The sequence below is a fragment of the Flavobacterium fluvii genome, assembly GCF_900129545.1.
Lineage (GTDB): Bacteria > Bacteroidota > Bacteroidia > Flavobacteriales > Flavobacteriaceae > Flavobacterium > Flavobacterium fluvii.
Window position 1 is genome coordinate 519,042 of sequence record NZ_FQWB01000001.1, and the last position, 57,671, is coordinate 576,712.

Annotated in this window: 57 protein-coding genes and 1 tRNA gene (2 of these 58 cut by a window edge); 28 read left to right on the forward strand and 30 right to left on the reverse strand. The window is 38.0% G+C overall.

Annotated elements, in window-relative coordinates; translation table 11 throughout:
• Positions 1-160 carry the 5' portion of a Gfo/Idh/MocA family oxidoreductase gene (locus BUC16_RS02195; RefSeq protein ID WP_073367589.1) on the reverse strand. It extends 884 nt beyond the left edge of the window, so only the first 160 of its 1,044 coding nucleotides appear in the window; its start codon is at positions 158-160; its stop codon lies off the left edge, out of view.
• 242 nt (positions 161-402) lie between these two features.
• Positions 403-1,467: an NADH:flavin oxidoreductase/NADH oxidase gene (locus BUC16_RS02200; RefSeq protein ID WP_073367590.1), complete on the reverse strand. Its 1,065-nt coding sequence runs from the start codon at positions 1,465-1,467 to the stop codon at positions 403-405.
• Positions 1,468-1,703: 236 nt separating this feature from the next.
• Here BUC16_RS02200 and rseP point away from each other — a divergent pair, with 236 nt between their 5' ends.
• Both rseP and BUC16_RS02210 read left to right on the forward strand, forming a co-directional pair.
• Positions 1,704-3,047 carry an RIP metalloprotease RseP gene (gene rseP, locus BUC16_RS02205; protein ID WP_073367592.1) on the forward strand — a complete coding sequence of 448 codons (1,344 nt, stop codon included), beginning with the start codon at positions 1,704-1,706 and terminating at the stop codon, positions 3,045-3,047.
• Positions 3,048-3,187: 140 nt separating this feature from the next.
• A tRNA-Asn gene (locus BUC16_RS02210) sits at positions 3,188-3,261 on the forward strand.
• A gap of 202 nt (positions 3,262-3,463) precedes the next feature.
• On the opposite strand, the gene BUC16_RS02215 is transcribed toward BUC16_RS02210, so the two are convergent.
• Together BUC16_RS02215 and BUC16_RS02225 are read right to left on the reverse strand one after the other, a co-directional pair.
• Positions 3,464-4,762: a HesA/MoeB/ThiF family protein gene (locus tag BUC16_RS02215; protein ID WP_211517971.1), complete on the reverse strand. Its 1,299-nt coding sequence runs from the start codon at positions 4,760-4,762 to the stop codon at positions 3,464-3,466.
• 349 nt (positions 4,763-5,111) lie between these two features.
• Positions 5,112-5,588, reverse strand: a complete 477-nt coding sequence (locus tag BUC16_RS02225; RefSeq protein WP_073367595.1) for a multiubiquitin domain-containing protein — start codon at positions 5,586-5,588, stop codon at positions 5,112-5,114.
• A 522-nt stretch (positions 5,589-6,110) separates the two neighbouring features.
• Here BUC16_RS02225 and BUC16_RS02230 point away from each other — a divergent pair.
• The 3 genes from BUC16_RS02230 to BUC16_RS02240 all read left to right on the forward strand — a co-directional run bounded on the left by BUC16_RS02230 (position 6,111) and on the right by BUC16_RS02240 (position 7,794).
• Positions 6,111-6,452, forward strand: a complete 342-nt coding sequence (locus BUC16_RS02230) for a helix-turn-helix domain-containing protein (RefSeq protein ID WP_073367597.1) — start codon at positions 6,111-6,113, stop codon at positions 6,450-6,452.
• A gap of 1 nt (position 6,453) precedes the next feature.
• Positions 6,454-6,972 (forward strand): ImmA/IrrE family metallo-endopeptidase, encoded by a 519-nt coding sequence (locus tag BUC16_RS02235; RefSeq protein WP_084546072.1) that lies wholly within the window; start codon positions 6,454-6,456, stop codon positions 6,970-6,972.
• A 255-nt stretch (positions 6,973-7,227) separates the two neighbouring features.
• The gene (locus BUC16_RS02240; protein ID WP_073367598.1) at positions 7,228-7,794 is read left to right on the forward strand and encodes a DUF4256 domain-containing protein; all 567 of its coding nucleotides are present in this window, start codon (positions 7,228-7,230) and stop codon (positions 7,792-7,794) included.
• Between the two features lie 149 nt (positions 7,795-7,943).
• Here BUC16_RS02240 and BUC16_RS02245 read toward each other — a convergent pair whose 3' ends face one another.
• The 4 genes from BUC16_RS02245 to BUC16_RS02260 form a co-directional block, all read right to left on the reverse strand.
• The gene (locus BUC16_RS02245) at positions 7,944-9,311 is read right to left on the reverse strand and encodes an efflux transporter outer membrane subunit (protein WP_073367600.1); all 1,368 of its coding nucleotides are present in this window, start codon (positions 9,309-9,311) and stop codon (positions 7,944-7,946) included.
• A complete protein-coding gene (locus BUC16_RS02250) occupies positions 9,301-12,477 on the reverse strand; it encodes an efflux RND transporter permease subunit (protein WP_073367601.1) in 3,177 nt (1,058 codons plus the stop codon). The genes BUC16_RS02245 and BUC16_RS02250 overlap by 11 nt, the downstream gene beginning before the upstream one ends.
• 18 nt (positions 12,478-12,495) lie before the next feature.
• On the reverse strand, positions 12,496-13,644 hold the full coding sequence (locus tag BUC16_RS02255; protein WP_073367603.1) for an efflux RND transporter periplasmic adaptor subunit: 1,149 nt from the start codon (positions 13,642-13,644) through the stop codon (positions 12,496-12,498).
• A gap of 322 nt (positions 13,645-13,966) precedes the next feature.
• Positions 13,967-14,704, reverse strand: coding sequence for a ZIP family metal transporter (locus BUC16_RS02260; protein WP_073367605.1), 738 nt, complete (start codon positions 14,702-14,704; stop codon positions 13,967-13,969).
• A 361-nt stretch (positions 14,705-15,065) separates the two neighbouring features.
• Between BUC16_RS02260 and BUC16_RS02265 the strand changes: the two genes are divergently transcribed.
• Together BUC16_RS02265 and BUC16_RS02270 are read left to right on the forward strand one after the other, a co-directional pair.
• Complete coding sequence (locus tag BUC16_RS02265; RefSeq protein ID WP_073367606.1) at positions 15,066-16,034, forward strand: polyphosphate kinase 2 family protein; 969 nt, start codon at positions 15,066-15,068, stop codon at positions 16,032-16,034.
• Positions 16,035-16,059: 25 nt separating this feature from the next.
• Positions 16,060-17,754: a SulP family inorganic anion transporter gene (locus BUC16_RS02270; protein ID WP_073367608.1), complete on the forward strand. Its 1,695-nt coding sequence runs from the start codon at positions 16,060-16,062 to the stop codon at positions 17,752-17,754.
• Here the strand turns inward: BUC16_RS02270 and BUC16_RS02275 are convergent.
• Positions 17,751-18,473 (reverse strand): ion channel, encoded by a 723-nt coding sequence (locus BUC16_RS02275; RefSeq protein ID WP_073367609.1) that lies wholly within the window; start codon positions 18,471-18,473, stop codon positions 17,751-17,753. The genes BUC16_RS02270 and BUC16_RS02275 overlap by 4 nt on opposite strands.
• A gap of 199 nt (positions 18,474-18,672) precedes the next feature.
• Between BUC16_RS02275 and trhO the strand changes: the two genes are divergently transcribed.
• From trhO to BUC16_RS02320, 9 genes are all read left to right on the forward strand, one after another.
• The gene (gene trhO, locus BUC16_RS02280) at positions 18,673-20,091 is read left to right on the forward strand and encodes an oxygen-dependent tRNA uridine(34) hydroxylase TrhO (protein ID WP_073367611.1); all 1,419 of its coding nucleotides are present in this window, start codon (positions 18,673-18,675) and stop codon (positions 20,089-20,091) included.
• Between the two features lie 6 nt (positions 20,092-20,097).
• Complete coding sequence (locus BUC16_RS02285) at positions 20,098-21,339, forward strand: peptidase U32 family protein (protein ID WP_073367612.1); 1,242 nt, start codon at positions 20,098-20,100, stop codon at positions 21,337-21,339.
• The gene (locus tag BUC16_RS02290; RefSeq protein ID WP_073367614.1) at positions 21,339-21,569 is read left to right on the forward strand and encodes a ferredoxin; all 231 of its coding nucleotides are present in this window, start codon (positions 21,339-21,341) and stop codon (positions 21,567-21,569) included. Before BUC16_RS02285 ends, BUC16_RS02290 begins: the two co-directional genes overlap by 1 nt.
• A 187-nt stretch (positions 21,570-21,756) precedes the next feature.
• Positions 21,757-23,085, forward strand: a complete 1,329-nt coding sequence (locus tag BUC16_RS02295; protein ID WP_073367616.1) for a PSP1 domain-containing protein — start codon at positions 21,757-21,759, stop codon at positions 23,083-23,085.
• Positions 23,069-23,548 carry a gliding motility lipoprotein GldH gene (locus BUC16_RS02300; RefSeq protein WP_073367617.1) on the forward strand — a complete coding sequence of 160 codons (480 nt, stop codon included), beginning with the start codon at positions 23,069-23,071 and terminating at the stop codon, positions 23,546-23,548. The genes BUC16_RS02295 and BUC16_RS02300 overlap by 17 nt, the downstream gene beginning before the upstream one ends.
• Before the next feature lie 8 nt (positions 23,549-23,556).
• Positions 23,557-25,869 (forward strand): penicillin-binding protein 1A, encoded by a 2,313-nt coding sequence (locus BUC16_RS02305; RefSeq protein WP_073367619.1) that lies wholly within the window; start codon positions 23,557-23,559, stop codon positions 25,867-25,869.
• Between the two features lie 128 nt (positions 25,870-25,997).
• Positions 25,998-26,699, forward strand: a complete 702-nt coding sequence (locus BUC16_RS02310) for a CoA transferase subunit A (RefSeq protein ID WP_073367620.1) — start codon at positions 25,998-26,000, stop codon at positions 26,697-26,699.
• A 64-nt stretch (positions 26,700-26,763) separates the two neighbouring features.
• A complete protein-coding gene (locus BUC16_RS02315; protein ID WP_073367622.1) occupies positions 26,764-27,111 on the forward strand; it encodes a four helix bundle protein in 348 nt (115 codons plus the stop codon).
• A gap of 138 nt (positions 27,112-27,249) precedes the next feature.
• Positions 27,250-27,906, forward strand: coding sequence for a CoA transferase subunit B (locus BUC16_RS02320; RefSeq protein ID WP_073367623.1), 657 nt, complete (start codon positions 27,250-27,252; stop codon positions 27,904-27,906).
• Positions 27,907-27,982: 76 nt separating this feature from the next.
• On the opposite strand, the gene BUC16_RS02325 is transcribed toward BUC16_RS02320, so the two are convergent.
• The gene (locus tag BUC16_RS02325) at positions 27,983-28,351 is read right to left on the reverse strand and encodes a winged helix-turn-helix transcriptional regulator (RefSeq protein WP_073367625.1); all 369 of its coding nucleotides are present in this window, start codon (positions 28,349-28,351) and stop codon (positions 27,983-27,985) included.
• A 144-nt stretch (positions 28,352-28,495) separates the two neighbouring features.
• On the opposite strand from BUC16_RS02325, the gene BUC16_RS02330 reads away from it, so the two are divergent.
• Both BUC16_RS02330 and BUC16_RS02335 read left to right on the forward strand, forming a co-directional pair.
• Positions 28,496-28,975 (forward strand): nuclear transport factor 2 family protein, encoded by a 480-nt coding sequence (locus BUC16_RS02330; RefSeq protein WP_073367626.1) that lies wholly within the window; start codon positions 28,496-28,498, stop codon positions 28,973-28,975.
• A 71-nt stretch (positions 28,976-29,046) separates the two neighbouring features.
• On the forward strand, positions 29,047-29,967 hold the full coding sequence (locus BUC16_RS02335) for a ClpXP adapter SpxH family protein (protein WP_073367628.1): 921 nt from the start codon (positions 29,047-29,049) through the stop codon (positions 29,965-29,967).
• A gap of 226 nt (positions 29,968-30,193) precedes the next feature.
• Here BUC16_RS02335 and BUC16_RS02340 read toward each other — a convergent pair whose 3' ends face one another.
• The 12 genes from BUC16_RS02340 to hemA all read right to left on the reverse strand — a co-directional run bounded on the left by BUC16_RS02340 (position 30,194) and on the right by hemA (position 42,232).
• Positions 30,194-31,795 carry a fumarate hydratase gene (locus BUC16_RS02340; RefSeq protein WP_073367629.1) on the reverse strand — a complete coding sequence of 534 codons (1,602 nt, stop codon included), beginning with the start codon at positions 31,793-31,795 and terminating at the stop codon, positions 30,194-30,196.
• A 461-nt stretch (positions 31,796-32,256) separates the two neighbouring features.
• Entirely contained in the window at positions 32,257-33,696 is a 1,440-nt protein-coding gene (locus BUC16_RS02345) for a spore maturation protein (protein WP_073367631.1), read from the reverse strand.
• 168 nt (positions 33,697-33,864) lie between these two features.
• The gene (locus BUC16_RS02350) at positions 33,865-34,578 is read right to left on the reverse strand and encodes a 3'-5' exonuclease (RefSeq protein ID WP_073367632.1); all 714 of its coding nucleotides are present in this window, start codon (positions 34,576-34,578) and stop codon (positions 33,865-33,867) included.
• A gap of 125 nt (positions 34,579-34,703) precedes the next feature.
• Entirely contained in the window at positions 34,704-35,174 is a 471-nt protein-coding gene (locus tag BUC16_RS02355) for a methylated-DNA--[protein]-cysteine S-methyltransferase (RefSeq protein ID WP_073367634.1), read from the reverse strand.
• A gap of 191 nt (positions 35,175-35,365) precedes the next feature.
• Entirely contained in the window at positions 35,366-35,833 is a 468-nt protein-coding gene (locus tag BUC16_RS02360) for a c-type cytochrome (protein ID WP_244534322.1), read from the reverse strand.
• Positions 35,834-35,835: 2 nt separating this feature from the next.
• Positions 35,836-36,831, reverse strand: a complete 996-nt coding sequence (gene hemB, locus BUC16_RS02365) for a porphobilinogen synthase (RefSeq protein ID WP_073368661.1) — start codon at positions 36,829-36,831, stop codon at positions 35,836-35,838.
• An 82-nt stretch (positions 36,832-36,913) separates the two neighbouring features.
• A complete protein-coding gene (gene hemF, locus BUC16_RS02370; RefSeq protein ID WP_073367636.1) occupies positions 36,914-37,816 on the reverse strand; it encodes an oxygen-dependent coproporphyrinogen oxidase in 903 nt (300 codons plus the stop codon).
• The gene (locus BUC16_RS02375; protein ID WP_073367637.1) at positions 37,816-38,196 is read right to left on the reverse strand and encodes a hypothetical protein; all 381 of its coding nucleotides are present in this window, start codon (positions 38,194-38,196) and stop codon (positions 37,816-37,818) included. The genes hemF and BUC16_RS02375 overlap by 1 nt, the downstream gene beginning before the upstream one ends.
• A gap of 8 nt (positions 38,197-38,204) precedes the next feature.
• Positions 38,205-39,233, reverse strand: a complete 1,029-nt coding sequence (gene hemE / locus BUC16_RS02380) for a uroporphyrinogen decarboxylase (RefSeq protein ID WP_073367639.1) — start codon at positions 39,231-39,233, stop codon at positions 38,205-38,207.
• 42 nt (positions 39,234-39,275) lie between these two features.
• On the reverse strand, positions 39,276-39,941 hold the full coding sequence (locus BUC16_RS02385; protein WP_073367640.1) for a uroporphyrinogen-III synthase: 666 nt from the start codon (positions 39,939-39,941) through the stop codon (positions 39,276-39,278).
• Complete coding sequence (gene hemC / locus BUC16_RS02390) at positions 39,941-40,870, reverse strand: hydroxymethylbilane synthase (RefSeq protein ID WP_073367642.1); 930 nt, start codon at positions 40,868-40,870, stop codon at positions 39,941-39,943. The genes BUC16_RS02385 and hemC overlap by 1 nt, the downstream gene beginning before the upstream one ends.
• Before the next feature lie 57 nt (positions 40,871-40,927).
• Positions 40,928-42,232, reverse strand: a complete 1,305-nt coding sequence (hemA, locus tag BUC16_RS02395) for a glutamyl-tRNA reductase (protein WP_073367644.1) — start codon at positions 42,230-42,232, stop codon at positions 40,928-40,930.
• Between the two features lie 228 nt (positions 42,233-42,460).
• Here hemA and BUC16_RS02400 point away from each other — a divergent pair, with 228 nt between their 5' ends.
• The 7 genes from BUC16_RS02400 to BUC16_RS02430 all read left to right on the forward strand — a co-directional run bounded on the left by BUC16_RS02400 (position 42,461) and on the right by BUC16_RS02430 (position 48,542).
• Complete coding sequence (locus tag BUC16_RS02400) at positions 42,461-43,333, forward strand: AraC family transcriptional regulator (RefSeq protein WP_073367645.1); 873 nt, start codon at positions 42,461-42,463, stop codon at positions 43,331-43,333.
• A gap of 37 nt (positions 43,334-43,370) precedes the next feature.
• Positions 43,371-44,390 (forward strand): ferrochelatase, encoded by a 1,020-nt coding sequence (hemH, locus tag BUC16_RS02405; RefSeq protein WP_073367647.1) that lies wholly within the window; start codon positions 43,371-43,373, stop codon positions 44,388-44,390.
• Positions 44,391-44,414: 24 nt separating this feature from the next.
• Positions 44,415-44,969, forward strand: a complete 555-nt coding sequence (locus BUC16_RS02410) for a CopD family protein (protein ID WP_073367648.1) — start codon at positions 44,415-44,417, stop codon at positions 44,967-44,969.
• Between the two features lie 3 nt (positions 44,970-44,972).
• Complete coding sequence (locus BUC16_RS02415; RefSeq protein ID WP_244534323.1) at positions 44,973-46,445, forward strand: sensor histidine kinase; 1,473 nt, start codon at positions 44,973-44,975, stop codon at positions 46,443-46,445.
• A 12-nt stretch (positions 46,446-46,457) separates the two neighbouring features.
• Positions 46,458-47,240 carry an enoyl-CoA hydratase/isomerase family protein gene (locus tag BUC16_RS02420; protein ID WP_073367650.1) on the forward strand — a complete coding sequence of 261 codons (783 nt, stop codon included), beginning with the start codon at positions 46,458-46,460 and terminating at the stop codon, positions 47,238-47,240.
• A 92-nt stretch (positions 47,241-47,332) separates the two neighbouring features.
• Complete coding sequence (locus BUC16_RS02425) at positions 47,333-47,731, forward strand: hypothetical protein (protein WP_073367651.1); 399 nt, start codon at positions 47,333-47,335, stop codon at positions 47,729-47,731.
• Positions 47,732-47,795: 64 nt separating this feature from the next.
• Positions 47,796-48,542 (forward strand): hypothetical protein, encoded by a 747-nt coding sequence (locus BUC16_RS02430; RefSeq protein WP_073367653.1) that lies wholly within the window; start codon positions 47,796-47,798, stop codon positions 48,540-48,542.
• A gap of 93 nt (positions 48,543-48,635) precedes the next feature.
• On the opposite strand, the gene BUC16_RS02435 is transcribed toward BUC16_RS02430, so the two are convergent.
• The 4 genes from BUC16_RS02435 to BUC16_RS02450 all read right to left on the reverse strand — a co-directional run bounded on the left by BUC16_RS02435 (position 48,636) and on the right by BUC16_RS02450 (position 52,041).
• Complete coding sequence (locus BUC16_RS02435; protein WP_073367654.1) at positions 48,636-49,289, reverse strand: HD domain-containing protein; 654 nt, start codon at positions 49,287-49,289, stop codon at positions 48,636-48,638.
• Between the two features lie 91 nt (positions 49,290-49,380).
• Positions 49,381-50,367 carry an acyl-ACP desaturase gene (locus BUC16_RS02440; RefSeq protein ID WP_073367656.1) on the reverse strand — a complete coding sequence of 329 codons (987 nt, stop codon included), beginning with the start codon at positions 50,365-50,367 and terminating at the stop codon, positions 49,381-49,383.
• Between the two features lie 66 nt (positions 50,368-50,433).
• The gene (locus tag BUC16_RS02445) at positions 50,434-51,168 is read right to left on the reverse strand and encodes a lysophospholipid acyltransferase family protein (RefSeq protein ID WP_073367657.1); all 735 of its coding nucleotides are present in this window, start codon (positions 51,166-51,168) and stop codon (positions 50,434-50,436) included.
• 138 nt (positions 51,169-51,306) lie between these two features.
• Positions 51,307-52,041 (reverse strand): lysophospholipid acyltransferase family protein, encoded by a 735-nt coding sequence (locus BUC16_RS02450; RefSeq protein ID WP_073367659.1) that lies wholly within the window; start codon positions 52,039-52,041, stop codon positions 51,307-51,309.
• 127 nt (positions 52,042-52,168) lie between these two features.
• Between BUC16_RS02450 and rnpA the strand changes: the two genes are divergently transcribed.
• From rnpA to BUC16_RS02465, 3 genes are all read left to right on the forward strand, one after another.
• Entirely contained in the window at positions 52,169-52,561 is a 393-nt protein-coding gene (rnpA, locus tag BUC16_RS02455; RefSeq protein WP_073367660.1) for a ribonuclease P protein component, read from the forward strand.
• A gap of 80 nt (positions 52,562-52,641) precedes the next feature.
• Complete coding sequence (locus tag BUC16_RS02460) at positions 52,642-54,279, forward strand: S41 family peptidase (protein ID WP_073367662.1); 1,638 nt, start codon at positions 52,642-52,644, stop codon at positions 54,277-54,279.
• Positions 54,279-55,070, forward strand: a complete 792-nt coding sequence (locus BUC16_RS02465) for an OmpA family protein (RefSeq protein ID WP_073367664.1) — start codon at positions 54,279-54,281, stop codon at positions 55,068-55,070. Before BUC16_RS02460 ends, BUC16_RS02465 begins: the two co-directional genes overlap by 1 nt.
• Here the strand turns inward: BUC16_RS02465 and BUC16_RS02470 are convergent, their stop codons facing one another.
• From BUC16_RS02470 to BUC16_RS02485, 4 genes are all read right to left on the reverse strand, one after another.
• Positions 55,071-55,517, reverse strand: coding sequence for a GNAT family N-acetyltransferase (locus BUC16_RS02470; protein ID WP_073367666.1), 447 nt, complete (start codon positions 55,515-55,517; stop codon positions 55,071-55,073).
• A 3-nt stretch (positions 55,518-55,520) separates the two neighbouring features.
• On the reverse strand, positions 55,521-56,498 hold the full coding sequence (locus BUC16_RS02475) for a DUF4837 family protein (protein ID WP_073367667.1): 978 nt from the start codon (positions 56,496-56,498) through the stop codon (positions 55,521-55,523).
• 57 nt (positions 56,499-56,555) lie between these two features.
• Complete coding sequence (locus tag BUC16_RS02480) at positions 56,556-57,137, reverse strand: 3-keto-disaccharide hydrolase (RefSeq protein ID WP_141226060.1); 582 nt, start codon at positions 57,135-57,137, stop codon at positions 56,556-56,558.
• An 88-nt stretch (positions 57,138-57,225) separates the two neighbouring features.
• Positions 57,226-57,671: the final stretch of a LysM peptidoglycan-binding domain-containing protein gene (locus BUC16_RS02485; RefSeq protein WP_073367670.1), read on the reverse strand. The gene runs 1,603 nt beyond the window's last position; the window shows 446 of its 2,049 coding nt (coding positions 1,604-2,049); its start codon lies beyond the right edge, outside the window; it ends in the stop codon at positions 57,226-57,228.

The following is a 57,671-nucleotide window of genomic DNA, read 5'->3' on the forward strand; positions in this document are numbered from 1 at the left end:
TGGGAAAGCTTTTGAGTTCGGGATAATCTTCTTGTATTAATTTCTTGCTTCTTTCCCAAGAACCCAAGAGTTCAAAACCGGGGTGAAGTTCCAAAAACGGGGCGTGAAAAATTTTTCCCGACATTCCGTAAGACAACAGTGCTGTTTTTATTTTTTGCATAATTAATTTTAGATTTTAGAGTGTAGATTTTAGATTTTGGTTCTTCTGGAAATATTGTGAACATTTAGCTTATTTTTTAAACCATTAAGACATTAAGGTTCATTAAGTGCAATAAGTCTTAATTTTCTTAATGATCTTAATGGTTTATTTGTGAACTGCCTATGTGAATTCAGATTTTCAAGACTTTTAAAATTGACGATTTTGTATTTATTACACGAAATCTGAAATCTGAACTCTAAAATTTATTTAGCTCTTTCGTATTGCTTTGGCCAAGGCACGTCCACTCCGAGTTCTTTGGCAAAATCCAAGGGCAAGTTTGGGTTTCTCAAAGATTCCCTGGCGAACAAAACCAAGTCTGCCTTTCCGGTGGCGACGATTTCTTCCGCTTGGGATGATTCTGTGATTATGCCCACGGCGCCTGTCAAAATTCCCGTTTCTTTTTTGATTCTTTCGGCAAAAGGAACTTGATAACCAGGTCCAACTGGAATCTGTTGGTACGATACCAATCCGCCAGAAGAAACGTCAATTAAATCAACTCCTCTTTCTTTCAATAGTTGACAAAGCTGTACCGATTCCTCGATATTCCAACCGCCATCCGCCCAATCCAAGGAAGAAATCCTGACGAACAACGGCAAATTTTCCGGCCATTCCGATTGTACCGCTTCGAGAATTTCCAACACAAAACGAATCCTGTTTTTGAAACTTCCGCCGTATTCATCTGTTCTTGCATTAGACAAAGGCGACAGAAACTGGTGCAACAAATAACCGTGTGCCGCGTGAATTTCGACCACTTGAAAACCAGCTTGAACCGCTCTTTTGGTCGCCGATTTAAAATCGGAAATTACTTTTTGGATTCCTATTTTATCCAAGGCAATGGGTGGATTTTCGTTCGAATGGTTGCTTATCGCACTTGGGGCAACCGGATCCCAACCTCCATTGGATTCGTCCAATCTTTTATTGCCGTTCCAAGGTTCGGACATACTTGCTTTTCGTCCGGCGTGTGCCAATTGAATTCCGGGAATCGCATTTTGGGAAAGAATAAACTGGTTGATGGCTTGCAATTTTTCGATTTGTTCGTCTTTCCAAAGACCCAAATCTGCGGGAGAAATTCGTCCTTCGGGAGAAACCGAAGTCGCTTCCTGAATGATTAAAGCCGCTCCGCCACTGGCTCGACTTCCTAAATGCACGAGATGCCAATTGTTGGCAAAACCATCAATTGCGGAGTATTGGCACATTGGCGAAATGGTGATTCTATTTTTGAAAGTGAGACTTTTTATTTGGAGGGGCGAAAATAATTCTGATGCCATAAAATTGGGTTTTATTGGAAAAATGGAAACATAAACTCAAGAATTCGAGTTTCAGAGAGTAAAGTTACGGGAGAAGCGACAAAGATTTAAAGAGGATAGCACATTTATTAACAAATTTTTATCGTCTGGGCCAAAAGGAAACCTTTGCAACTATAATAGAAAACCTTACTTTTGTCCGTTATACAATTAAATTAATAAGAGGATGCGATTGCTTCGTTCCTCGCAATGACAAATAAATGGAAATAGTTATCAAGCTTTCTCAATTTTTATTGAGCTTATCATTACTGATTATACTACACGAATTAGGACATTTTATTCCTGCCAAAATATTTAAAACCCGAGTAGAAAAATTCTATTTATTTTTTGACGTTAAATATTCCTTGCTTAAAAAGAAAATTGGCGAAACCGAATACGGAATTGGTTGGTTGCCGCTAGGTGGTTACGTGAAAATTTCGGGGATGATTGACGAAAGCATGGACAAGGAACAAATGGCTTTGCCTCCACAACCTTGGGAATTTCGTTCAAAACCGGCTTGGCAACGCTTGATTATCATGTTGGGCGGGGTTACCGTAAACTTCATCTTGGCGTTCATTATTTACATCGGGATGGCTTATGCTTATGGCGATGTCTACCTCAACAATTCCGAATTGAAGGATGGAATTGCGGTTACCAGTCCTGTGGGAGAAGAATTGGGATTCAGAACCGGAGATAAAATTATTGCAGTTGATGGTGAAAAAATAGCCCATTTTGACGATATTCCAATGAAACTCTTGTTCTCCAAATCGGCATTGATTGTTCGTGACGGAAAAGAACAAACCCTCAATTTCCCTGTGGATTTGATCGATAAAGTCTTGAAAGGAGAGAAAAAGCGTCCTTTTATTGAATTGAGAGAGCCTTTTATGGTGGGAAAACTGTCGGATTCATCGGCAAACAAAGCGCTTCAGCCCAAAGACGTTATCCAATCCATCAACGGTGTTCCAACAAAATATGCCGACCAAGTTATTGCATTTGCAAAAACAAATAAAAACCGTACTGTTGACGCCATTGTTTTAAGAGATGAAAAAGAAGTTCCTGTAAAAATCAGTATTGACAAAAATGGTAAATTAGGAATATACGCTGCTTCAGTAGGAATTAAAAGCTTGGAGAAACTGGGTCTTTATAAATTCAGCACGCAAAAATACGGTTTCTTGGAATCCATTCCGGTGGGAATCGAAAAAGGAAAAGACCAATTATTGGGTTATGGCAAACAGCTGAAAGCGATTTTCAATCCGGACACGGGTGCTTATAAAGGCGTGGGTGGCTTCAAAGCCATTTTTGACATTTTTCCCAATACTTGGAGTTGGGAAGTATTCTGGAACATTACGGCATTGCTGTCGATTATGCTTGGCGTGATGAATTTATTGCCGATTCCGGCTCTTGATGGCGGCCATGTCATCTTTTTATTATACGAAATGGTTAGCGGCAAAAAACCAAGCGACAAGTTCCTTGAAAACGCCCAAATGGTTGGTTTCTTTCTACTTATAACTTTGTTGTTGTTTGCCAACGGGAACGATATTTACAAAGCTATTGTTGGGAAATAATTTTTTTTAATTTTTTTTCAAATTTTGTTTGCGAAAATCAATTTTAGCCCTATATTTGCAACCGCTTAAACGAAGATACGCAATCAACAATAAGCACAACAATACGTTCCTAGTACAGTACGCATTTAAAATATACAGTTTCCTCCTTAGCTCAGTTGGTTAGAGCATCTGACTGTTAATCAGAGGGTCCTTGGTTCGAGCCCAAGAGGGGGAGCTTCATAAAGCCTTTACAGCAATGTAGAGGCTTTTTTGTTTTTACTAAATTCCTCAATTTCTTTACAGTTATTCTATTAAAAAAACGCATTCTAAAATTTAACAGGTTTAATATGTTTTTGCCATACATTAATGAAATTCATTAAATAAGGGCTTATATCACATATTTATGATACAAGCCCTAAAACAAAGTCTAACCTTTATTATATTTTAGTGTAGTTTGGTTTTCCAGTATTTTCAATTCGAAAATGGTCACATTTTTCAGATGTGAATTGCTTTCGGATATGGTCTGTAATTTTACCACTATTCCCATCATATGAAAGATAAACACCATCACTATTTCCCGACCAACCAGTTACCAAATCTACAAAAACACCAACTGCTGTTGAAGCCAAAACGCCATTTGGCCAAACTACCTGTGGCCTGCCTCCAACATTTCCATATTTAGCTGCTTCTTTTGCAAGTTTGTCTTCTGTTAAAAAACCATAACAACTCATACAAGCTGAACCAGGCATAGACAAAATTACCTGTCCGCTCATAGAATATCCACCAGAATCATAGACATCCATCCCAATATCTATCAAAGGTATTAGGAAACGTCTACATTCAGCTTCTAATTGCTGCCTCTCTGTATATGAATCTACACCTCCCAAAATAATATCGCATATTTGTAATTCTTCAGGAGCTTGTTGCCATTTTTTGGCAATAAGTGTCAAATTCGATTTAGGAAATATTCGTTTAATGACTCGTTTTGCAATATTAACTTTAAGAATGGCCTTTTTGATATCGGTATAGACACCACCAATTAATCGATTTAGATTTGTATCCTCCATTTTGTCATAATCAAAAATGGTTAAGTTTTTAACTCCTAAATGGGCTAATTGTTGCCCAATATGAGAGCCACCACCTCCGTAGCCGATTATCCCCACTTTTATATTCTCAAATAAAGATTGTGAATTAGTACCCAAAAAAGATTGTCTGTCAAACATTAAATCTTTAATCGTCTTTTTAATTGGATATTGTAATAAAAAAGGATAGCCAATCACACTTATTGAATCAGTTTTTATGCTTGAATAGAATGCATCCCTACTCAAAATGAGAAATCCATTAGTATGTTTCGGGGCAATATTATTCAAACTTTTTACAATTCCAGGCAAACTTTTTGCATCCGTAAAACTTGGAGAAGGCCTTCCTGAATGGTTATGAAGATGAACGTGAAAACAACCACAGTCTTTTTCAAACACACCTTGCATAGCAGCCCTTATAGCATTCGAGTTAATTTTTGCACCAACCTCCTTATCATTAATATAATCATTGTCGCCTACTGGTAAATAATCTATCGCTATTACCAAATTAACGTTTGGAGATAATTTAACGGTTTTTGCAAATAAAAACCCTACTCGCTCATAAGCAAAAGGATGGGGGCGTTTTAAATCTAAAAGCATTCTTTTATGCAGCTCTTCAGGAATTCGAAATTTTATATTTAGTTTTTTATTTTTCATCTCAAAGCGCTTAAATGTATTAGTAACAATTCTGCTAATCGGTATCCAGGAGTTACCCCCCATGAAATTGCATACCAATTTTCCCCTAGGATTCTAACATTAATTCTGTTCCAATTTCGTGGATTTGGAAGACCTGCGATATGGGCAGAAAAAAATAGGCTCGATGCATACCCATCCCTTTGAGATGGACATAATAGCGCATTAACAACATTTGGTTGGCAGTGATCAGGAAGCTGCAAGTTGTCAATTCTTATATAGGTATACCCCCCATCCTGAGCAACACTCAGGTCTGGGGCTATACTTTTTAATTCTAAAATCTGATCTTCTGGAAAGTTCATAGATTATTAAACTAAGCTGAAGAACCGTCTCTCACATGACTAAAAAACTTTTCGCAACCCTTAATCAGTACTGAAGAATCATCAGCTAATGAAACTAGTTTGCCATTAATTAATTCTTCAAGCTCGTGAGCTGCTGGAACTCCACCAAGTTTTTTGATTTCCACAACAGTGTGCTTCCCTCTTGAAATAGGGTATGACTTAGTATTAATGTGGATTTCAACTAATCGCAATCCTTCGTGTTTATGAGAAAAGAACTGCTCAATGCCAGGGCGAGCTAAATCTACCTTTGTTTCGTCGTCAATAATCTCATCCTCCCACGGTCTTTCTATATCAAGAAAGAGCTTATCTTCTTTAGGGATCTTGCCTAACTTTCTCACTTCAGAGCCCGATATGTACTGCTCATTCCATTCAAATTTTTCACTATTAATAATTAATTCTAATGATGGTCTTCCTTTTTGGGCTTCGTTAGCCCCGTTTTTATGTTCCATTTTTATGGGTTTTAAAATTTTTAAAATAAGTATTCTGTATCGCTTATCATTTCAGCGATAATAATTGAAAATCAATTAATTAATAAAGTTTGTAAATTGCTTATTTTAAAATTTTAAATTACACATATCAGGAAGAATAAGCCTGTTAAAAGACTCATTCTATTAAAATTAGCTTAAAAAACTTGTGTAATAATTTTGAAGGAGTTATATTTGAACTCTCAAAACAAATAAACTAGAAGTTTAGCAGACTACTGTTGACCTTCAAAATTATTCTACAAGTCAGGCTAATCCCTGGCTTTTTTTATTTCCTAAATGCGCTAACACATTATTCCATAATACAAATGTAATGAAAATTTCTACACATGCAAATTATAATCACTTTTTTTAATAATATGTTTGTATTACAAACAATGTTTGTCACACAAACATTGTTGTGTTATTTGTTATTTATTATTATATTTATAACGTGAAAATGTTTTTTGATTTAAAAAAAACATATATTCGCACAAAATATAGAGAGTTATGAAGAGTTTTAATTCGATTTTGTACCAGATTCTAGGTGCAAAAATTAAATCACGCAGAGAAGAACTCAATATGAACCAAAATGAGTTAGGACAAAAAGTTGATATTGGAAGAGCTTCTATTTCAAATATCGAAAAGGGTAGACAAAAACCACCTCTATCTGTTATTTACAAAATATGCCATCAATTGGATGTAGATGTACATTCAATTTTACCAACATATATCGAAATTGAAAATGAGTTAAAAAACGAAAATGATAGCTCCTTCAAAAAACTTTTCGATCATTATGATTTGGATGAACAAACTCAAAAAGAAATAGACGATTTATTTAAAGACTTATAATATGTTATATAGACACATTGAAGAAAAAGCTGATGAAGTTTTAAAAAACGAAAACTTTTATACAGCAGGATTTGATATTTTTAAATTTATTAAAAAATTAAATATTGAAGTTGTTCCTAAAAAATTTAGTGATGATATTTCAGGGTTTTTAGCGATAAACAACGGAAAAGTTGTTATATCTTTCAATGAAAATGAAGGTAAAGAGCGTAAAAGATTTACTGTAGCGCATGAGTTGGGACATTTCTTTCTTCATTCTAAAAACCAGCCATTATTTATAGATAAAACACCTAAGATAATGTACAGAAATAACGCATCATCTACAGGCGAAGTATTAATAGAAAGAGAAGCAAATGCATTTGCAGCGGCATTACTAATGCCTCAAAAGTTGATTATAGAAGAAATTGATAAATTACAAGAAAATGATGCTTCAAAAATAATATCTAAACTTGCGGATAAATTCAAGGTAAGTGAACAAGCAATGTCTTTTAGATTATCTAATCTTGGATATTACATAGGATAATATAACAAATCAATATAAAAGGCATACATTTAGGTAGCATAACGTAAAGTATTGAAAATATTAGTATAAACCTCGTTGGTCCGAGCCCAAGAGGAGGAGCTTCATAAAGCCTTTACAGCAATGTAGAGGCTTTTTTGTTTTTATTATATTCCCCAACTTTCTTCTCGGCAATTTTTACATATATTTGTTTGTTTGACAATCTCTCTATCAAACAAAATACATTCCCATTAAAAACAGTACACAACACTTACAGCAATGGAAAATAAAAAACACTTGACAGCAGAACAATCTTTAGCATTGCTTAGCGTATTAAAAGAACGTTTTGAGAAAAACGTAAACCGCCATAAAGGTCTTGAATGGGCTAAAATACAATCAAAGCTGGAAACTACCAATCCAGAGAAATTATGGTCGCTAAACGAGATGGAAAGAACGGGTGGCGAACCCGATGTTGTTGGTTATGATAAAACCACGAACGAATACTTTTTTTACGATTGTTCGGCAGAAAGTCCCAAAGACCGCAGAAGCTTTTGTTACGACCGCGAAGCACTGGAATCAAGGAAGGAACATAAACCCAAAAATAGCGCTGTTGCAATGGCGTCTGAAATGGGTATTGAACTTTTAACGGAAGAACAATACCGAGAATTGCAGCAACTTGGAAATTTCGACACCAAAACTTCGAGCTGGATAAAAACTCCTGCCGAAATTAGAAAACTTGGTGGCGCCATTTTTTCTGATTTCCGCTACGGAAATGTCTTCGTATACCACAACGGTGCAGAATCCTATTATGCTGCCAGAGGATTCCGTGGTTTGCTTAAGGTTTAACATCTGACAACAAAATTAGCTATGGAAAGCAACCCTAAAAAGGGAAACCACCATTTTTACCAACGGCATTATTAAACCCCGAGATTCCCAAAAACAAAAAACCATTCGCTGACACGAATGGTTTTTTGTTTAATTCATAAAGGCAATGCTTAATTCCAGCCGCCACCTAAAGCTCGATACAATTGTATCATGGAACTTAATTGATTTTGCGTTAACTCTGAAAGGCTCAATTCGGCATCAAACAAAGAACGTTGTACTTCCAAAACTTCCAAATAGGAAACATAGCCGTTATAATATCTTGCTTCTGATAATTCCAGGTTCTTTTTGGCCGCAATTACTTGTTTGTTTCTGGCAGACCATTCGTCTTTGTAGGTTCTTACATTTTGCAAGGATTGTTCCACTTCGGCCACGGCAACAATACAAGTTTTTTGATACGAAAGCCTTGATTCCTCTGCAATTTGACGATATATTTCCACTCTCCTCCTGTTTTTTCCAAAATTAAAAATAGGACCGGCAACAGAGGCACTTGCGTTTTGAAGATAAGAAGAACCATCGAACAAAGAACTTACAGAGCTGTTTGCAAAACCGGCTATTGCGGCAATATTAAACGATGGGAAACGCATGGCTTGAGCCACACCAATTCTCTCATTGGATGCCATATAATATTTTTCGGCCTGGTTCACGTCAGGTCTATTGCGCAATAAAACAGAAGGTATTGAAACCGGAATATTATTAGCCACTTGAAGCTCCATATTGGTCTTGCCGCGTTCTATTGGGCCTGGAGATTGTCCAATCAAAATAGAAATCGTGTTTTCTAGATCTGTAATTTGACGTTTAATACCCGGAATAGTCGCTTCGGCAATGGCCACTTGTTGTTCAATTTGCACTTTATCCACTTCGGAAACATAACCTGCCGAGAACCTTTGATTTATGATTTCGAATGATTTTTTTCTGGTTTCCAAAGTGTTTTGCGAAATGATTAATCGATTATCATAATCTCGAAGTTGGAAATAAGCTACTGCTATATCGCTTACCAGATTAGAAAGAATTACTTTGCGACCTTCTTCACTAGCCAACAATTCATTTTGAACGGCTCTATTTTCATGACGAATTTTTCCCCAAAAATCCAATTCCCAGGAAAGTGAAGCCGAAGCATTGGAAGGCATAAATGATTTTTCATTGCTGTTTACCGTTGCTCCATATCCAATGGCTGGCAATAAATCCGCTTTGGTATATCCAAGTTCTGCCCGGGTACGTTCAATACGGGCCATGGCGATTTTCATGTCATAATTATTCGACAATCCCTTGTTGATCAACCCTTTCAAAACTTCATCATTAAAGAGATCAAACCATTTGACGTTGACCACTGAAGCCAATGTATCAGCATTTGCAGGCCCATTCTGAAAAGTAGCTGCATTTTGTTCTTCCGGCTTTTTATATTTAGGCCCTACCAAACAACCCACAGGAAGTAGGGCAAGTACAAGAATGACAACAACAATTTTAAATTTATTCCTCATGACTTGTCGTATTTGATTCACTATTATTTTCAGTTGCCACAATCGTATCTTTCTTGGTTCCGATTTTTTCAATCATGACATACAAACCAGGCACAATTAATACCCCGAGAACAGTCGCTATCAACATCCCGGCAAACACCGCCATTCCCATTACAATTCTCGCTTGAGAGCCAGCTCCTGTCGCGGTCAACAAAGGAACAACTCCAAGAATAAACGCAAAGGCGGTCATCAATATCGGACGAAAACGCAATTTTGCCGATACCATTGCCGCTTCATACAGAGGCACACCTTTCTTCTCGTGTTCCTCTTTGGCAAATTCCACGATAAGAATGGCATTTTTCGCGACCAGTCCAATCAGTAATACCAGTCCAATTTGTGCAAAGACATTATTGACATAAGCATCGCTACCAAATCTCGCCAAGAACAAGCCTAAAAATGCCCCAAATACTGCCAAAGGTGCTCCAAGCAATACACTAAAAGGCAATTTCCAACTTTCGTATTGTGCTGCCAAGATTAAAAAGACAAACACCAATGCCATCAAAAATACGGAGCTTCCTCCCGGAGAATGTTTTTCCTGATACGAAAGGTTAATATAATCATAACTCATATCGGCAGGCAAAGTTTGCGTAGCCACTTCTTCCAATGCGTCCAAGGCTTGTGCGCTACTGTATCCATCATTAGGGCTTCCTCCGATTTCGGCCGATCTAAATAAATTCAACCTATTGGTAAAATCTGGCCCAGTAACTTTTGTGGCCGTAACCAAGGTAGATATCGGCAGCATTTCGCCATTATTGTTTTTTACATAAATCAGGTTCAAGTTTTCAGGTTTAACACGATCAATCGCCTCTCCTTGCAAATACACCTTATATTGACGGCCAAAACGATTGAAGTCATTCACATAGGTTCCTCCTAAAACGGCACCTAACGCCTCAGTAACTTTAGAAACCGGCACACCTAATTTCATCGCTTTATCGTTGTCTATCTCTAATTTAATTTGAGGAGTACCCGCATTAAAAGTGGTATAAATCCTTTTTATTTCAGGGCGTTTCTGGGCAGCTGCAATAAATGCTTGAGTTTGCTCGGCTAGATATTGCGGCGAATTTCCACCTCTATCCTGCAACATCAAACTAAACCCTGCCGAAGCTCCCAACCCTTGAATAGCTGGAGGGCCAAAAGCAAAAGCCGTGGCAGTCGTAATTTGTGTGGCCAATTTTTTATTCAATCGATCCACCAATTGTTTGGCAGTTTCCGATCTTTCTTCCCAAGGTTTTAACGAGATGAAAATAAAAGCATTATTCGGCTGGTAAGAATTGGTAAGCATACTAAATCCATTGATCGTGGTATAAGACAAAATTGACTCTTCTTCTTTCAAAAAGCCGTCAATTTTCTTGGAAATTTCATCGGTACGTTGAAGAGAAGAAGCGGGTGGCAATGCAATGTTGACCAACACATAACCTTGATCTTCCTCTGGAATAAAGCCTAATGGTATTTTTTTGCCCAACAAGGCTACCACAACTAAAACTGCCGCCAATAAAACAACAATACGCATTGATTTTTTAGCGAAAAAAGTAGCTCCTTTCAAATAACCCCCTGTAACTTTTTCGAAAATTCTGTTGAACCCCGCAAAGAATTTGGCCAACCATCCAGTTTGTTCTTCGACTGGTTTTGTGGGTTTTAGCAACATCGCACAGAGAGCAGGACTCAGCGACAAAGCACTGAATGCCGAGAAAGCCACCGAGACCGCAATGGTAATGGCAAATTGTTGGTAAAAACGTCCCGTAATTCCGGGAGTCATTGCCACGGGTATAAATACTGCGCACAAAATAAGTGCAATGGCGATTACAGGCCCCGACACTTCTCGCATAGCTTGTATCGTCGCATCTTTTGGAGATTTACCATGCTCAATATGATGCATCACGGCCTCCACCACCACAATGGCATCATCGACGACAATACCAATGGCCAATACCAGTCCTAATAACGACAATGTGTTTATTGAAAATCCCAACATCGGGAAAACAGCTATGGTCCCAATTAATGAAACTGGCACAGTAATTAATGGAATTAAGGTCGCACGCCAGTTTTGAAGAAATATAAATACTACCAATATAACCAGAATAATGGCCTCAAAAAGAGTGTGAACAATATCTTCAACTCCAGCGGTAATGGCAAGTGTGGTATCCAATGATTCTTGATAAACAATGTCCTTTGGAAATTTTTTAGCCATTTCCTTCATGGCGCTCTTTGCCGTTTCAGCTACTTCTAGGGCGTTACTTCCTGGCATTTGATACAAACCAACCACCGCACTTGGAGAACTGTTTCTTCGAGCATTGGAACTGTAATTCTCTGTTCCCAATTCAATTCGGGATATATCGCTTAACAAAACTTGGGCACCATCGTCCTTGCTTCGAACAACGATGTTAGAAAATTGTTTTTCGGTAACCAATCGATCCTGAAGCGTAACCCCATAAGTAAACTCTGTTCCCATTGGCGAAGGCTCAGCCCCGAATTTTCCACCTGGACTAATCATGTTTTGGGCATTGAGTGCATTTTTCACGTCATCAACCGTAACATTAAGTTTAGACATTACATCCGGTTTTAACCAAATACGCATGGAATAATCACTTCCTCCAAAAAGGGCAACTTCTCCAACTCCTTTTATACGTGCCAATTGATCTACAATATTGATACTGGCATAATTATTTAAAAACTTGGCATCATATTTCGGATTGGCAGATGTGATGGTAAACAACATCATCGGAAATGACAGCGATTTTTTCACCACTACCCCTTGTTGTTTTACACTTGGCGGCATAAAAGGCGCTGCTTGATTTTGCCTGTTTTGGGTAAGCATATTGGCGTTATCCAAATTGGTTCCTACATCAAAAGTCACCTCGATGGTACAAGCTCCATCAGAAGTGTTGATGGATTTCATGTACAACATATTCTCAACCCCATTCACTTTTTGTTCAATAGGAGTTGCAACAGCCTGCTCCACATTCAATGCATTGGCACCTGTAAAAGTAGTGGTGATTTTCACAACAGGCGGATTGATGTCCGGATATTGAGAAATAGGCGTTTTTTGCAATGCCAGCAATCCAAGTAACACGATAATGATACTGATTACCATGGCCACAATCGGTCTTCGAACGAAAAATTCTCCCATAATAATATGTTGTGTAAATTATTTAGTTGGCACAGTTTCGACCTGACCTGGTTCCCATGCTGTGATTTTTGGGGTAATGACACTTCCATTTTTCAACAATGAAGTTCCACCCATGGCAATTTTATCTCCAGATTTTAAACCATCCTCAATAACATAAGCATCTTTAAAAGAAGGACCTGCTTTAACAATTTGCATATGCACTTTGCTGCTGTCTCCCAAAACATAAACTTGATAAATACCCTGCATTTCAATAACAGCACGTTGAGGAATTACCAAGGCGTTTTTGCGAACATCTGTAACCACCCCAATTTTCACATATTGTCCTGGACGCAATAATTTGTCAGGATTTGGAAATGCGGCTTCAAATGTAATGGCACCGGTAGTTGGATCAATCTGTCTGTCGGCAAAACTCACTTTTCCTTTTTCTGGATAGATGGAACCGTCTGACAATTTTAATGAAATGGATTGTCCAACACCTTTTAAACTCGAATTCTCCTTGTTTATTTCCCTGAAAATACGAAGAAATTCCTGTTCACTCATTGTAAACCTTACCCTTACATCTCCCAAATCTGAAACTGTATTTAAAACCGACAAAGAACCTGGACGCACATAATCACCAACCCTCACTTTCGACATTCCTATCAATCCTGAAATTGGAGCAAGAATTCTGCAATAACTTAATTCAATTTTTGAATTTTCTAAATTTGCAGAAGCCGCTTTTAAGGAGGCCATTGAGGCGTTATAGGCAGCTTTTGCAGCTATTAACTCTCTTTGACTAACAGCGTTCATTTTGGCCAAAGGCACCATCATGTCATAATCTGATTTGGTTCTAGCCAATCTAGACCCTACCTCAGCCAATTCTCCCTCGGCTTGATGTACTTTAGATTGATATGGCAACGGATCAATCGTGTACAACAATTGTCCTTTAGTGACCAAACTGCCTTCTTTGAAGTTAAGACTTTCAATCACCCCGTCAACTCTAGGGTTAATCTGTATATCGGATTGACCAAAAGTTTCGCCTGTAAATTCCGATTCCAGCCTTACATCCTGTTGCTGAACTTCGGTAACCGAAATTTCAAGTGGCTTGGCCTCTGGAGCCGTCTCCTTTTTGCACGATGGCATCATAAAAAGCATAAGTGATGCCAGTAAAAAGTACGTTTTTTTCATTTTTCAATTTTTTATTATGATGCATTAATATTCAACTAAATTGTATGCGTTTATAAAGAGAATGGTTTGTTGCACAAATAATTTTAACCTTTCTTTAGTGTGAAAAAACAACAGCCAAAAGACAATACTGAAATTCTCTTAATTTTTTCATAAATTTCAACACCAAAAACTGATAACCAAATATAGGAAATATCTATAACTTTCCTGTTTTTTCTAAAAAAAAATTAAACACCAAATTAACCCCTTAAAAATCTCATAATTCATTTAAACATAAAATCAGTAGGCTATTTACAAATTAAATATGTTCTTTATTTAAACCCTGTCATAAATTTTCTAAAACCACGACACATACCGAAACAAAGAATCCAAGCACAGTGAACACGCCGGCTAATTTTCCACCATGCTCATAGGCTTCGGGAATCATGGAATTGGCAAGCATCATCAAGATGGCTCCTCCTGCAAAAGCCTGTATAAATGAAAGCCATTCTTTTGATGCTCCGCTAAAAAGTGCAAATCCTGCCACTGTGGACAAGGCACACAACAAAGCAATAATTACCCAAAGCAACACGATTTTTTTTTGACTCCATCCGCCTTCTTTCATTCCTGAAGATCCTGCGACGGCTTCTGGTAAATTGGAAATAAAAATTGCCACCAACATGGCCAAACTTACCGATCCTCCTTCGAACAACCCCAAGCCCAAAACAATAGATTCGGGAACTCCATCAAGAATAATGGCCAACACCATTGGAATTACCAAACTCGAACTCTTGGCGGCACCCACTTTCAAACGGTTGCTTGCCCCGAAATTTCCAATCAACTTGTCGGAGAAAAAAAAGGTGGCTGCCCCAACAAAAAATCCAAAAGCGGGAAAACCAGTGCCTTTGCCCATTTTTACCGCTTCAAAAACCAATTCATAAGAAATTGCCGAAATCAATGTTCCAGCTCCAAAACCCATAATTATTCCTATGGTACGATTGCTCAAAGTAAACTGTATCGCGATAATTCCTCCTAAAATTAAAGAAGAAGTTGCCAATAATCCCCAAATAAATGCATTTACCATGTCAAAACAGTTAAAAACTTAATTAAGGTCAAACAAATTTAAGTTTATTTATTTCAATAAAATAGTTCCAAATCACTATTTTCAGACTTAAAACCTGAAAAAGAGAGGATTCTAATGTTTTTAGTCTCTATTATCTAAATCAATTCCGAAGCAATTGATGTTTTTCAACTGCCAACTCGTTCCGGTTTCATTACTGAAAACAATAACCTGAAAACTAATAACTTCAAAAAAAATTAGTATTTTTGAAGTAAGGATTATCCTTTTCTTCTCTTCGAGACCATCTTTTTTAGAATTTTGATTACTATTTACATTATTTTTTATAACTGAATCATTTCACCCAAAAGTTAAAACATTTAAAATTATGTCAAAATCAAACCATAAAAACTCAAATGCTTTTGAAAAAAATGCCAGAGAATTAAGCACTTTAAGCAAAAAAGAACTAGTAAAAAAAGCCAAAAATTTCTCCAAACAATATTGTGTTGGCGATGGAAAAAATTTCAAGCTTAAAGATTACGAAACCAAAGCCAGTTTCAATTTGGGAGAAGAAGGGAAACCATTGGTTAGAGAAACGTTGCAAATAGGAGTTGATGCCTTGGCGGCCATGCAAGATGTTTTGTATGCCCAAGACAAATGGTCGCTCCTGATTATTTTTCAAGCCATGGACGCAGCAGGAAAAGACGGTGCCATCAAGCACGTGATGTCGGGCGTAAATCCGCAAGGATGCCAGGTTTCCTCTTTTAAAGCACCAAGTTCCGAAGATTTGGACCATGATTTTTTGTGGCGGTGCCAAAAACATTTGCCGGAACGAGGACGCATCGGCATTTTTAATCGTTCTTATTATGAGGAAGTATTGGTGGTTCGAGTTCACGAACAGATATTAAAAAACCAAAAACTTCCTGAAAAGTTGATTACCAAAGATATTTGGGAAGACCGTTTTCAAGACATTCGCAACTTCGAAAAATATTTGAACAGAAACGGAACCATCGTTATCAAATTTTTCTTGAACGTTTCCAAAGACGAACAAAAAGAACGTTTTATAGAACGCGTGGACGACCCGGACAAGAACTGGAAATTCAGCGCTACCGATGCCAAGGAAAGAGGATACTGGAAAGATTACATGCATGCTTATGAAGAATTAATCAAAAACACCTCAACCGAAAAATCGCCTTGGTACGTGATTCCTGCCGACAATAAATCCTATGCCCGAATTGCGATTGCATCGGCAATCATCAACGCCTTGGATGAAATGGACCTGGAATATCCAACCGTGAGCGATGAAAAAATAGTCGAATTACAAGCCGTGAAAAAAGCCCTGCTCGAAGAAAAATAATTCCCAAATTTTAAAATCTAAATTGATGAGCTTTGTGCATAAATTGTTCCCTCCTATTTTATGGTTTAAAGATTACACCGCCAAAACTTTAAAAGGAGATTTTATATCAGGAATAACTTTGGCAGCCTACGGAATTCCTGTTTCGCTGGCCTATGCTACTTTGGCGGGATTGCCGCCCCAATATGGAATTTACGGCTATCTCATAGGCGGTTTTTTTTATTCCCTGTTGGGTACCAGCAAGCAATTGGCCATTGGACCCACATCGGCAATTTCCTTGCTAATCGGAACTACCATTGCCAATATGGCCAACGGCAACCTGCAACGATGGGCTGAAATTGCTTCCCTTACCGCTTTGGTATTTGCCGCTTTGGCAATTCTTGCCTATCTGTTGCGGTTGAGCGGCATCATCAATTTTATTAGCGAAACTGTTTTGGTTGGCTTCAAAGCCGGAGCAGCCCTGACTATTGGCTTGACCCAATTGCCCAAATTATTTGGTGTAAAAGGTGGTGGAGAAAATTTCTTGGATCGTATCATTATCCTAATTCAACAACTTCCGGAAACCAATACCGCCGTTTTAATTTTTGGGATTACAGCCATTGCGATTTTAATTCTTGGTGAAAAAATGGCTCCCGGAAAACCCGTTGCCATACTCATCGTAATCATTTCCATTCTGTTGATTACGACAACTTCATTGGGGCACCAAGGTTTCACGACCGTTGGAATAATCCCTTCGGGACTGCCTGAATTTCATTTGCCAAGTCTTCGTGTTCGAGATATTGACGGCGTGCTTCCACTGGCAGCGGCCTGTTTTCTTTTGTCTTATATCGAAAGCGTTTCGGCGGCAAGAACATTGGCACAAAAAAACAACTATTTCATCGATCCTCGTCAAGAATTACTGGCTATTGGAGTTGCCAACGCCGCTGTTGCACTAGGCCAAGGTTACCCTGTGGCAGGCGGATTGTCACAATCTGCCGTCAATGACAATGCTGGTGCAAAAACCCCCTTGTCCTTGGTATTTGCCTCTGTTACCATAGCATTATGTTTATTGTTCTTGACAGGTTTTCTCAAAAATTTACCCGCAGTAATTTTGGCGTCGATTGTATTGGTAGCCATTAGGGGACTTTTTGACCTAGATGAAATGAAACATCTCTATCGAATAAACAAACAGGAATTTTACGTGGCCATGATTGCCCTTGTTGGCGTGCTCATTTGGGGAATCCTGACCGGTGTTTTACTGGCAGCCATAGTCACTTTATTGCTGTTGATAAAAGCGACCTCGAAACCAAATGTGGCTTTTTTGGGAAGAATTCCGGGAACCAAACGTTATACCGATTTAGAACGTCATCCCGACAATGAAATTATTGAAGGCGTACTGATTGTTCGAGTGGAATCATCTATCTTTTATTTCAATGTCGAAAATATTAAAGAGCAAATTTGGGAGAAAATCAATAGCGAAATCAACCCTTTGAAAACCGTAATACTGGATTTGAATTCCTCTCCACGTGTCGACATCACGGGAGCCCGATTTTTAAAACATCTTTTTACGGAATTGAAGAAAAAAAATATTTCCTTGAAAATTGCCGAAGCGCGTTCTGAAGTTCGTGATATTTTGCGTTCCGAAAATCTGGAAGAAGTTTTGGGACACATCAGTCGTTTTGTTTCTGTCGACGATTTGGTGGTTGCAGCTTTAAAAAAAGAAGCTTCAAACGAACAAGATTAATTTTGCGATTGTTTTTTATTCTGAATTTTTAGAGAAGCATATTTTCCGACCAACATCGAAATAATTATGGCAACATAAAGCTGTCCTGAAACACCGATCAGGACGGAAAGCGATTTTGACAATGGATGAACAGGAACGATATCGCCATAACCCGTAGTCGTAAAAGTCATAAAGGTGTAATAAATATTGTCCTGCAAAGGTTCCAATACCCTGCTCTCTAGATCCCCGGAAAAACCGGAATTGTATGCACCCGGAATTTTAATTGAAACAATGGTGACAATCAAACTGAAGGCAAACACCAACAAAAGATAACCGGTAATAGAATCCACAATTACTTTGAATGTAACCGTTGAAATGGATGAAATCTGCTTGATTAAACTAAAAACAAGAAATAAAAAGAAGAAGAAATTAATAAATCGAAAGCCTACCCTAAAAAATGTCGTGTCCACAAAATAGGAACTCCAGATGATTACCAATGAAAAAGCGGCAAAACTTCTCGTGAATTTATGATTCTGCCTTAAAGACAAAACGGCAAAAACAACTACACCCGTAATCGAACAAGTAAAAAGAAATTCAAGATACTGAATTGGGGAAATCGGAATAACAAAAATCGTGACCAGCGTAAAAAATAAAAGAAAACCATTTGGCAAATTGGATTTACTTTCTTTCTCATCTGTCGAAATTATTTCACTAAATCTTGACCAAAAGGATTTTTTCATTCTGTTTTTCTTGGGCTAATACTAATTCTATCTCAAAAAGCGTCTATCAAAAGTAACGAAAACCAAGCTAGTGGACAAATTTATTACCAAGTCCTAAAGTTGATTCTCTAGTTTTTTAATCTAAAAATAAACCTTAAATTTGCACCCGAATTCTTCCATTTAGAATTCACGACATATTTCTCACTTAACCGTTTATAGCATGCAACTGTATAACACCTTAAGCGCAGAAGAAAGGGCCGAGCTTATTGATCAAGCCGGCAAACAACGCCTTACGTTGTCTTTCTATGCGTATGCCAAAATTGAAGATCCCAAAAAATTTCGCGACGATTTGTTTATTGCCTGGAATGCACTCGATGCACTGGGTCGAATTTACGTCGCCCACGAAGGCATCAACGCCCAAATGAATGTTCCTGCCGAAAACATCGAAGCTTTCAGGGAAACCTTGGAAGTCTATGATTTCATGAAAGGTATTCGCCTGAATGTGGCCGTAGAACATGACGATCACGCGTTTTTGAAACTGACCATCAAAGTGCGCCACAAGATTGTTGCCGACGGTCTCAACGACGCAACTTTTGACGTGACCAACAAAGGAATTCACCTAAAAGCCAAGGAATTTAACGAAATTCTGGATGACCCAAACACCATTGTGGTGGATTTTAGAAATCACTACGAAAGTGAAGTGGGCCATTTCAAAGGCGCCATCACTCCCGATGTTGAAACATTCAGGGAAAGTTTGCCCATAATCAACGAACAGCTGCAAGACCACAAAGAAGACAAAAACCTGGTAATGTATTGCACCGGCGGCATTCGTTGCGAGAAAGCAAGTGCTTATTTCAAACATCAGGGTTTCAAAAATGTTTTCCAATTGGAAGGCGGAATCATCAATTACGCCAAACAAATTGAAGAAGAAGGCTTGGAAAGCAAATTCATTGGAAAAAACTTCGTGTTTGACAATCGTCTGGGCGAAAGAATCACGGATGATATTGTTTCTCAATGTCACCAATGCGGAAAACCTTGCGACAATCATACCAATTGTGAAAATGACGGATGTCATCTGTTATTTATTCAATGTGATGAATGCAAAGCAGCCATGGAAAATTGCTGTTCTACTGAATGTCTGGAAATCACCCATTTGCCTTTGGTCGATCAGGTACGATTGAGAACAGGAAAACAAGTGGGCAACAAAGTTTTCAGAAAAGGAAAATCCGAAAGTTTAAAATTCAAACACTCTGGAGACTCGAGAGCAAGGCTCGAACAGGCGAAGCAATTAACCGATACTGTTTTAGCCACTGTTTCAACCCGAGGCGGAGCCGAACGGAGCGGAGCTAAATCAACCGATATTCGCCAAAAAATAAAAATAAAAAAGACATTGCTTGGCAAAGCGGAACATTATTACGTAAAAGCCCAAGTTGGCCTTTTCATCATCGAAAACCAAGAATTAAATTCCGGTGACAAAATCTTGATCTCGGGACCAACCACGGGAAACCAAGAAATGGTTTTGGACAAAATGATGGTCAACGGAACCGAAAACACGATGGCGAAAATTGGCGACAAAGTAACATTTGCAGTGCCTTTCAGAGTCCGATTGTCTGATAAATTATATAAAATTTTAAACTAATTTATCATGGCAACAAACAACAAAATAGAATTAATGGCTCCAGCAGGAAATTTCGAATCCTTGCAAGCCGGACTGGACAACGGAGCCGATTCCGTTTACTTCGGAGTGGAGCAATTGAACATGCGCGCTCGTGCCACCGTCAATTTCACGATGGAGGATTTGCCGGAAATTGCCCGTCGTTGCGAAGAAAAAAACGTTCGAAGTTATTTGACGCTAAACACCATCATTTACGACCACGATTTATCGGTCGTGAAAACATTATTGGCCAAAGCCAAGGAAGCCAACATCACGGCAGTAATTGCTTCCGACCAAGCCGTAATTGCCATGGCGAGAGGAATAGGAATGGAAGTCCATATTTCGACCCAGTTGAACGTGACCAACATCGAAACCATAAAATTCTACAGTCTTTTTGCAGACACGATGGTTTTGAGCCGCGAATTGAGTTTGCGCCAAGTAAAAAATATCACCGCACAAATCGAAAAAGAACAAATCAAGGGACCCAACGGCAAATTGGTGGAAATCGAAATTTTCGGCCACGGTGCTTTGTGCATGGCGGTTTCGGGAAAATGTTATTTGAGTTTGCATTCGCACAATTCCTCGGCAAACCGTGGCGCTTGCAAACAAAATTGTCGCAAAAAATACACCGTTATCGACCAAGAAACCGGTTTCGAAATCCAATTGGACAACGAATACATGATGTCGCCGAAAGATTTGTGCACGCTTGATTTTCTGGATCAAGTGATAGATTCAGGCATTCAAGTCTTGAAAATTGAAGGTCGTGGCCGCGCGCCGGAATATGTTGCCACCGTAATCAAAAACTACCGTGAAGCCATCGACAGTTATTATGAAGGCAGTTTTTCAAAAGAAAAAATAGCGGTTTGGATGGAAGCCTTGAACACGGTTTACAATCGCGGTTTTTGGTCAGGTTATTATCTTGGGCAAGAATTGGGCGAATGGAGCGATGTTTCGGGATCGGTAGCGACCCAAAAGAAAGTGTACGTGGGGAAAGGAACCCATTTTTTCCCGAAAGCGGAAATTGGACAATTCAAAATCGAAGCTTACGACATCAAAATCGGGGACAAAATATTGGTGACAGGTCCAAGCACCGGAGCTCAAGAAATGATTATCGAAGAAATGTACGTGAACGATACAACGGTAGAAAAAGCAACGAAAGGAGACGATTGTACTTTCAAACTGCCTTTTAGAATCCGTATGTCCGACAAATTATATAAAATCGTGGAAGCCTAATGGTCATTGTAACGCTGCAAAGAGACAAATGCATTGGCTGCAATTATTGCGTGGAAATGGCACCCGTCCAGTTTCAAATGTCCAAAAAAGATGGCAAATCGGTATTGATCAAAAGCGTGAACGCCAAAGGATTTTTCACGCTGAAATCGCCAGACCACACCATTGTCGAAAGTTGCGAACTCGCCGCCAAAGCCTGTCCGGTGAAGATTATTTCGGTGAAGGAAACATAGCATTTCATTCAATTCCACTGATAAATCAACCCGTCACAACTTCAATTGTGATGGTTTTTTTTTAGTATAATTTTATGATTTTTTGCCCTTTTTACCTCTTGTAACTTAAAATTAAAAAATACTATCTTTACCGATTAAACGTTTTAAGAACTTAAATTGCGTTCATCGCAATACTACATATAAAATTATGGCATGTACAAGTTGTTCAACTTCTGATGGTGGTGCACCTAAGGGTTGCAAAAATAATGGGACTTGCGGCACCGACAGCTGCAACAAATTAACGGTTTTCGACTGGCTTTCGAATATGAGTTTGCCCAATGGCGAAGCTCCTTTTGACTGTGTGGAAGTGCGTTTCAAAAACGGGAGAAAAGAATTTTACCGCAATACGGAGAAACTGACTTTAAGTATGGGTGACATTGTCGCCACTGAAGCTTCTCCTGGTCACGACATAGGAATTGTAACTTTGACAGGTGAGTTGGTTCGCATCCAAATGAAGAAAAAAGGAGTAAATCCTAACAGTTCCGACGTTGCCAAAGTGTACCGAAAAGCATCCCAAAAAGACATCGATATTTGGTCCAATGCCCGTGACAAAGAAGAGCCGATGAAGGTTCGAGCCAGAGAATTGGCCATTGCCCAAAAACTGGAAATGAAAATTTCCGACATCGAATTTCAAGGCGATGGATCGAAAGCCACGTTCTATTACACGGCCAATGACAGAGTCGATTTCAGGCTATTGATCAAGGATTTTGCCAAAGAATTCAGCACAAGAGTCGAGATGAAACAAGTGGGTCTTCGCCAAGAAGCGGCTCGTTTGGGCGGAATAGGATCTTGCGGAAGAGAATTGTGTTGTTCCACTTGGCTAACCGATTTCAGAAGCGTGAACACCTCGGCGGCACGTTACCAACAATTGTCATTGAACCCACAAAAACTGGCAGGCCAGTGCGGGAAATTGAAATGCTGCCTAAATTATGAATTGGATACTTATATGGATGCCTTGAAAGGATTTCCAAGTTTTGACACCAAATTGGTAACCGAAAAAGGAGATGCAGTTTGCCAAAAACAGGATATTTTCAAAGGACTGATGTGGTTTGCCTACACCAATGATTTTGCCAATTGGCACATGCTAAAAATAGAACAAGTCACCGAAATCATTGCCGAAAACAAACTCAAAAACAAAGTCGCTTCATTGGAAGACTTTGCCATTGAAGTAGTTCAGGAACCAGAAAAGCATTTCAACAATGCCATGGGCCAAGAAAGTTTGACCCGTTTTGACCAACCCAAGAAGAAGAAAAAACCAAACAAAAAACGCAAACCAGGCGGAGAAAATGTTATCGTTGCCAACAAAAACAACGAAAACAAAAACAGCGGGAACGAAAACAAACCAAACAACAATAAACCAAATAACAACAAAAGGCCTAACAACAATGCCAAGCCTAATGCTAATGCCGCAAATGACAATAAACCTGCTGCGCCAAGAAAACCAATAATTATCACCAAAAATGAGAAAAAAGAATAGTGCATTACTGCTTTTGGTCGTGGTACTCTTTTTTTCATGCGATAAAAAAAGGGTTTTTGACGAATACAAATCCGTGGGAACTGCATGGCATAAAGACAGTGTTGTAACTTTCGATTTACCGGAATTGGATTCGACAAAACGATACAATTTATTCGTAAATTTGAGAGACAACAACGATTATCCGTTCAACAATCTCTTTTTGATCGTTGCTCTTGAAATGCCAAATGGTTTTACAAAAGTCGATACCCTTGAATATCAAATGGCCAATCCAGACGGCTCACTGCTAGGAGATGGTTTTACGGATATAAAAGAAAACAAACTTTTTTATAAGGAAAAAGTACGATTTAGAGGAAAATACAAAGTACACATAAAACAAGCCGTCAGAGAAAACGGAAAAATTCCAGGAGTTAAAGCTTTAGAAGGAATTACCGATGTGGGTTTTAGAATAGAAAAAATAGATTAAGACATAATATGGCTACTCGAAAAAATAATAATCCGGCAAACAAAGTAGAAAAAGACATCAATTACTATAAAAATAAATTTTGGAAAATTTTCTTTTATGGTTTGGGTGGTGTCGTGGTGTTCTTCTTGCTCGCTTCATGGGGTCTTTTTGGTTCCATGCCTTCATTCGAAGATTTAGAAAATCCAGATTCCAATTTAGCCACCGAAATCATCTCGTCAGACGGAGTAATTTTGGGAAAATATTTCGAAAAAAACAGGTCTCAATTAAAATATTCCGACTTGCCTAAAAACCTTGTAGATGCATTGGTAGCCACCGAAGACGAACGTTTTTACGAACATTCGGGAATAGACGGCAGGGGAACATTGAGAGCCATTGCCAGTATGGGAACAAGCGGTGGGGCAAGCACCTTGACACAACAATTGGCCAAACAATTATTCCACGGCGAAGGATCAAAATTCTTGCCGTTTAGAATCGTGCAAAAAATCAAGGAATGGATTATTGCCATCCGATTGGAAAGACAATACACCAAAAACGAAATCATCGCCATGTACTGCAATGTCTATGATTTTGGCAATTATTCCGTTGGGGTAAGCTCTGCGGCACAAACCTATTTTTCAAAAGCACCCAAAGATTTGACCATAGACGAATCGGCAATATTGGTTGGAATGTTTAAAAACTCGGGATTGTACAATCCGGTAAAAAATGCCCAAGGCGTTAAAAACCGTAGAAATGTGGTGCTTTCACAAATGGAAAAAGGGCACATCATCACCAAGGAACAAAAAGAAAAACTGCAAGCATTGCCTATCACCTTGCATTTCAAACTGGAAAGTCACCGTGAAGGAACGGCAACCTATTTCAGGGAATATTTGCGTGACTATATGAAAAAATGGATGGAAGAAAACAAAAAAGCCGATGGTTCCGACTATAACATCTACAAAGACGGCTTGAAAATCTACACCACCATCGATTCCAGAATGCAATTGCATGCCGAAGAAGCCGTTGCCAAGCATATGGAAAACCTTCAACAACAGTTTTTTATCGAAGCCAAAACCAATAAAAACGCACCTTTTGTAAACATCTCTGATGCTGAAACCCAACGTATCCTAAAACAAGCGATGAAATCATCCTACCGATGGACCGTGTTGGCGGAACAAGACAAAAGCGAAGAAGAAATCATAGCCTCATTCAGCCAAAAAGTAAAAATGACGGTCTTCACTTGGAAAGGGGAAAGAGACACCATCATGACACCTTTGGATTCCATACGTTATTACAAACATTTCCTCCAATCGGGCTTGATGGCCATGGAGCCTCAAACGGGCAACATCAAAGCTTGGGTGGGCGGAATCAACTACAAATATTTTCAATACGACCACGTAGGACAAGGAGCCAGACAAGTAGGTTCCACTTTCAAACCCTTTGTTTATGCCACAGCCATCGAACAATTGGGAATGTCGCCATGTGACACCCTAGTCGACGGTCCATTCATAATTCGCAAAGGCCGTCATAACGTGACCGAAGATTGGGAACCAAGAAATTCCGACAACAGATACCGTGGAATGGTATCCTTAAAACAAGGATTGGCTAATTCCATCAACACCATTTCGGCCAAATTGATTGACAAAACAGGACCGGAAGCCGTAGTGGAATTGACACACAAATTAGGCGTAAAATCCGAAATTCCTGCCCAGCCTTCGATAGCATTGGGCGCGGTTGACATTACCGTGGAAGACATGGTTGCTGCTTACGGAACCTTTGCCAACCAAGGTGTTTACGTAAAACCACAATTCATCACCCGAATAGAAGACAAAAGTGGCGTAGTGATTTACGAACCCATTCCAGAATCACACGATGTATTGAATAAAGACATTGCCTTTGCCGTAATCAAATTACTCGAAGGTGTTACCGAAAGTGGCTCTGGTGCCAGATTAAGAACACAAGGTGGCGGAAGCGGCGACAATCGTTGGACAGGCTATCCGTACATGTTTACCAATCCAATTGCGGGTAAAACAGGAACAACCCAGAACCAGTCCGACGGTTGGTTTATGGGAATGGTGCCCAACTTGGTAACCGGAGTTTGGGTAGGATGCGAAGACCGTTCAGCTCGATTCAAAAGCCTGACTTATGGTCAAGGAGCAACCGCGGCCTTGCCAATTTGGGGTTATTTCATGAAGCTTTGTTATGCTGACGAAAACCTCAAAGTATCCAAAGAAGGTTTCGACAGACCTAAAAATCTTTCCATAAAAGTAGATTGTTACACCCGTCCAGCAGTTGTAAAAGACACCACTGCCGTAGAACAAGACACCGACGAATTCGAGTTGTAAAACCATAAAAAGCCTTCATTAAATTTTTTATTAACGAAGGCTTTTTTGTTTGCCAACTGAATTGAAATATTGTTTTTTCTTTTGAAAATAAAGGCTTACTTTTAATAGCCAAAAGAAATCGATTTGTCATGATCTACAAAAAAGTAAATTCTGTTCAAGAAGCACTCGAAGGAATCGAAAACGGAATGACCCTAATGCTTGGTGGTTTCGGATTGTGTGGCATTCCTGAAAACTCCATTGCCGAATTGGTCAAAAAAGAAACCAAGAACCTTACCTGTATTTCCAACAATGCCGGAGTCGATGATTTTGGTCTTGGACTGCTTTTGCAAAAACATCAAATCAAAAAAATGATTTCTTCCTACGTGGGAGAAAATGCCGAATTTGAACGCCAAATGCTTACCGGCGAACTCGAGGTAGAACTCATTCCGCAAGGAACTCTGGCTGAACGTTGTCGAGCAGCCCAAACCGGAATTCCCGCTTTTTTCACGCCGGCAAGTTTCGGAACGGAAGTAGCCATTGGCAAAGAAACCCGAGAATTCAACGGAAAAATGCACGTAATGGAATTGGCATTCAAAGCCGATTTTGCCATTGTAAAAGCTTGGAAAGGCGACACGGCAGGAAACCTAATCTTCAAAGGAACTGCCCGAAATTTCAATCCTTGTATGGCTGGCGCCGCAAAAATCACCATCGCCGAAGTCGAAGAATTGGTAGAATCCGGAACACTCGACCCCAATCAAATTCACACGCCTGGAATATTTGTTCAACGTATTTTTCAAGGAGAAAAGTATGAGAAGAGGATTGAGAAGAGAACTGTTAGAAAAATTAATTAAACAATTTATCAATTTCTTAATGTAACAATTTCTAAACTATCTATAAATTTAAAAAACCACAATTATGAGCCAAGAAAATGTAGTTGTTTCTAAATCCATAGATTTCGCATTAGATATTATTGATTTTTGTGAACTATTAGAAAGTAAACGAAAATTTGTTATTGCCAATCAGTTATTGAAAAGCGGAACAAGTATTGGAGCTAATATTCACGAAGCTCAAAATGCAGAAAGTAGAGCAGACTTTATTCATAAAATAAAAATTGCTGCAAAAGAATTAGAGGAAACCAAATATTGGTTGATTCTATGTGAAAGAGCAAAAAACTATCCATTTGAACCTAGTTTAAAGACAAAAATAAATGAACTTGGTCTAATTGTTTACAAAATAATAAGTAGCAGCAAAAAAAATAGTTAATATGCAAATAACGATTCAATGGAGCAATTGAACATTTAAAAATGAATTAATTAGTATTTTGACACATTGATAAATTAATTTTGAATACTCCTCTTCATTGTTAAATTGATACATTAAAAAATTGATACATTCATTATTATGCTAACAAAAGAAGACATAGCCAAACGAATTGCCCAAGAAGTCAAAGATAAATACTTTGTCAACCTCGGTATTGGAATTCCAACATTGGTAGCAAATTACATCCCAAAAGGAATTGAAGTGGAATTTCAAAGTGAAAACGGCGTTCTCGGAATGGGACCTTTCCCTTTTGAAGGAGAGGAGGACGCTGACTTGATCAACGCCGGAAAACAAACCATCACGACTTTGGAAGGCGCATCTTTCTTTGACTCGGCAACAAGTTTCGGAATGATTCGTGGGCAACACGTCGATTTGACGATTCTTGGCGCCATGGAAGTTTCCGAAAACGGCGATATTGCCAACTGGAAAATCCCCGAAAAAATGGTCAAGGGAATGGGAGGCGCGATGGACTTGGTCGCTTCTGCCGAAAATATTATCGTGGCCATGATGCACGTCAACAAAGCAGGAGAATCCAAAATTCTAAAAAAATGTACTTTGCCATTAACAGGCGTTGGCTGCGTGAAAAAAGTCGTGACCGAATTGGCCGTTCTCGAAGTGACCCCAAAAGGATTTAAACTCTTGGAACGCGCGCCTGGAGTTTCCGTAGAACACATCATCGCCTCCACTGAAGCAGATTTAATTATTGAAGGCGAAATTCCGGAAATGATAATTGATTAAAAAAATGAACCGCAGATTCGCAGATCATTTCAAATATTATAATAATTAAAAAAACAAATACTCAACACAAACAAATTTATTTGTCCGTTTTTCCGTAAACAGATTTTCTGTAATCGATTCCCCATTTTGCAATTTCATCAATTAGAGGCGAAAGTGTTTTGCCATATTCTGTTATTGTATATTCGACAGTAATGGGTTTTGTATTCATTACTTTACGACTAACCAAGTTATTCACTTCTAAATCTTGAAGTTCTTTTGACAGCATTTTTGTACCAATGCCTTTCACTTCTCTCAACAAATCCATAAATCCCAATGCATTACCCTCGATGAGCGTTCCCAAAATATGGAATTTCCACTTTCCGGATAATAGACTCATAGCATCACTAATAGCTTGCATTCTTACCTGACAAACTTGTGTAGCATTTATTTCAGCGGTTTTTTTCATCGTTTTTCAATTCAATTTATTCTTTACAAAGGTATTAATTCTTCTGGTACTTCCCAATTGGAAACTACTTTCCAAAAGGAAATCCATAGCTTATATACATCAACTGCATAGTAGCTTTGTACCATAATTAATAAAATATAAAAAATGAAAAAAGCAATTAAGAAAACAGTTGGCGTAATTCTAATCGTATTAAGCCTAACAACGATGAGTGCTAATGCACAAAAAAACAATAGCAAAGAAACAGAAGTGGTCAATAAAATGCTTCAAGCCTTTGGAACGGGAAATATGGATGCTTTAAAACTGACACTTTCCGATGCTACAGTTTGGAACTACAATGGAAGTACTTTGATTCCTTACTCTGGAACATATAAAGGAAAAGATGAAGTTGTAAAATTCATTGGTAACATAGTTTCAAATGTTGAAATCCTTGATTTCAAAGTAAACGAAATTATTGGTAACGGAAAAACTGTCGTTGTACTTGGTTCTGAAAAGCAGAAAATTAAAAAGAATGGTAAGATTTTAGAACAAAATTGGGTACAAGTTTACACGGTTGAAAATAGTTTAATTACGAAGATGGAGGAATTTGCTAACACTGCATACGCTGAAAAATTATTCAGTAAATGAAATTAAAATAGCTGATATTACTATTAACTATAATTGGCAACTTCGATTGCCAATCTCAAACACATAAGAAAATGGAAAATAATAACAATCCGCTATTATGCGACCCAGTTGAAGGGATTTGTGGAATACCTCAAACATCGACAGCAGCAGAAGTTTTAACTCCAAACACAGAAAAACCAGTTAAGGTTATTTACTTTACAGATCCAATTTGTTCTTCTTGTTGGGGAATAGAACCGCAACTTCGAAAACTTAAACTGGAGTACGGCAATAGTATAGAAATTGAATACCGTATGGGAGGTTTACTCCCTGATTGGAGTTACAACAGTGGTGGCATCAGTAAACCTTCTGATGTAGCGCATCATTGGGACGAAGTGAGTGCCTATTATGATATGCCAATCGATGGAGACGTTTGGTTAGAAGATCCTTTACAGTCTTCATATCCGCCTTCGATAGCTTTTAAAGCCGCAGAAATGCAAGACAAAGCAAAAGCTGTTTTATTTTTAAGGGAAATCCGCGAAATGGTTTTCCTGAAAAAAAAGAACATTGCAAAGTGGGAAAATTTAGAAATAGGTGCTAAAAAAGTTGGTTTGAATTTAGAAAAGTTTAAAACAGACTTTAATAATGAAGCTAAAATCCTTTTTGAAGAAGATTTAAAATTTGCCAAACAAAATGGTGTAAGAGGTTTTCCTACTATCTTCATTGTAGATGCGAAAGGGGAAAAAGAGATTGTTTATGGCTCAAAACCTTACGCTTTTTTCGAAACTTCCGTTTTGAAACTTCATCCCACAGCAACAAAAAATGAATATGCTAAAAATTGGGAGGCACTTTTTTCAAAATACCAATCGCTTACAGCAAAAGAGTTTTCCGAACTCTCAGGAACACAAAGAGCAGAAAGTGAAAAACGATTAAATGAACTTGTAACAAAAGGAAATTTAGAAAAACTAACAACTAAAAACGGTTCTATTTGGACGGTGAAAAACACTAGTCGCTAGTATAGTTTCAATAGATTTTTAGGATTTGGTAAAATTACCATTTTACTGCATATTTTCGTTTAGTAGAAAATATGCTGCTTTCAAGTTTACAAATCGCTTGAAACACGATAACAATTTCAGGAGTTTGTCTATGAAAAAACAAACCGCAAATTCGCAAATTTTAAATCTCAAAAACTTTGAAAATAATTTGCGAATTTGCGGTTAAAATAATCTTTGCGATTAAACTCTACAAGTTCTCAAAGAAATCATTTCCTTTATCATCGGTGATAATAAAAGCTGGGAAATCTTTGATGGTGATTTTACGAACGGCTTCCATTCCCAATTCTTCAAAATCAACCACCTCAACCGAAAGGATGTTTTCTTTGGCCAAGATGGCCGCAGGACCTCCAATGGAACCCAAATAGAATCCACCGTAGGCTTTACAGGCATTCATCACGTCTTTGGTTCTGTTTCCTTTGGCAAGCATTACCATACTTCCTCCATTTTTTTGGAATTCCTCCACATAAACGTCCATTCTACCGGCAGTTGTTGGTCCAAAACTTCCCGAAGCCATTCCTTCAGGTGTTTTCGCTGGTCCTGCATAGTAAATTGGGTGATTTTTAAAGTATTCCGGCATTGGTTTACCAGCATCTAGTAATTCCTTGATTTTTGCGTGAGCAATATCACGAGCCACAATCAAGGTCCCGTTCAATTTCAAACGTGTTTTGATAGGATATTGCGATAATTTTTTAAGGATATCGGCCATTGGTTGGTTCAAATCAATTTCAACCGCTTCTTCCAAATGCGGTGGCGTTTCAGGCAACAAACGTTTTGGATTTACTTCCAATTGCTCCACGAAAATACCGTCTTTGGTAATCTTCCCTTTGATGTTTCTATCGGCAGAACAAGAAACTCCCAATCCAACCGGACAAGAAGCAGCGTGACGCGGCAAACGAATCACGCGAACATCGTGCGTGAAATATTTACCTCCAAATTGTGCTCCAATGGCACTTTGCTGGCAAATCAATTGCACTCTTTTCTCCCATTCCAAATCACGGAAAGCCTGACCAGACATATTTCCGGATGTCGGCAAATGATCAAAATAACCTGCTGATGCTTTTTTCACTGCGGCTAAATTCGCTTCCGCAGAAGTTCCTCCAATCACTAAAGCCAAGTGATACGGCGGACAAGCCGATGTTCCCAAATCCATTATTTTGGCACGAATGAAAGCATCCAATGATTTTTCATTCAACAAAGATTTCGTTTGTTGATACAAATACGTTTTATTGGCAGAACCTCCACCTTTTGCCAAGAACAAAAACTCGTAAGAAGCTCCTTTTTTGGCATAAATATCTATCTGCGCCGGAAGATTTGAACCCGAGTTTTTTTCCTCAAACATACTGATGGGCACAATCTGGGAATAACGAAGATTTCTTTCTTGGTAGGTGTTAAAAATCCCTTTTGAAAGCCATTCGGCATCATCGGTACCAGTATATACATTTTCGCCTTTTTTGGCCATTACAATCGCCGTTCCGGTGTCTTGACAAGAAGGCAATTCTCCATCGATGGCCACTGCCGCGTTTTGTAATAAATTATAAGCCACAAATCGGTCGTTGTCTGTTGCTTCCGGATCATCAAGAATAGCTCTTAATTTTTCCAAATGCGAAGTACGCAACATAAAAGAAACATCTTTCAAAGCTTCCTGAGCCAAAAGTTCTAATCCTTTTGGGTCAACAGTCAAGATTTCTCTTTCTCCTAGTTTTTCAGTTTTTACAAAATCGGAAGTAATTTTGCGGTATTGGGTATCGTCTTTTAAAATTGGATAAGGATCCTGGTATATAAAGTCCATATTATGAGGTTTTTTTAAGAACGCCAAATATAAGAATTGTAGAAGGAATTCATTGCGATTTATATCAACTTATGGTTTAGAATTGTTATAAATTATAGAGTTTCAATTCTATTTTTATCCCCAACAAACCCTCTATTTTTTTAGTTTTCCGACAATTAAAAACAAAATATAACAAAACGTTATAAACATCAAAATGCAAAAAATCTGCCAAAAAAATAATCCCCAAGAGAAATCGTTAATTACCATATCCATATTGAAAGTGTGTTATTTATTGTTACTGTAATTTAAAAAAAACCAGCTCTTACCAAAATGTTTTTTAGTAATGTAGATTTAGGTTGTTTTAACTTAATATGCTCGTAAGCAAGAATAGAATAATCAAAACTATGGCAATGTATTTAGTGTATTTTGACATTTTTTTTATTGTTTTAAATGGATATTAAATTTATAATTTTAAAGTTGAATTAGAAAAACCAGCTTGCCACAAAAATAGCCGTAATCACGCAAATCACGTCAACTAGAAGCATCGTTCCCAATGCGTATCGGGTATTTTTTATGTTAACCGAACCAAAGTAAACTGCTATTACATAAAAAGTACTTTCGGCGCTACATTGAAAAATACTGCTTAACCTTCCCGTCATAGAATCGGCACCAAAAGTATTCATCGAATCTATCAAAAACCCTCTTGATCCAGCCGAACTGAAAGGTCTAAGCAATGCTACCGGCAATGCATCGGTGATTTCTTTGCTGACTCCCATATTCGAGAAAGCAAAAGCAATCCAGTTGCTGATAATTTCAAACAAACCGCTGTTTCTGAATAAAGAAATCGCAACCAACATTCCCAAAACATAAGGAAAAATGGTAACGCCCGTTTTAACTCCATTATTGGCTCCCGATACAAAAGCTTCAAAAACAGTAGTTTTGGCGTCAGTAAATTTCTTCTCTTTAATAAATGAAAATATCAAAGTAGAAGCAATAATTCCCACCAATATTAAAGCCGAAAGATTAGTTGTAAAATAGTTTTTTCCGATTAAATCCAAATGGTTCACATACATCAACAAACCAATAATTGCAGCTATTAACGCCATCAAGACTGCAACCAAAGATGCGCTTTTGAAATTAATTTTTTGTTTGACTCCAACAATAAGAAAAGCGGCAATAGTACCGATAAAAGAAGTGATGATACAGGGCAGCATTACATCGGCCGGGTTGCTTGCACCCGCGGCAGCACGATAACCAATTATGGAGGTTGCAATTAAAGTAAGTCCCGAGGCATGCAGACACATAAACATGATTTGGGCATCACTTGCCTTGTCTTTTTCAGGATTTATTTCTTGTAAACTTTCCATCGCTTTTAATCCAAAAGGCGTGGCAGCCGAATCCAATCCCAAGAAATTGGCAGCAAAATTCAAGGTCATATAGGAAATCGACGGGTGGTTTTTGGGGATACTTGGAAACACTTTTACGAATACCGGACTCAATACTCTTGCCAGTTTTTCAGACACTCCAGAAATGATCAAAAGTTCCATCAACCCACAGAAAAAAGCCAAATATGCCATAAGCGGCAAAATCAAATCAAGTAAGGTGCTTTTGCAAGTAGGCAACAACCCATCCGATTTTTGAACACCACTAAAAATTTTAACGGTTTTATTTTTATATACATAAGTAGTATCCGCATTTAGCGTATCTCTATTGATTATGAAGGTTTTTTCTTCCGATTTGTTGATACTGTCTTTTATAAAAGCAGGAATCTGGTCAAGATATTTTTCAGAAATTAAAATTGGATCGTCTTTTTTCCCGTTTAAAACATGGTCTATTGTATAACTGTTGCCCGAAAACAAACTGAAAATCACAAATGCAATAGACGAAATGAAAATGACCAACCAAAATCTACTTAATACCATAATATATAATTTTTGTAAATGTAATAAATCAATGTCAATTGCAATATCAATGTCAATGTCAATGTCAATAAAAGAATTTTAAATATCAAAAATTGCTTCTTTATTTTCTAAAGTAAATCGAATGTTTTTCAAATTGCAATTGCCATTGAATTTTGAAATTGAAATTGTTTAAACGTGAATAATCTCTTCTTCAATCAACAAATCTTCACGTCTTAATCGAAGGAAAATCTGAGCCACGGCAATGGTGTCTTTTTCGCAATATGTCACAATTCGGTCGATGTCTTTATCCACATAAAAAACGTGACCCACCTGACTGCCGTCGATATCGCCTTTTGGAGAAGGGATTCCGAGTACTTTACACATCAATTTCAAGGAAGTAAAATGCTTGTAATCGCCAAATTTCCACAATTCCAAAGTGTCCAAATGGGGAATTTCCCAAGGTTTTTTACCAAACAAATTCAGTTTGTTGGGAATGGCAATATTGTTGATAATCATTCGGCGAGCAATAAAAGGAATGTCGAATTCCTTGGCATTATGTCCGCACAAAACGTGTTGCGGTTGATTGAAATGATTGTTCAAAAGGTTGATGAAATCATTCAAAATTTTCTTTTCTTCTCCAAAAAAAGAGGTCACCCTAAAATTTCGAATATCCCCTTTGATGACAAAATACCCCACTGAAATACAGACAATTTTCCCGAACTCGGCCCAAATTCCGGCTCGATCATAAAAATCCTCGGGCGTGTATTCGTCTTTGCGTTGGTATTGGGTTTTGTGTTCCCAGAGCCCTTTCATTTCATCGTCCAAAGAATTGAAATCGGCTACTTCCGGAACGGTTTCTATGTCAAGAAACAGGATGTTGTTGAGGTTGATTTTTTCTATCATGTTTATGGCACGCAGATGACGCGGATTTTACGGATTAAACAGATTTCTTTTATATATAAATTGAAAGTAAATATATACGAATATAAAAAAATTCGTGCCAATTCGTGTAATTCGTGGCGACCATTTTAAAACAAACTTTGCTGTGTAGTGGGATTTTCGTGTTCCAATAACCATTTTTTACGCCACAATCCTCCAGCATAACCAGTGAGCGAGCCATCAGTTCCAATTACCCTGTGACAGGGAACCACAATCCAAAGCGGATTTTTACCATTGGCGGAAGCCACGGCACGAATGGCTTTGACATCACCCAATTTCTTGGACAATTCCAAATAAGACATCGTTTTCCCGAAAGGAATTTCAAGCAACCCTTTCCAAACTTTTTGCTGGAATTCAGTTCCAGCAGGATTCAATTTAAACGTGAAATCGATTCTTTTTCTTTCGAAATAGTCGTTAAGTTGGAAAACGGCTTCTTGTAAAACTACTGGAATTGTTGAAGAAATAATTCCATCATCTGAAATGGAAATTAAGGAAATACCGTTTTCATCACCAACTATTCTGGCAATTCCTAAAGGCGTTTTGATGTAGACAGTTTCCATAATTTTTATAATTGAAATGCAAAGTACACAAAGTTATTGCTAAGTTCACAAAGAATTTAAAAGAGTCCAAAAAAGAAAACCATTTGTTTGCACAAATGGTTTTCTTTTTTTAGCCCCGATAGAAGCGACATCCTTTATGTTTTTTCTTTAAAAACATAAAGATATGGCGAATAGTGGGATTAGCTCCTAAACTATTTCAAATTCGAATAAACATAAGCTTCCAAGGCTTTTAATTCTTCGTCCGAAAAAGTCTTTGTAAGTTCCAAATTAGGTTTCATCACTGCGTATTGGGATGGATCGACAATTGCTTCGCCTTCGCCTTTAAGAAAGCTGACGATGTCTCCGTTTTTGTCTTTATAGATTTTGGCAATGTCTTGAAGGCTTGGCCCCACGAGTTTCACATCGGGTTTGTGACAAGCCACGCAAGCTCCTTTTCCGTGAAAAATTTCACTTCCCAAATCTTCTGGTTTTTGAACTTCAGCTGTGGTCTCGGGGGTTGTTTCAGGTTTGCCAAAGGATTCTTCGCTCTCTTTTTTACATGACACGAGCGTTAGCGAACTGGCGAAGCAGATTAGAACTAAAACGGATACTAAAAATATAACTTTTTTACTCATGTTTTTAATATTTATTTTCTGGTATTCGTGAATCTTCGATTTCATTTTTATTTATTTAAAATTATGGCTGCTTCTTTGGCAAAATAAGTAGAAATCAAACTCGCTCCTGCCCTTTTGATACACATTAATTGTTCCATCATAATTTTGTCGTTGTCCAGCCAGCCTCTTTCGGCAGCAGCTTTGATCATTGCATATTCGCCCGAAACGTGAAAAACGGTTACGGGAACATTCACGGCGTTTTTAACCTCGCGAACGATGTCCAAATAGGCAATTCCTGGTTTTACCATAACCATGTCGGCTCCTTCTTCTACATCCCAAACTGCTTCGCGGATCGCTTCTATACGGTTGGCATAATCCATTTGGTAGGTTTTCTTGTCCTTTGGAACTTCAACATCGGCTTCTCTTGGCGCACTGTCCAAAGCATCACGGAAAGGACCATAAAATGCCGACGCATACTTGGCGGAATAACTCATAATCCCTACGTTCTGGAAACCTGCGGCATCCAATCCTTCACGTAAACGCAAGACACGACCGTCCATCATGTCGGATGGCGCCACAAAATCGGCACCAGCTTGAGCATGAGACACAGACATTTTTACCAAAGCAGCAACGGTTGAATCGTTTTCAACATCGCCATTGGCAATAATTCCGTCATGACCATAAATGGAATAGGGATCCAAAGCCACATCCGGCATCACAATCATTTCGGGACAAGCCGCTTTGATGGCACTAATGGCTTGTTGCATCAATCCGTTTGGATTCCAAGCTTCTTTTCCTGTATTGTCTTTTAAATCCTCGCTTATTTTTACGTAAATATTGACTGCTCTAATTCCTAAAGCAAATATTTCTTTGACTTCTTCTACCGTTAAATCAATCGAACGGCGGAAAATTCCCGGCATCGACGGAATGGCTACTTTTACATTTTCACCTTCCGCAATGAACATCGGAAACATAAAATCCGTTGGACTTAAACTGGTTTCACGAACCAAGGAACGAATGGATTCATTGGTCCTTAATCTTCTACCTCTGTGTAATGGAAACATACTTTTTGCTTTTTGAACCATTAAGGCATTAAGTTTCATTAAGAGTTTGACTTAATTTTTCTTAATTTCTTAATGGTTTAATTTATATCCAATTTTTTGGTTTTTCTAATACTTTCAATAATTTTTCTTCTTCACTTCCCGATACTGGATGATGGTCATACACCCATTGTACGTGAGGTGGCAAACTCATCAGGATACTTTCGATTCTGCCGTTGGTTTTCAATCCAAACAAAGTGCCTTTATCGTGTACCAAATTGAATTCGACATAACGTCCACGACGGATTTCCTGCCAAGTTCTTTGCTCTGGAATATATGATAAATTTTTTCTTTTTTCGACAATTGGAACGTAGGCTTCCAGAAAACTATTTCCCACTTCGGTAACAAAGTTGAACCAATTTTCCATTGACATTGTTTCGGTTGCTTTGCAATAATCGAAAAACAATCCGCCAATTCCTCGAGCTTCATTTCTGTGTGCATTCCAAAAATAAGTATCACATTGTTTTTTATACTTTGGATAAAAATCCGGATTGTGTTTGTCGCAAGCGGTTTTGCAGGTTTGGTGAAAATGAGTCGCATCTTCTTCAAACAGATAATAAGGCGTTAAATCTTGTCCGCCACCAAACCATTGCTGAATCACGTTTCCATTGTCGTCATACATTTCAAAATAGCGCCAATTGGCATGAACCGTTGGCACCATTGGACTTTTTGGATGTAAAACCAGACTCAATCCGCAGGCAAAAAAATCCGCTTCGCCCACGTTGAACAATTTTTGCATACTGTCCGGCAATTTTCCGTGAACGGCAGAAATGTTCACTCCTCCTTTTTCGAAAACTGTCCCGTTTTCAATCACGCGCGTTCTTCCTCCTCCACCTTCCGGGCGTTCCCAAATATCCTCACGAAATTTGGTTGTGCCGTCAACATCTTCCAATCCTTTGCAGATTTGGTCTTGAAGGTTTTGTATGTATTGGTAAAATTTATTTTTCATTATAAATTTGCTTTTGCAGCAGCTATTTTATTAAGAATTCCAAACGAAAAAACCTTGCTTTCCTTTTGGACATAATCGTAAACGGCAATGGCTTTTCCAGAAAAATCAAATTGACTTTCTTTCGAAAAAGCGATTAAAAAATCGGCAAATATTTCGAAATGATTCCAGTCAAAATGAAGTCGCTGCAGATGGAAAATCAATTGCTCTTCGTTAAAATTTTGGAGACTTTCAACATTCATTCCCAAATCTTTCAACTCATTTTCGAGAAGCAAAAGGTCTTCCAAATTCCAGAATTTAGGTACAAAAGTCAGCGAATGCAACACCTTTAGAATGTTGTCTATTCGAATACTTTCCTGGTTTCGCAAGCCTTTGTTCAGCATTTTTGCAACTATTTTTGTCTGTATTCTTTCACCGCATCCACAAATGCTTTGGCGTGATCTACAGGAATATTAGGTAAAATTCCGTGACCCAAATTGGCGATGTATTTGTCTTTTCCGAATTCGTCAATCATTTCGTGAACCATTTTCTTGATGGTCGGGATTGGCGAAAGCAATCTTGATGGGTCGAAATTTCCTTGCAAAGTAACATTTCCACCTGATAAATAACGAGCATTTCTAGGCGAACAGGTCCAATCTACACCAAGTGCCGAAGCCTTGCTTTTTCCCATATCGTTAAGGGCAAACCAGCATCCTTTTCCAAAAACAATAACCGGCGTAATTTCTGCCAAGGCATCCACGATTTGGTTGATGTATTTCCAGGAGAATTCTTGATAATCCATCGGTGAAAGCATTCCTCCCCAAGAATCGAAAATCTGGATGGCGTTGCAACCTGCTTTTACTTTTTCTTTTAAATATAAAATAGTCGTGTCGGTGATTTTTTGCAACAACGTGTGCGCAGCAACAGGATTTGAGAAACAAAATCCTTTGGCAGTGTCAAAACTTTTCGACCCTTTTCCTTCCACGGCATAACAGAAAATCGTCCAAGGCGAACCGGCAAAACCAATCAACGGCACCTCGTCGTCCAACATTTCTTTGGTCAATTTCACGGCATCAAAAACATAACCCAATGTTTCATTTACATCCGGAACATAAACTTGGTTTACTTGTTCCATCGTGCGAATTGGATTGGGAATAATTGGCCCCAAATTGTCTTTCAATTCCACGTGAATTCCCATCGCTCTTGGCACTACCAAAATATCCGAAAACAAAATCGCTGCATCTGGCGCAATTCTGAGAATGGGTTGCACCGTGATTTCTGCGGCCAATTCAGGCGTTTCGCAACGAGTGAAAAAATCATACTTGTCACGCAAAGCGATGAATTCCGGCAAATATCTTCCCGCCTGACGCATCATCCAAACTGGTGGACGTTCAACTGTTTCTCCTCTTAATGCTTTTAAAAATAGGTCGTTCTTTATCATTTTTTATTTTTTACCGCCAAGACGCAAAGGCGCAAAGCTTTTTTATTTATATTCTTGTATAACATCTTCAATCACGTTTTCAACCGAAGGCTGATCGGCAACTATTATATTTCTGGTTGTTTTTTCCAATGCTTCGGCGGTGGTTTCGCCAATGCAAAAGCAAATTTCGTTTTTTATTTTGTTTGCCGATAAATAACTTTCAATGCCAGACGGACTAAAAAACAGGATTCCATCGACTGGAGTTTTTATTTTTTGTGGCGTCAAAGTCGTTTCATACACCTGAATTTCATTGAAATTAACTTTCGCTGCTTTCAGGGCTTTGGGCAAGGTTTCTTTTCGCAAATTCCCGCTGAAAAAAGTATAGCTTTCCTTGGCATAAATCAAGGTGATGATTTCGGCCAAATCGGAAGCGTAATCCAAGTAAACTTCTACATTAAAACCGTTTTCTTCCAACAGCGCCTTGGTTTTTATACCCACGCAAAACACCTTTTTGGATTTTAATTCCTCCACTTTTGGATGCAACAACACGCTTTGAGCCGCATTTTGACTCGTAAAAATCAAATTGTCGTTGATTCCTTTCAAGTCAAAATCTGAATTTTCCGTTTTGATAAAATTGGCTTCTGTTACTGAAAAACCAGCGTTTAACAAGGCTTGCTTTTGAGAACTCAAAAGTATTTTTGTGGACAGAATGCTGATAGAGTCTTTCATTATTTTTTCAAACTTTCCTTAATAGTTTTCATCAACTCCGCTCCGCCATTTTCCAGAATTTCATTGGCACAATGGAATCCTAATTTCTTCCATTCGCTGACATCTACCGTTTTTTCAATTTCCAATTTTTGTTTCCCATCAATAGACAACAAAGCGCCTTTGAAAATAAAGGTGTCTTCTATTTCGCAATACTTTGCCAAAGCTCCAATTGGTGCCGTGCAACCGCCTTCGAGTATTTTAAGGAATTGTCTTTCTATGTAGGTGCAAATTTCGGTTTCGACATCATTGAGCTGGGAAACTGCATCGAGTGTAAAATCATCATTTCCCATCGCGACAACTACCATTGCGCCTTGGGCTGGCGCTGGAATCATCCAATCGAGATTGATAAAATCGGTTGGTTTCAGGTTGATTCTTTCCAACCCTGCGGCTGCAAAAACGGCTCCGTTCCAGTCGCTTTCGTTTAGCTTTTGCATTCTCGTGTTCACGTTTCCACGCAAATCAACCACTTTATGATTAGGGTATTTATTCAACCACATCGCTTGGCGACGTAAACTTCCGGTGGCGATGGTTCCGTTTTCTTCGAGAAAATCGAGGTTTCCTTTGTGAACCAAAATATCCAAAGTATTGGCTCTTTCCAAAACTGCCGCTTGAACAATACCAATCGGCAATGCCGTTGGCACGTCTTTCATCGAATGCACGGCAATATCTACTTGGCCATTTATCATGGCAATGTCCAATGTTTTCGTGAAAATTCCGGTGATTCCGAGTTCGTAAAGCGGTTTATCGAGAATGATGTCGCCTTGTGATTTTACGGCAATAATTTCGGTTTTATAGCCTAAATCGTTTAACTTTTTTTGAACGGTATGGGCTTGCCAAAGCGCTAATTCACTGTCGCGAGTCCCAATTCGAATTGTTTTTTTTGAATTCATTAAACCTTTTTTCTTTTTTTAAACCATAAAGATATTTAAGGTTTGTTTAGATTTTTACTATGACAGGTTGATTTTGTATTTATCTTCGATTTCCGAAGTTGTTTTTTGGGGAGTTTGCAATCCTATTTGGAATACTTTTTCGATAAACTCTATGCTTTCGTCAACCGAAGTGTTTTCGTCTTTCAAGTGACTGGCGAAATGATTGGTGATTTTTTGGATAATTCTTGAAGTGATTAATTCCGCTTGTTCTTCATCGAAATTAGGCAACTTTTTTCTGTGCAAAGTCATTTCACTGGCCACGATATCAATCAATTTTGCTTTTAATGCGTGAATGGTTGGTGCATATTTTCTGCCATTCATCCAAGTATTCAATTCCAGTTTCATGTCCTCGATAATGGCTTCGGCAGCAGGAATGTGTTGTTTTCTTCTTTCGAGCGTGTCATCTGTCATTTGCGACAAATAATCCATGTGGATTAAAGTTACTCCCGGGATTTGTTGCACATTGGCATTCACGTTTTTAGGAATGGACAAATCCAAAATCAAAAGCGGTTTCTTTAAATTCAAAATAGCGTTGTCGATGGTTGGATTTTGGGCTCCAGTTGCCACAACCAAAACGTCGGCTTTTTGCAATTCAAGATGCAGATCCGAATAATCTTTAACCACTAAATTAAGTTTTCCAGCCAAAATTTCGGCAGTACTTTTAGTCCTGTTTATTAAGGTGATTTGCTCGTTTTTGGTGTGTTTTATAAGGTTTTCACAAGTATTTCTACCTATTTCTCCCGTTCCAAAAAGCAAGATGTTTTTATTGCCGATATTCTCAATATTTCTAATGATGTATTGCACGGCGGCAAAGGAAACGGAAGTTGCTCCGGAACTAATTTCGGTTTCATTTTTTATTCTTTTGCTGGTTTGAATCACCGAATTAATCAATCGGTCTAAAAAAGTATTGATTAAACCCAATGCACGAGCTTCGTCGAAGCTGTTTTTTATTTGTCCAATAATTTCAAAATCGCCAAGAATTTGACTGTCTAAACCTGTTCCTACACGAAATATGTGGTCGATGGCCTCGTGGTTTTTGTATACAAAACCTACTTTTTGAAAATCTTCAACAGTTCCGTTACTGTTTTCACAAATCAATTTTATTAATTGGAAAGGGTGGTCTGCGTAACCGTAAATTTCAGTTCGATTACAGGTAGATGTTACAATTAAGCTCTCGATGCCTTCTTCTTTGGCTTGGAGCAATACATTGGTTTTTGCTTTGGCATCCAGACTAAACTTACCTCTAACTTCGGCATCTGCCTTCTTATAACTCAATCCTATGGAGTAAAAAGTTTTATGTTTCGGTACATTTAGATTTTCCATATATACTCTTTTTCTGATGCGATTTACAAAATTAGGACTAAAGTTTTTATTAAAACAACGCTTAAAGTTCTTTTTGTGTCGCCAAATGATTTTTTGTCCTTAAACATATGTTTTAATCTAAAAAACACTATTTTTGTACTAAAATAAGGCTGTCCGAAAGGGTTAATTTATATTCGTTCTAAATAAAAACCCAATAATTGTCATAATTATTAAATAAAAAATGTCGCAATGAGTTCTCAAGATGTTATAACGATTGAAGACGACTTCACTCTAATTCGTTTTCAAAATGATAGTGATGAAGTATATTTCACCCAGCGCGAAGTCAAAAGCGGATTAATTCAATTCCATTTTGGATTGAAGGGAAAAGCAAAATTTCTTTTCAACCAAGGAAACTACGCCTTGGACTTGAACGAAGAGAAGTCGTTATTGCTGTACAATCCGCAAAAAGAATTGCCTTTAAATCTGGAAATAGCCCCAAATTCCTGGGTAATCTCGGTTATCATTTCCATTCAAAAATTTCATAATTTATTTTCTTCCGAAGCCAATTACATCACTTTTTTGAGTGAGGACAACAAGGACAAAAAATATTACAAAGAAGGGGACATCAGCCCTTCGATGGCAATTGTTTTGAGCCAATTGTTTCATTACAACCTGCATCCGTCCATAAAAAACCTGTATTACAAAGGCAAAGGATATGAATTGTTGAGTTTGTATTTCAACCGAACCGAAGATCCAAACGCAGAACAATGTCCGTTTTTGATTGATGAAGAAAACGTGTTCAAAATAAAAAAAGCTAAAGAAATTATCCTCGCAAATATGGCCGAACCTCCCAGTTTACAAGAACTGGCCGATGAAATTGGGCTGACCCTGAAAAAACTTAAAATGGGTTTCAAACAAATTTATGGCGACACCGTTTATGGCTTCCTTTTTGACTATAAAATGGATTCTGCCCGAAAATTATTGGACAGCGGCTCCTATAACGTGAATGAAGTGGGCTTAAAAATTGGCTACAGCACGGGAAGTCATTTTATTGCGGCGTTCAAAAAGAAATTCGGAACCACACCGAAAAAATACTTGATGTCCATCAATCCAAATATGTAAAATCTATATTTTCCTAGCAGAAAAACAACAACAAAATATGAAAGGTGTATTATTAGTCAACCTCGGTTCGCCAGAAAGTCCAACAGCAAAAGATGTAAAACCGTATTTAGACGAATTTTTGATGGACAAATATGTTATAGATGTCCCATTTTTATTGCGAGCGTTCTTGGTTCGTGGCCTCATTTTAAGAAAAAGACCAGAGAAATCTGCGGCAGCTTATGCCAAAGTTTGGTGGGATGAAGGTTCGCCTCTTGTGGTTCTTTCCAAAAGAATGTTCGAAAAAGTAAAACCTCTAGCTAATGTTCCTATGGCGTTGTCGATGCGATATGGCAACCCAAACATTTACTCCGGCTTGAAAGAACTGGCCGACAAAGGCGTTACCGAAGTATTGCTGTTTCCTTTGTATCCGCACCACGCGATGTCGTCAACGGTTACGGTTCTCGAAAAAGCGGAAGAAGTTCGAAAAGAGCATTTTCCGAACATGAAATTCTCTTCGATTCCTGCTTTTTACAACAAACCCGATTACATCAAAAATCTGTCGGATTCTATCCAAAAACATTTGAAAGATTATGATTATGACCATCTTTTGTTTTCCTATCACGGACTTCCGGAGCGTCATATTCGCAAAACCGATGTCACGAAATCTCATTGCAAAATAGACGGTTCTTGCTGCAACACGCCATCGCCGGCACACGAATTTTGTTACCGCCACCAATGTTATGAAACCACGAAATTGGTCGTAAAAGCATTGGGAATTCCAGAAGGCAAATACAGCCAAACTTTTCAATCGCGCTTGGCGGGAGACAAATGGCTGGAACCTTATACCGATGTCGAAGTGAATAAAATGCCCGAGAAAGGCATCAAGAATTTGGCCGTGGTAACGCCTGCTTTCGTAGCAGATTGTCTGGAAACCCTGGAAGAAATTGCAATGGAAGCCAACCACCAATTCAAAGAACACGGAGGCGAAAATTTCTTGGCTATCCCTTGTTTGAACGACGATGAAGAATGGTGCAAAACGGTCGGGAATTGGATAAATGATTGGGCGGAAAAAAAATAGAGAATAGAAAAAAGACATTAATAAATGGAAGTCTACAACTACCTGAAATCCCTGCACCTCATCTTTGTCATCACCTGGTTTGCCGGACTTTTTTACATTGTTCGATTGTTTGTTTACCAAATTGAAGCCAACGACAAACCTTCGCCAGAAAAAGAAATCCTGCAGAAACAATACAAAATAATGACCTATCGCTTGTGGTACATTATCACTTGGCCATCAGCGGTTTTGGCCAGTATTTTTGCCTTTTGGATGTTGTTTTTTACACCGACGGGCAATGCCTGGTTGCAAATGCCTTGGATGCACGTAAAACTTGGCTTTGTTTTTGTGTTGTATTTATACCATTACAAATGCCACAAAATATACAAGGAATTGCAAAACGACGAAGTAAAATACACCACGAATTTTATGCGTTTGTGGAACGAAGGTGCCACCATCATCTTGTTTGCCGTAGTTTTTTTGGTTATTCTGAAAAACGCCGTAAACTGGATTTATGGAGTTGTCGGGATTATGTTGTTTTCGATTTTGATTATGTTGGGCTTTAAGTTTTACAAACGAATTCGAGAGAAAAACAATTCCTAAAACATGTTCAAAGACTTCAAGATATCAATGCTTTCCTTGCAAATCAGGATTTTCCTTTCGATGATAGTATTGATTATTGTGGCTTCGGTATTACTGGCTTCGATTTCGATTATTCAATTCAAAAATGAAGCCAAGCAATACCATCAAGAACGTTTGGAACACAAAGAAGACGCCATTAAAGAGAACATTATTTATGTGCTTTCGAATACCACTTATCCACTTACACCAGGGAATTTATCCTTGATTTTTAAAGATAAAATCCACGAATTATCGGATATCCACAATCTTGAAATTAACATTTACAGTTTGGATGGCAAGCTTTTAAAATCTTCTAAATCTAGATTTTCCATCGATCCAGTCACGCCTCCAATCCCAAAATACATTCTAAAACTGGTTCAATCTTCCATCGAAAAAAGATATGTCGACATCAAAACCATCAACGGAAAGAAGAACCGTTCGTCTTATAGCTTGATAAAAGACGACAAGTTCAAGCCCTTGGGAATTTTGAATTTGCCTTATGTGGAAGACGACAGTTATTACAAAACCGAATTGCAAAATTTCTTGATTCGATTGGCGCAAGTGTATACTTTCATGCTTTTAGTCGCCTTTGCCGTGGCTTATTTTCTTTCGTCTTATATCACAAAATCACTGAAAACCATTTCGGACAAATTGAGCGAAACGAGTTTGAACCAGAAAAACGAAAAAATTGTTCTGGAAGCCAGCAGCAAAGAAATCAACCTTTTGATCAAAGCCTATAACGGAATGGTCGATGAACTCGAAGAAAGCGCCTTGAAATTGGCCCAAAGCGAACGAGAAGAAGCTTGGCGAGAAATGGCGAAACAAGTGGCACACGAAATCAAAAATCCGTTGACGCCAATGCGATTGACGGTGCAAAGTTTCCAGCGAAAATTTGACCCCAATGACCCGAATCTGAAACAAAAACTCAACGATTATTCGGAAACCTTGATTCAGCAAATAGACACGATGAGTTCCGTGGCTTCGGCGTTTTCCAATTTTGCTTCAATGCCTGCCCAACAAAACGAAACCCTGAATGTCGTTAACGTGGTAGAATTGACGATGGATATTTTCAACGAAGAATACGTTCATTTCAAAGCGGAAGAAAAAGAGATTATTTCGAAAATCGACCGAACACAACTCATTCGAATCATTACCAACTTGGTCAAAAATGCCATACAGGCCATTCCCGAAAATCAGGAAAACAAGGCTGTGTGTGTCAACATAAAAAAATCATCAAACAATGTCATCATCAATGTTGCCGACAACGGAATTGGAATTGCAACCGAAAATTTCCATCGAATTTTTGAACCCAAATTCACGACTAAAACCAGTGGAATGGGATTGGGTTTAAGCATAATCAAAAACATTATCGAAAATTATAACGGAACGATTACTTTCGAATCCCAAAAAGGAAAAGGAACTACTTTTACCGTTTCTCTACCCATTACAAACCAATAAACACACAACGTTATGGCACTGGAAAACATCATTTTGGAACTCGAAAAAGGCATTGCCACCATTATTATCAATCGCCCTGAAAAGTTGAATGCCTTGAATAAAGCCACCATTCAAGAGTTGCACGAAACCTTGAAATTGGTCGATGAAAATCCTGATATTCGTGTGGTAATCATAACAGGAAGTGGAGAAAAAGCTTTTGTGGCTGGAGCCGATATTGCCGAATTCGCCCATTTTTCGGCGGAAGAAGGAACTGAATTGGCAGCAAAAGGACAACAAATTTTATTCGATTTTGTCGAAAATATGAAAACCCCTGTAATCGCAGCCATCAATGGTTTTGCGCTTGGCGGCGGACTGGAACTGGCAATGGCTTGTCATTTTAGAATCGCTTCCGACAATGCCAAAATGGGTTTGCCGGAAACTTCGCTAGGCGTTATTCCAGGTTATGGCGGCACGCAACGTTTGTCTCAACTCATAGGAAAAGGTCGCGCCATGGAAATGATCATGACCGCCGGAATGATTACTGCCGAAGACGCTTACAAGGCAGGGTTGGTGAATCACGTGGTGCCACAAGCCGATTTATTTGCCACTTATACAACGCTTGCCAACCGAATCATGAAAAATTCTCCCACGGCAATTTCGAAAGCTATCGAAGCCGTAAATGCCAATTTCACAACTGGCGTAAATGGATTTGACGTGGAAATCAAAAATTTTGGCGATTGTTTTGCCACCGAAGATTTCAAGGAGGGAACAACAGCCTTTTTGGAAAAAAGAAAAGCGGAGTTTAAAGGAAAATAAAAAAGTTGGCAGTGTTCAGTTTCAGTTGACAGTTTAAAAATCGTAATTTTGAAAACTTGTTTTTGAAAACAATTCATCAAAAAAATTAACCTATGTCCTTCCAACCCGTATTTGCCCAATTCTGGAAAAAAGTAAAAGAAAGTATCGAAAATAAAACCTACGCCAAATTAACTTTGGCCAAAACCATTGGCGACACCGAGTTGAAAAACATTTATGTGCGCCCCGTTTTATTGGAAAATGACGTGTTAAGCTTTTCGATTATTGCACGTTACAAAACCGAAGAAATAGAAAGTTTCCATTCCTTGGAAGAAGCATTTTTTGTTTTGGCTCCCTATATGAACAATCCGTTTTTGACGGCATTATTGTTCACCACAGAAAACGACATTATCTTTAAACTCAACAAAAAACGCGTGGGAACCATTATTGAACAAGCACCCACTTTCAAAAATGCTTCGGACGTGATTTTGGAAATGAAAGAGAAAGGAATTTAAAAAAGTTTGCAGTATTCAGTATTCAGTTGTTAGTGGCTAGGCTAAAAGTACAAAACGAGAAAATATGAATTATATACTTACGGGAATTGAATTACATCCTGATTTAGGCTTTGGAATTACAGCTGATTCATATTACAAAAGCGCTGAACATTTAATGACTAATCATTTTGAACATTATGATGCAACACAACAAGCAGAAATGCCTCAAAATTTCCTTTTTAGACATTGCATAGAATTATATTTAAAATCTCTTATAATAATTTTTCACAAAAAACTTGAAATTAATTACGGGAGCGTAGATTTTAATAGTGACGACCCCGAAGTTTTTATTGATGGCAAATGGCGAAAATTGTACTCTTCTCACTTCATTGACAAACTCTATGAATATTGGTTAAACAATTTACTACTTCCAAACATTCAAAAATTAAATGAATTAGCACCTAAAGGTGATTGGCAAGAATATAAAATAATAACAAATCTATTTAAGACTATTTCAAAATACGACCAAGATAGTTCATATTTCAGATACCCGATAACAAAAAATTCAGCATTAGATATTGAAAAAAACACAATGCAGAAATTTAAAGCAACGGACAATCTCGAGGGTTTAATAAAAGAAATACAAGAAAAAAAAGGGTCAAAAAAAGGTGGATTAACAATGCTTGTTTTTGACGATGAAGATAATATAACTGAAGCTTTTCACAAAGCTGAAAGTGTTCTTCCAGAGGTTAGAGATGCATTAAATGAAGTTGCATCTTATTTTCACGGAATTCATATAATGACTAGACTTACTCTTTGTAGTGGAATGTAAATAAAAAGCTCAGCCATCGACAGCTACTACAGCGTTAGAATAGAAAAATTAGTCTATTATTTAAACTGCAAACTGAACACTGCTTACTGAATACTACTTCTCCCCGTCCCATTCCGCATAGAACTGCGAAAGGAAACCTTCCATATAACGATGTCTTTCTTGGGCAATTTGTTTCCCGGTTTCGGTATTCATCTTGTCCTTCAACAACAATAATTTTTCGTAGAAATGATTGAGTGTTGGTGCTTGGTTATTTTTATATTCTTCCTTGCTCATGCGAAGATTTGGAGCAATTTTAGGATTGTATAGCGGTCTGTTTTTGAAACCTCCATAATTGAACGTTCTGGCAATGCCAATGGCACCAATGGCGTCCAAACGGTCTGCGTCTTGAACGATATTCAATTCGACAGAAGAGAATACTTTTTCTGTATTTCCTCCCTTAAAAGATATGTTTTCAATAATATTGATGACGTGCTGGATTGAAGCTTCGTCAACATTATTGGATGACAAAAATTCACGGGCGATTTTTGGACCAACGGTTTCGTCTCCATCATGAAATTTGCTGTCGGCGATATCATGAAGCAAGGCTCCTAATTTAACGATTTCAACGTCACAAACTTCACCATCGGCAATTAGCAAAGCATTTTTATACACTCTTTCAATGTGAAACCAGTCGTGTCCTCCTTCGGCATTTTCTAGTTTGTGTTTTACAAAAAGGATTGTTTTATTTACTAAATCTGGTCTAATCATGTTTTGGTATGTTAAAAAAAAGCTGATTTTAAAGTGTTAAACTCAAAAATCAGCAATTCAATATTTTAAAATAATTTCAAAAATCTGAAATTTACAATCTCGCCGGTTCTACCCATTTGAATTGAAATGACTCTTGAGGAATGACTAATCTTTCCGAAATTCTGGCCATTCGAGCCGGTAATTTCATCAAATAATCTCTTGCTTTTTCGGCTTCATCAGTCAAGCTTCCAATTTTGTCGATTTCCCATTTTTCGACTAATTTTTGCATGATGTCCACATAATCATTGGCGGTATAAACCCCAATTCGTTGTGCAGAATCCGAAAAATGTTCGAAAGCAGAACTGATTTTTTGTCCTGATTCTCTCAAGAAATGTGCCGGCATCACAATTTTGGCTTTCATCATGTATTGAAAAGCAAGCATCATTTCGCTTGGATCAATTTTGAAAATTTGGTTTACAAATTCGCTGTACGCAAGGTGATGGCGCATTTCGTCACCGGCAACCATCTTGCACATTTTGGCTAATTTGGTGTCACCATAACTTTTTGCCAATTGCGAAACCCTGTTGTGGGAAACATAAGTCGCCAATTCTTGAAAGCTGGTGTAAACAAAGTTTTTGTACGGATCTCTTCCAGTTCCGATGTCGAAACCGTCGTTTATCAAGTGTTGCGTAGTCATTTCGATTTCGCGCATATTCACGCGACCCGACAAATAAAGGTATTTGTTCAGCAAATCCCCGTGACGATTTTCTTCTCCTGTCCATTGGCGAACCCATTTGGCCCAACCGTTTCTTTCCAGATTATCCACGCCCTCCACTTCCATCAACCAGTTTTCGTAGGTTGGCAAAGCTTCTTCGGTAATCATGTCCCCTACCATTGCAACCCAAAAGTCATAAGGCAAATCTTTGGAGATTTCTCTAAGCTCTTTAACTTCTTCCAGAAAATTATCACTTTCTGAATTGGGCAAAAAATCAGCCGGTTGCCAAATTTTTTCCACTGGAATTAAATATTGGTCAACATATGCGCTGACGTTTTTTTCTAGAAGTTGCATTACTTCTAATCGTATGTTTTTAATTGACATATGTGTTTTTGGTTTATTATTTTTAGCTTGGGATTTCTCCCAAGAATATGCAAAGTTAGCACATTTTTAAACTTTTATACCTTGAACGATAGCATTTTCTGTTTTCGACATCAAATCTTCAAAGACGTAATCCTTTACGGACATCGCTTCGTGAATCGTAAAAGTAATGTGGTTTCCCAACCCATACGGGAAAAACCCAAATCGAAAGAACTTCCAGGAATTATTGATGGTTATGGGAACAACGTAAGCTGATGGTGCATATTTACACAATATTTTCAATCCGCTTTGTGCAAATTCTTTAGGTTTACCTGTTTTGGTTCTGGTGCCTTCCGGAAAAATGACTGCCGAGCGTTTGTGTTTTTCAATGTATTGCGACATTCCTTTTATTAATGGAATCGCTTGTTTTGGATCTTGTCTATCAATAAGTACTGATCCTCCGTGTCTCAAATTATAGGAAACACTTGGAATTCCTTTTCCCAATTCTATTTTGCTTACAAATTTTGGGTGAAATTTTCTCAAAAACCATATCATTCCAATAATATCATACATTCCTTGATGATTTGCAACAAAAATGATGGGAACTCCCGTTGGAATATTTTCTCTCCCTTCGATTTTAAAGTTGTTAAACAAAACGTGTCCGATTCTCAACAAGACAAGATTCATGTAATCAACCGTTTTTTTATGGGCTTGATACCCAAAAACATTGAAACAAATCCATTGTATGGGATGAAAAATAACCAATGTCAAAAGGAATAACAGAATGGCAATAAAGGATATTGGATAGGATATAATTTTTTGCATTATGTGATTTTTTTGGCAAAAATAGGAAATATATTTTGTTTGTTGTAGCTACCGGTGAGTCTAAGGTGTTATTAACACCTCTCTTTTGAACAGGAAAATATTATCCCTGTATTTTTATGGTTCATTATGTTCTATGAATTAGACTTTTATTCCTTCCACAATTGCTTTTTCAGTCTTCTTTAAAATCTCGACAAATGTATAATCACCCACTTTTAATGGTTTGTGAACCGTAAAAAAAAGGTGGTTGCCAACACTTAAAGGAAAATAACCATATTGATACACTTTCCAGGAATTATTGATGCTGATGGGAACAATATAGGCCGATGGGGCATATTTACACAATATTTTCAACCCACTTTCGGCAAATTCGTTTGGTATTCCTGTTTTGCTTCTGGTGCCTTCCGGAAAAATAACTGCCGAACGTTTTTCTTTTTCGATGTATTCTGCCAAAGATTTTATCATCGGAATGGCTTGTTTGGGATTGCTTCTGTCGATAAGCACATATTTGCTGTGTCGCAGATTATAGGAAATAGCCGGAATGCCTTTGCCCAATTCTTTTTTGGTCACGAAAGCCACGTGAAAATGCCTCAAATACCAAATAATTCCACCGGTGTCCAACAAACTTTGATGGTTGGCCACAAAGATAATCGGGACATTTTTTGGGATTAATTCCCGGTTTTCAAAAGTATATCTCGTGCCTAAAATATGGGTGCATTTCAGGGTAAAATAAGCGATGTAATCAAAACATACTTTTAGTCCTTTGTCTCCAAAAATCTTATAAACTACCCACTGAATGATATGGATAGTACACAAAACCACTAAATAAGCGAAATAATAAATTAGTGTTATTGGGTATAATAAAATTTTCCTCATTCTTTTTTTGGATTACGCACAAAAGTAATAAATATTCTTGGCGTTCGATTTTAATCCCTAACAATTATGCCGTTTAGGGTTTAATTGTACCTTTGTCCCCTAAATCTTTGCATTTTTTCAAAATAAAATGAAATTCACTTATCCCAAACCCGAAAAGCTTAAAAGTAAAATCACGATAGATTTGCTTTTTTCCAAAGGCAAATCCGTGTCCAAATATCCTTTGAGACTGGTTTTTGTGGAAAGTGATTATGGCATTCCCGAAGGTTCAGGCCAAAAAATAAAAATGGGCGTTTCGGTTTCCAAGAAATACTTCAAACACGCCGTGGATCGCAATTATTTCAAGCGTGTGCTTCGCGAAACCTATCGTTTGAACAAGCATTTGCTCATTGATAATCTTGACAAGCCGTATGCCATAATGTTTTTTTACCAAACCAAAGAACGATTATCTTACGAGGAAATCAACAACAAGACCATTCAACTCTTTGAGAAGTTTGTTCTCCAGATTAAAAAAGAAGAATAACAACGTTTCCTTTGCGTACAAATTTTTTATTGGCGATTAATTCTTATTTTAGTGGTCTAAAACTAAGCCAATCCTAAAATATGACTTCTCCTTTCAAAAAAAAATTCATCCTTCCTGTCCTGGCTTCGGCATTTTTGTTTGTAGGCGTTAGTTTCAAAGACGATTTTTTTGAAATTGCCAAGCAAGTGGAAATATTCACGACCCTTTTCAAGGAGTTGAACAATAATTATGTGGACGAAACCAACCCAGGTGATTTAATGGACAAAGCCATCAAGGGAATGTTGGTCAGTCTGGATCCTTACACGGTGTATTTCAACGAGCAGGATGTTGTCAAATTCAAAATCAACAACACCGGCGAATACACCGGAATTGGCGCACTGATAACCCGAAAAGAAGACAAATTAATCATCCGCGAACCTTACAAAAATTTCCCTGCCGACAAAGCCGGTCTTAAAGCCGGGGACGAAGTGATTCAAATAGGCGATGTGCTTTTGTCTGATTTCAAGGACGATGCCTCGCAACTTTTCAGGGGTGCCAAAAACACCAAAATCGATGTCAAATACATTCGCCAAGGCAAAACAAACACGACCCAAATCGTTCTGGACGAAGTGGAAATCAAATCGGTGCCGTTCTATGGAAAAATAGACGAGAAAACTGGTTACATCGTTTTGGCGCGTTTCAACCAAAAAGCTTCTTTTGAAACCAAACAGGCATTGGAACAATTAAAAAAAGAAGGAGCCGAGAGAATTGTTCTTGACTTAAGGGGAAATCCGGGTGGACTTTTGAATGAAGCAGTAAATATTTGCAATTTATTTGTGCCGAAAAACGAAATCATCGTTACCACAAAATCAAAAATAGAGAAACACAACAACACCTACAAAACCTCCAAAGAACCTGTAGACACCGAGATTCCATTGGCTATTTTGGTCAACGGCTCGAGTGCCTCGGCTTCGGAAATTGTTTCGGGAGCTTTGCAGGACTTGGATCGCGCCGTGGTTATTGGCAGCCGAAGTTTCGGAAAAGGATTGGTGCAAAGACCAGTGGATTTGACTTATGGAACCCAACTAAAAGTGACCATTTCCCGTTATTACACGCCTTCCGGAAGATGCATTCAAGCTTTGGATTATTCTCATAAAGACAAAAACGGAATCGCCACAAAAACGGATGCCAAGAATTACAACGCCTTCAAAACCCGCAAAGGCAGAACCGTTTATGATGGCGGCGGAATCCAGCCCGACATCGAACTGGAAGAAACCAAGCTGAGCCCAATAACTGCTGCCTTGGTGAAAAATGACGGGATTTTCAATTATGTAACGGCTTATTATTACAAAAATCCAAATTTAGGCAATCAAATTCCAAACTTTTCGGATTCCGATTTCCTTGATTTCAAACAGTTTCTGAAAACCCAAAAATTTTCTTTTGACACCGATACGGAATTGGCACTGAAAAACACTTTGGCTGTTGCCAAAAAAGAAAAAGTAGACGAAAACATTAGTGCGGAATACCAACAATTACTGACTGCACTTCAAAAAAGTGAAGAAAAATTATTGGATAAAAATCAAAAGGAAATCAAAAATTTAATCACGGACGAAATCATTAAACGCTATCAATACCAAGAAGGTTTGTATCAATATTACCTGAAAAACAACTCCGAAATCAAGAAAGCCGTGAACGTTCTGAACAATAGTGCCGAATACAAAAGCATCTTGAAAATGTGATGAAAAGAGGGTTTCAAATACTGCTTTTTCTAACTTTTGGTTTTCTTTCAGCCCAAGAAAATGCCGTTCAATCCGTATATTTTGAATTTGACAAATTCGTTTTGAACAAAAATGAAATAAATACAATCATTTACTTGGTCAACTCTCCCAATTCTTCCCAATTTGAATCCGTTCAACTTTATGGTTATTGTGACGACCGGGGAAGCGAAGATTACAACAACAAATTGTCTGACAAAAGAGTGTCCACTGTCCAAAAAATACTGCTGGCAAACGGGATTTCACAAAACAAGATTTTTATTTGCGAAGGCAAAGGACGAGTAAATCTGGATAAAGACACCGTGAAAAATTTGGAAAGAACACGCTATAAAAACAGGCGTGTCGATCTGGTTTTTGTCAAAAAATCGGTTTTTAATTATGTCCCTTCAAACCCAAAAGTGGGCGACCTCATCACTTTAGAATGGGTCCACTTCGAAATGGGTTCCAGCGTTCTTTCCATGGAAGCCAAGAAAGAATTGGACAGAACCATTGTTTCATTGGAAAAGCACAAGACACTTCGATTTGAAATTAAAGGCCACGTATGTTGTACCTCAAGCAAATATTCGGATGCAATTGACAAAGAGACCCAAAACAGGAATCTTTCGCTAAATAGAGCCAAAAACGTGTTTTCGTATCTTCGTTCCAAAGGAATAAGTCCATATCGAATGACTTATAAGGGGTATGGAAACCAATTTCCGCTTGGAAAAGGTGATGCGTTTGACAGAAGAGTGGAATTATTGATTACTAAATTGTAATCATCCCCTTTTCATTTCTATATGCGGAATATCGTCTTCCAAATACATTTCGCTGGATTGGACAAATCCGTGGCTCTCGTAGAATTTCTTCAAATACAATTGCGCTCCAATGGTGATTTTGCTTTCGCCAAAATGATTCTTGATCCCGGCAATGGCTTCTCGCATCAGGTCTTGACCCCATTTTCTGTCCCGATAATTGGCATCGACAACCACTCTTCCTATCGAGGAATTTTCATAACTAATACCTGGTTTGAAAAGTCTTGAATAGGCCACGATTTTGCCATCGAATTCGCCAAAAAGATGCAATGCCAGTTTGTCTTTTCCATCAATATCGAGGTAAACACAATTTTGTTCCACCACAAATATCTCGCTTCTCAACTTCAAAATATCATACAGCTCGTTTACCGAAAGATCCTCAAAAGGTTTTATTTTCCATTGTATGCCCATAACTTACTTTAAAATATCAATCGATTTAATAATGGCCTCTAATTCGTGCATCAAATCGCGTTCAGCTTTTGAAGGCGAATAACAAAATCCTTCCAACACCAATATTCTATCGTGTTCCTTGTCTATTATGGCATAATTGACAAAAGGCCCCGACATAAAATCGTTTTTAAGCTCCCAAGTTCCCCTGGTTTCATAGGTTTCTATTCCGTTTAGCCTGGTTTTAAAAAGATAAGGGGCATAGCCATCTTCGGTAATCATGTGCGTGTCCAGTTCTGTCCCTCGAATGTATAAATCGCCTATGGAATCCCGCATTTTGACAATGTTTGCAATTTGATTGGGCGCTTTTTTGATCGAACTTATTGGAACTTCATAGATCAAAATACTGGTATTGCCACTGATAATTTCTTTTTTCAACCAGAGAAATTTACTTTTTTGTAGTGCATACGAATAGCCAGAAGGAACTTTTAAGGAAATCTTGAATTTGTTCTTGATTATTATCGGATTGAGCAAAGATCGACTGTTGATTCTTTGGCTTTCGGCAATTTCGGTTTCCTTTATGATTTGAATTATTTTGGGCGCATTTTTTTCAATGATTTCAAGAATGGCGGTATTTGTCATTCCAGAAATATGAAACACGTTTTGAGGGGAAGCGTATTGGTTTTTCTTTATGGTGAATTGCGTTTTGTTCTCTTTTTTGACAACGATAATCGTCCTGCTGTCTGTCATAAACCCTTCCATTAATTTGGCGGGATATTGGTTTATCGTGAAAAGGGGCTCTTCTTGCGGCAAGGCAATAACGGGCGATGCAAACTTGTTTCTAATGCGGTCGCCAACCTCGCCATTCCATAACTGGTCGTCGATTACAACCGAAATAGTGTTTATTTTTCCTGTCGCTTTTCTTGGCATGTCTTCCTCTTTCTTCTTACAAGAGAAAAACAAAATCGAGAAAAAGCACAGCAATAAAAAAAGGTTTTTATTCATTGATCCTGTAGTTAATTATCAAAGAAAGAGAAAAAAAGCCTTCGGAAGAATATTAGTTTACAATTTCGAAATGTTTTTTAACTGGATGTTCTTGAAATCAATTGGTGAACCTTCATAATTTAAAGAAATTTTTCCTTCCACAGAAGTAGATTCGGTACATTCGTTTACCAACTTCCCGTTCAAATATTGGGTAATTTTTCCGTTGAATGATTTGATGACAATGGTATTCCATTCGCCATAAGCATTCTCGTTGGCGCTAAATTTGGGAGAAGTGACACTGGCACCAGCCTCAACCCATTTTCCGTTGACTTTTGCAGTCACTTTGTCCAAAAAGATGAAATCGCCTGTAGTGTTTTCTTTTATTTGAAATTGGATTCCTTTGGGCCAAATGTTGTCGGGTGAATCTACAGGTATGTTGTACATGACACCACTATTTTTTTTACTGTTGTCCCTATGAAATTTTTCTTCTGTATTCCAACGGAATTCCATGCTAAGTTCAAAATTTTTATAACTTTTTTTGGTCATCAAATAACCAATGTTATCTCCGTGCATTCTTATCATTCCATCGGAAAACTCATATACTTTAGAAGGTTCAATTCTATCCGTGTTAGTTTTGGTAAAAGCATACCAATCATTCATTGACAAGCTTTTTTGATGTACGGCACAAGAATTTAAAAGGCAAAGAAAGGTAAAAGCAACAATTATTTTTTTGAACATTGGTATAAATCTATCCGTTTATTTTTAGTTTCATTCCAGGTTTAAGCTCTTCTCCCTTGATATTGTTCCATTTTTTAATATCTGAAATAGTAACTCCTGGGTATTTTTTTGAAATGCTGTATAAAGAATCTCCTTTTTGTACTAAATAATCGTAGTTCTTACTTTTTGAAGATGAAGCCAAATTATCCTTTTTCTTGAATGTTTCGGCAACAGCTTTACTTTCAACTGCCATTTCACTTTTGGCAACAATTAAACTTTTTCCTAAAGCTATGTTGTTGTCGGACAAGTTATTCCATAGTTTCAAATCATCTACAGAACTACCGTATTTTTTGGCAATACTTCCAAGATTGTCTCCTTTTTTAACGATGTATTCCACGTTTTCCATCTTTGGAGCCACTGCCAATTCTTCTTTGGTATTCTCTTCTTTTTTGGCCACTTGCAACGAAAGTCCCAATT

Coding starts and splice junctions, on each gene's coding strand:
- BUC16_RS02200 (WP_073367590.1), bottom strand. CDS start 1,467: ATGGCATCAGAATTATTTTCGCCCCTCCAAATAAAAAGTCTCACTTTC.
- rseP (WP_073367592.1), top strand. CDS start 1,704: ATGGAAATAGTTATCAAGCTTTCTCAATTTTTATTGAGCTTATCATTA.
- BUC16_RS02215 (WP_211517971.1), bottom strand. CDS start 4,762: ATGAAAAATAAAAAACTAAATATAAAATTTCGAATTCCTGAAGAGCTG.
- BUC16_RS02225 (WP_073367595.1), bottom strand. CDS start 5,588: ATGGAACATAAAAACGGGGCTAACGAAGCCCAAAAAGGAAGACCATCA.
- BUC16_RS02230 (WP_073367597.1), top strand. CDS start 6,111: ATGAAGAGTTTTAATTCGATTTTGTACCAGATTCTAGGTGCAAAAATT.
- BUC16_RS02235 (WP_084546072.1), top strand. CDS start 6,454: ATGTTATATAGACACATTGAAGAAAAAGCTGATGAAGTTTTAAAAAAC.
- BUC16_RS02240 (WP_073367598.1), top strand. CDS start 7,228: ATGGAAAATAAAAAACACTTGACAGCAGAACAATCTTTAGCATTGCTT.
- BUC16_RS02245 (WP_073367600.1), bottom strand. CDS start 9,311: ATGAGGAATAAATTTAAAATTGTTGTTGTCATTCTTGTACTTGCCCTA.
- BUC16_RS02250 (WP_073367601.1), bottom strand. CDS start 12,477: ATGGGAGAATTTTTCGTTCGAAGACCGATTGTGGCCATGGTAATCAGT.
- BUC16_RS02255 (WP_073367603.1), bottom strand. CDS start 13,644: ATGAAAAAAACGTACTTTTTACTGGCATCACTTATGCTTTTTATGATG.
- BUC16_RS02260 (WP_073367605.1), bottom strand. CDS start 14,704: ATGGTAAATGCATTTATTTGGGGATTATTGGCAACTTCTTCTTTAATT.
- BUC16_RS02265 (WP_073367606.1), top strand. CDS start 15,066: ATGTCAAAATCAAACCATAAAAACTCAAATGCTTTTGAAAAAAATGCC.
- BUC16_RS02270 (WP_073367608.1), top strand. CDS start 16,060: ATGAGCTTTGTGCATAAATTGTTCCCTCCTATTTTATGGTTTAAAGAT.
- BUC16_RS02275 (WP_073367609.1), bottom strand. CDS start 18,473: ATGAAAAAATCCTTTTGGTCAAGATTTAGTGAAATAATTTCGACAGAT.
- trhO (WP_073367611.1), top strand. CDS start 18,673: ATGCAACTGTATAACACCTTAAGCGCAGAAGAAAGGGCCGAGCTTATT.
- BUC16_RS02285 (WP_073367612.1), top strand. CDS start 20,098: ATGGCAACAAACAACAAAATAGAATTAATGGCTCCAGCAGGAAATTTC.
- BUC16_RS02290 (WP_073367614.1), top strand. CDS start 21,339: ATGGTCATTGTAACGCTGCAAAGAGACAAATGCATTGGCTGCAATTAT.
- BUC16_RS02295 (WP_073367616.1), top strand. CDS start 21,757: ATGGCATGTACAAGTTGTTCAACTTCTGATGGTGGTGCACCTAAGGGT.
- BUC16_RS02300 (WP_073367617.1), top strand. CDS start 23,069: ATGAGAAAAAAGAATAGTGCATTACTGCTTTTGGTCGTGGTACTCTTT.
- BUC16_RS02305 (WP_073367619.1), top strand. CDS start 23,557: ATGGCTACTCGAAAAAATAATAATCCGGCAAACAAAGTAGAAAAAGAC.
- BUC16_RS02310 (WP_073367620.1), top strand. CDS start 25,998: ATGATCTACAAAAAAGTAAATTCTGTTCAAGAAGCACTCGAAGGAATC.
- BUC16_RS02315 (WP_073367622.1), top strand. CDS start 26,764: ATGAGCCAAGAAAATGTAGTTGTTTCTAAATCCATAGATTTCGCATTA.
- BUC16_RS02320 (WP_073367623.1), top strand. CDS start 27,250: ATGCTAACAAAAGAAGACATAGCCAAACGAATTGCCCAAGAAGTCAAA.
- BUC16_RS02325 (WP_073367625.1), bottom strand. CDS start 28,351: ATGAAAAAAACCGCTGAAATAAATGCTACACAAGTTTGTCAGGTAAGA.
- BUC16_RS02330 (WP_073367626.1), top strand. CDS start 28,496: ATGAAAAAAGCAATTAAGAAAACAGTTGGCGTAATTCTAATCGTATTA.
- BUC16_RS02335 (WP_073367628.1), top strand. CDS start 29,047: ATGGAAAATAATAACAATCCGCTATTATGCGACCCAGTTGAAGGGATT.
- BUC16_RS02340 (WP_073367629.1), bottom strand. CDS start 31,795: ATGGACTTTATATACCAGGATCCTTATCCAATTTTAAAAGACGATACC.
- BUC16_RS02345 (WP_073367631.1), bottom strand. CDS start 33,696: ATGGTATTAAGTAGATTTTGGTTGGTCATTTTCATTTCGTCTATTGCA.
- BUC16_RS02350 (WP_073367632.1), bottom strand. CDS start 34,578: ATGATAGAAAAAATCAACCTCAACAACATCCTGTTTCTTGACATAGAA.
- BUC16_RS02355 (WP_073367634.1), bottom strand. CDS start 35,174: ATGGAAACTGTCTACATCAAAACGCCTTTAGGAATTGCCAGAATAGTT.
- BUC16_RS02360 (WP_244534322.1), bottom strand. CDS start 35,833: ATGAAATCGAAGATTCACGAATACCAGAAAATAAATATTAAAAACATG.
- hemB (WP_073368661.1), bottom strand. CDS start 36,831: ATGTTTCCATTACACAGAGGTAGAAGATTAAGGACCAATGAATCCATT.
- hemF (WP_073367636.1), bottom strand. CDS start 37,816: ATGAAAAATAAATTTTACCAATACATACAAAACCTTCAAGACCAAATC.
- BUC16_RS02375 (WP_073367637.1), bottom strand. CDS start 38,196: ATGCTGAACAAAGGCTTGCGAAACCAGGAAAGTATTCGAATAGACAAC.
- hemE (WP_073367639.1), bottom strand. CDS start 39,233: ATGATAAAGAACGACCTATTTTTAAAAGCATTAAGAGGAGAAACAGTT.
- BUC16_RS02385 (WP_073367640.1), bottom strand. CDS start 39,941: ATGAAAGACTCTATCAGCATTCTGTCCACAAAAATACTTTTGAGTTCT.
- hemC (WP_073367642.1), bottom strand. CDS start 40,870: ATGAATTCAAAAAAAACAATTCGAATTGGGACTCGCGACAGTGAATTA.
- hemA (WP_073367644.1), bottom strand. CDS start 42,232: ATGGAAAATCTAAATGTACCGAAACATAAAACTTTTTACTCCATAGGA.
- BUC16_RS02400 (WP_073367645.1), top strand. CDS start 42,461: ATGAGTTCTCAAGATGTTATAACGATTGAAGACGACTTCACTCTAATT.
- hemH (WP_073367647.1), top strand. CDS start 43,371: ATGAAAGGTGTATTATTAGTCAACCTCGGTTCGCCAGAAAGTCCAACA.
- BUC16_RS02410 (WP_073367648.1), top strand. CDS start 44,415: ATGGAAGTCTACAACTACCTGAAATCCCTGCACCTCATCTTTGTCATC.
- BUC16_RS02415 (WP_244534323.1), top strand. CDS start 44,973: ATGTTCAAAGACTTCAAGATATCAATGCTTTCCTTGCAAATCAGGATT.
- BUC16_RS02420 (WP_073367650.1), top strand. CDS start 46,458: ATGGCACTGGAAAACATCATTTTGGAACTCGAAAAAGGCATTGCCACC.
- BUC16_RS02425 (WP_073367651.1), top strand. CDS start 47,333: ATGTCCTTCCAACCCGTATTTGCCCAATTCTGGAAAAAAGTAAAAGAA.
- BUC16_RS02430 (WP_073367653.1), top strand. CDS start 47,796: ATGAATTATATACTTACGGGAATTGAATTACATCCTGATTTAGGCTTT.
- BUC16_RS02435 (WP_073367654.1), bottom strand. CDS start 49,289: ATGATTAGACCAGATTTAGTAAATAAAACAATCCTTTTTGTAAAACAC.
- BUC16_RS02440 (WP_073367656.1), bottom strand. CDS start 50,367: ATGTCAATTAAAAACATACGATTAGAAGTAATGCAACTTCTAGAAAAA.
- BUC16_RS02445 (WP_073367657.1), bottom strand. CDS start 51,168: ATGCAAAAAATTATATCCTATCCAATATCCTTTATTGCCATTCTGTTA.
- BUC16_RS02450 (WP_073367659.1), bottom strand. CDS start 52,041: ATGAGGAAAATTTTATTATACCCAATAACACTAATTTATTATTTCGCT.
- rnpA (WP_073367660.1), top strand. CDS start 52,169: ATGAAATTCACTTATCCCAAACCCGAAAAGCTTAAAAGTAAAATCACG.
- BUC16_RS02460 (WP_073367662.1), top strand. CDS start 52,642: ATGACTTCTCCTTTCAAAAAAAAATTCATCCTTCCTGTCCTGGCTTCG.
- BUC16_RS02465 (WP_073367664.1), top strand. CDS start 54,279: ATGAAAAGAGGGTTTCAAATACTGCTTTTTCTAACTTTTGGTTTTCTT.
- BUC16_RS02470 (WP_073367666.1), bottom strand. CDS start 55,517: ATGGGCATACAATGGAAAATAAAACCTTTTGAGGATCTTTCGGTAAAC.
- BUC16_RS02475 (WP_073367667.1), bottom strand. CDS start 56,498: ATGAATAAAAACCTTTTTTTATTGCTGTGCTTTTTCTCGATTTTGTTT.
- BUC16_RS02480 (WP_141226060.1), bottom strand. CDS start 57,137: ATGAATGATTGGTATGCTTTTACCAAAACTAACACGGATAGAATTGAA.